This window comes from Sellimonas caecigallum, from assembly GCF_019754295.1.
Classification (GTDB): domain Bacteria; phylum Bacillota; class Clostridia; order Lachnospirales; family Lachnospiraceae; genus Sellimonas; species Sellimonas caecigallum.
Genome location: NZ_VIRV01000010.1, coordinates 1 through 55,883 on the forward strand (window position 1 = coordinate 1; position 55,883 = coordinate 55,883).

General features: G+C 45.5%; 65 protein-coding genes and 1 riboswitch (1 of these 66 running past the window's edge). Of the genes, 56 read left to right on the top strand and 9 right to left on the bottom strand.

Annotation, left to right across the window (positions count from 1 at the left end; genetic code table 11):
- The coding region (locus FLB61_RS07845) for an S-ribosylhomocysteine lyase (protein WP_087202444.1) at positions 1-478 on the bottom strand (478 nt) is incomplete at its 3' end.
- A 168-nt stretch (positions 479-646) separates the two neighbouring features.
- On the opposite strand from FLB61_RS07845, the gene FLB61_RS07850 reads away from it, so the two are divergent.
- Entirely contained in the window at positions 647-1,279 is a 633-nt protein-coding gene (locus tag FLB61_RS07850) for a histidine phosphatase family protein (RefSeq protein ID WP_087212306.1), read from the top strand.
- A 68-nt stretch (positions 1,280-1,347) separates the two neighbouring features.
- Here FLB61_RS07850 and FLB61_RS07855 read toward each other — a convergent pair whose 3' ends face one another.
- Positions 1,348-2,988 carry an ABC-F family ATP-binding cassette domain-containing protein gene (locus tag FLB61_RS07855; RefSeq protein ID WP_087202440.1) on the bottom strand — a complete coding sequence of 547 codons (1,641 nt, stop codon included), beginning with the start codon at positions 2,986-2,988 and terminating at the stop codon, positions 1,348-1,350.
- A gap of 268 nt (positions 2,989-3,256) precedes the next feature.
- Between FLB61_RS07855 and FLB61_RS07860 the strand changes: the two genes are divergently transcribed.
- Positions 3,257-4,147, top strand: coding sequence for a patatin-like phospholipase family protein (locus FLB61_RS07860; protein WP_330625533.1), 891 nt, complete (start codon positions 3,257-3,259; stop codon positions 4,145-4,147).
- Positions 4,148-4,234: 87 nt separating this feature from the next.
- Here FLB61_RS07860 and truA read toward each other — a convergent pair whose 3' ends face one another.
- The gene (gene truA, locus FLB61_RS07865; RefSeq protein ID WP_221919824.1) at positions 4,235-4,978 is read right to left on the bottom strand and encodes a tRNA pseudouridine(38-40) synthase TruA; all 744 of its coding nucleotides are present in this window, start codon (positions 4,976-4,978) and stop codon (positions 4,235-4,237) included.
- A 100-nt stretch (positions 4,979-5,078) separates the two neighbouring features.
- On the opposite strand from truA, the gene FLB61_RS07870 reads away from it, so the two are divergent.
- Positions 5,079-5,561, top strand: coding sequence for an acyl-CoA thioesterase (locus FLB61_RS07870; RefSeq protein ID WP_087212337.1), 483 nt, complete (start codon positions 5,079-5,081; stop codon positions 5,559-5,561).
- A gap of 6 nt (positions 5,562-5,567) precedes the next feature.
- On the opposite strand, the gene FLB61_RS07875 is transcribed toward FLB61_RS07870, so the two are convergent.
- Both FLB61_RS07875 and FLB61_RS07880 read right to left on the bottom strand, forming a co-directional pair.
- On the bottom strand, positions 5,568-5,786 hold the full coding sequence (locus tag FLB61_RS07875; protein ID WP_318255679.1) for a hypothetical protein: 219 nt from the start codon (positions 5,784-5,786) through the stop codon (positions 5,568-5,570).
- Positions 5,776-6,306 carry a hypothetical protein gene (locus FLB61_RS07880; protein WP_087212316.1) on the bottom strand — a complete coding sequence of 177 codons (531 nt, stop codon included), beginning with the start codon at positions 6,304-6,306 and terminating at the stop codon, positions 5,776-5,778. Before FLB61_RS07880 ends, FLB61_RS07875 begins: the two co-directional genes overlap by 11 nt.
- A gap of 137 nt (positions 6,307-6,443) precedes the next feature.
- Here FLB61_RS07880 and FLB61_RS07885 point away from each other — a divergent pair, with 137 nt between their 5' ends.
- From FLB61_RS07885 to FLB61_RS07895, 3 genes are all read left to right on the top strand, one after another.
- The gene (locus tag FLB61_RS07885) at positions 6,444-6,608 is read left to right on the top strand and encodes a hypothetical protein (protein WP_158095415.1); all 165 of its coding nucleotides are present in this window, start codon (positions 6,444-6,446) and stop codon (positions 6,606-6,608) included.
- Positions 6,609-6,763: 155 nt separating this feature from the next.
- Entirely contained in the window at positions 6,764-7,816 is a 1,053-nt protein-coding gene (locus FLB61_RS07890; RefSeq protein WP_221919825.1) for a CobW family GTP-binding protein, read from the top strand.
- A 14-nt stretch (positions 7,817-7,830) separates the two neighbouring features.
- The gene (locus tag FLB61_RS07895; RefSeq protein WP_221919826.1) at positions 7,831-8,772 is read left to right on the top strand and encodes a TIGR03943 family putative permease subunit; all 942 of its coding nucleotides are present in this window, start codon (positions 7,831-7,833) and stop codon (positions 8,770-8,772) included.
- Between the two features lie 120 nt (positions 8,773-8,892).
- On the opposite strand, the gene FLB61_RS07900 is transcribed toward FLB61_RS07895, so the two are convergent.
- Entirely contained in the window at positions 8,893-9,132 is a 240-nt protein-coding gene (locus FLB61_RS07900) for a chorion class high-cysteine HCB protein 13 (RefSeq protein ID WP_087202429.1), read from the bottom strand.
- A gap of 70 nt (positions 9,133-9,202) precedes the next feature.
- Positions 9,203-10,585, bottom strand: a complete 1,383-nt coding sequence (locus tag FLB61_RS07905; protein WP_221919827.1) for a sodium-dependent transporter — start codon at positions 10,583-10,585, stop codon at positions 9,203-9,205.
- A gap of 172 nt (positions 10,586-10,757) precedes the next feature.
- On the opposite strand from FLB61_RS07905, the gene FLB61_RS07910 reads away from it, so the two are divergent.
- The 15 genes from FLB61_RS07910 (at position 10,758) to FLB61_RS07980 (ending at position 20,920) form a co-directional block, all read left to right on the top strand.
- Entirely contained in the window at positions 10,758-11,672 is a 915-nt protein-coding gene (locus FLB61_RS07910; RefSeq protein ID WP_087202426.1) for a S8 family peptidase, read from the top strand.
- A gap of 76 nt (positions 11,673-11,748) precedes the next feature.
- Positions 11,749-12,093, top strand: a complete 345-nt coding sequence (gene ylxM / locus FLB61_RS07915) for a YlxM family DNA-binding protein (protein ID WP_087202578.1) — start codon at positions 11,749-11,751, stop codon at positions 12,091-12,093.
- A gap of 1 nt (position 12,094) precedes the next feature.
- On the top strand, positions 12,095-13,462 hold the full coding sequence (gene ffh / locus FLB61_RS07920) for a signal recognition particle protein (protein WP_087202580.1): 1,368 nt from the start codon (positions 12,095-12,097) through the stop codon (positions 13,460-13,462).
- Positions 13,463-13,500: 38 nt separating this feature from the next.
- Positions 13,501-13,746 carry a 30S ribosomal protein S16 gene (rpsP, locus tag FLB61_RS07925; protein WP_087202582.1) on the top strand — a complete coding sequence of 82 codons (246 nt, stop codon included), beginning with the start codon at positions 13,501-13,503 and terminating at the stop codon, positions 13,744-13,746.
- 23 nt (positions 13,747-13,769) lie between these two features.
- Positions 13,770-14,000, top strand: coding sequence for a KH domain-containing protein (locus FLB61_RS07930; protein WP_087202585.1), 231 nt, complete (start codon positions 13,770-13,772; stop codon positions 13,998-14,000).
- 87 nt (positions 14,001-14,087) lie between these two features.
- Positions 14,088-14,594 carry a ribosome maturation factor RimM gene (gene rimM, locus FLB61_RS07935; RefSeq protein ID WP_087202587.1) on the top strand — a complete coding sequence of 169 codons (507 nt, stop codon included), beginning with the start codon at positions 14,088-14,090 and terminating at the stop codon, positions 14,592-14,594.
- Positions 14,595-14,614: 20 nt separating this feature from the next.
- Positions 14,615-15,382, top strand: coding sequence for a tRNA (guanosine(37)-N1)-methyltransferase TrmD (gene trmD, locus FLB61_RS07940; RefSeq protein ID WP_087202589.1), 768 nt, complete (start codon positions 14,615-14,617; stop codon positions 15,380-15,382).
- A gap of 102 nt (positions 15,383-15,484) precedes the next feature.
- Positions 15,485-15,832 carry a 50S ribosomal protein L19 gene (rplS, locus tag FLB61_RS07945; RefSeq protein ID WP_087202591.1) on the top strand — a complete coding sequence of 116 codons (348 nt, stop codon included), beginning with the start codon at positions 15,485-15,487 and terminating at the stop codon, positions 15,830-15,832.
- Positions 15,833-15,942: 110 nt separating this feature from the next.
- Positions 15,943-16,512 carry a signal peptidase I gene (gene lepB / locus FLB61_RS07950; protein ID WP_087202682.1) on the top strand — a complete coding sequence of 190 codons (570 nt, stop codon included), beginning with the start codon at positions 15,943-15,945 and terminating at the stop codon, positions 16,510-16,512.
- A gap of 14 nt (positions 16,513-16,526) precedes the next feature.
- Positions 16,527-17,378 carry a ribosome biogenesis GTPase YlqF gene (gene ylqF / locus FLB61_RS07955; RefSeq protein WP_087202593.1) on the top strand — a complete coding sequence of 284 codons (852 nt, stop codon included), beginning with the start codon at positions 16,527-16,529 and terminating at the stop codon, positions 17,376-17,378.
- Between the two features lie 15 nt (positions 17,379-17,393).
- The gene (gene lepB, locus FLB61_RS07960; RefSeq protein WP_087202595.1) at positions 17,394-17,954 is read left to right on the top strand and encodes a signal peptidase I; all 561 of its coding nucleotides are present in this window, start codon (positions 17,394-17,396) and stop codon (positions 17,952-17,954) included.
- Entirely contained in the window at positions 17,947-18,708 is a 762-nt protein-coding gene (locus tag FLB61_RS07965; protein WP_221919828.1) for a ribonuclease HII, read from the top strand. Before lepB (FLB61_RS07960) ends, FLB61_RS07965 begins: the two co-directional genes overlap by 8 nt.
- A gap of 15 nt (positions 18,709-18,723) precedes the next feature.
- The gene (locus FLB61_RS07970) at positions 18,724-19,077 is read left to right on the top strand and encodes a YraN family protein (protein ID WP_221919829.1); all 354 of its coding nucleotides are present in this window, start codon (positions 18,724-18,726) and stop codon (positions 19,075-19,077) included.
- Between the two features lie 41 nt (positions 19,078-19,118).
- On the top strand, positions 19,119-19,994 hold the full coding sequence (gene pgeF / locus FLB61_RS07975; protein ID WP_221919830.1) for a peptidoglycan editing factor PgeF: 876 nt from the start codon (positions 19,119-19,121) through the stop codon (positions 19,992-19,994).
- 11 nt (positions 19,995-20,005) lie between these two features.
- Positions 20,006-20,920, top strand: coding sequence for a mechanosensitive ion channel family protein (locus FLB61_RS07980; protein ID WP_087202603.1), 915 nt, complete (start codon positions 20,006-20,008; stop codon positions 20,918-20,920).
- 74 nt (positions 20,921-20,994) lie between these two features.
- Here the strand turns inward: FLB61_RS07980 and yfcE are convergent, their stop codons facing one another.
- Complete coding sequence (yfcE, locus tag FLB61_RS07985; RefSeq protein WP_087202605.1) at positions 20,995-21,537, bottom strand: phosphodiesterase; 543 nt, start codon at positions 21,535-21,537, stop codon at positions 20,995-20,997.
- 154 nt (positions 21,538-21,691) lie between these two features.
- On the opposite strand from yfcE, the gene rsmD reads away from it, so the two are divergent.
- Together rsmD and FLB61_RS07995 are read left to right on the top strand one after the other, a co-directional pair.
- Positions 21,692-22,243, top strand: a complete 552-nt coding sequence (gene rsmD, locus FLB61_RS07990) for a 16S rRNA (guanine(966)-N(2))-methyltransferase RsmD (protein ID WP_087202607.1) — start codon at positions 21,692-21,694, stop codon at positions 22,241-22,243.
- Positions 22,244-22,315: 72 nt separating this feature from the next.
- Positions 22,316-22,900, top strand: coding sequence for an ATPase (locus FLB61_RS07995; protein WP_087202609.1), 585 nt, complete (start codon positions 22,316-22,318; stop codon positions 22,898-22,900).
- 2 nt (positions 22,901-22,902) lie between these two features.
- Here FLB61_RS07995 and FLB61_RS08000 read toward each other — a convergent pair whose 3' ends face one another.
- Positions 22,903-23,841, bottom strand: coding sequence for a nucleoside recognition domain-containing protein (locus FLB61_RS08000; protein WP_246599167.1), 939 nt, complete (start codon positions 23,839-23,841; stop codon positions 22,903-22,905).
- Positions 23,842-23,963: 122 nt separating this feature from the next.
- On the opposite strand from FLB61_RS08000, the gene FLB61_RS08005 reads away from it, so the two are divergent.
- The 33 genes from FLB61_RS08005 to cbiB all read left to right on the top strand — a co-directional run.
- Positions 23,964-25,403, top strand: coding sequence for an aminoacyl-histidine dipeptidase (locus FLB61_RS08005; protein ID WP_221919831.1), 1,440 nt, complete (start codon positions 23,964-23,966; stop codon positions 25,401-25,403).
- Between the two features lie 96 nt (positions 25,404-25,499).
- Positions 25,500-26,366, top strand: a complete 867-nt coding sequence (locus tag FLB61_RS08010) for a M23 family metallopeptidase (protein ID WP_246599168.1) — start codon at positions 25,500-25,502, stop codon at positions 26,364-26,366.
- Between the two features lie 51 nt (positions 26,367-26,417).
- Positions 26,418-27,815 (top strand): RsmF rRNA methyltransferase first C-terminal domain-containing protein, encoded by a 1,398-nt coding sequence (locus FLB61_RS08015; RefSeq protein WP_087202613.1) that lies wholly within the window; start codon positions 26,418-26,420, stop codon positions 27,813-27,815.
- On the top strand, positions 27,815-28,564 hold the full coding sequence (locus tag FLB61_RS08020; RefSeq protein WP_246599169.1) for a pseudouridine synthase: 750 nt from the start codon (positions 27,815-27,817) through the stop codon (positions 28,562-28,564). The genes FLB61_RS08015 and FLB61_RS08020 overlap by 1 nt, the downstream gene beginning before the upstream one ends.
- Positions 28,557-29,234, top strand: coding sequence for an HAD family hydrolase (locus tag FLB61_RS08025; RefSeq protein ID WP_221919868.1), 678 nt, complete (start codon positions 28,557-28,559; stop codon positions 29,232-29,234). Before FLB61_RS08020 ends, FLB61_RS08025 begins: the two co-directional genes overlap by 8 nt.
- Positions 29,224-31,137 (top strand): YgiQ family radical SAM protein, encoded by a 1,914-nt coding sequence (locus tag FLB61_RS08030; protein WP_087202615.1) that lies wholly within the window; start codon positions 29,224-29,226, stop codon positions 31,135-31,137. Before FLB61_RS08025 ends, FLB61_RS08030 begins: the two co-directional genes overlap by 11 nt.
- Positions 31,138-31,151: 14 nt before the next feature.
- Positions 31,152-31,931, top strand: coding sequence for an SDR family NAD(P)-dependent oxidoreductase (locus FLB61_RS08035; protein ID WP_221919833.1), 780 nt, complete (start codon positions 31,152-31,154; stop codon positions 31,929-31,931).
- A 17-nt stretch (positions 31,932-31,948) separates the two neighbouring features.
- Positions 31,949-32,524, top strand: a complete 576-nt coding sequence (locus FLB61_RS08040; protein ID WP_087202619.1) for a hypothetical protein — start codon at positions 31,949-31,951, stop codon at positions 32,522-32,524.
- Between the two features lie 9 nt (positions 32,525-32,533).
- Positions 32,534-33,517 carry an RluA family pseudouridine synthase gene (locus FLB61_RS08045; protein ID WP_221919834.1) on the top strand — a complete coding sequence of 328 codons (984 nt, stop codon included), beginning with the start codon at positions 32,534-32,536 and terminating at the stop codon, positions 33,515-33,517.
- A gap of 13 nt (positions 33,518-33,530) precedes the next feature.
- Complete coding sequence (locus tag FLB61_RS08050) at positions 33,531-34,064, top strand: Holliday junction resolvase RecU (RefSeq protein WP_221919835.1); 534 nt, start codon at positions 33,531-33,533, stop codon at positions 34,062-34,064.
- Between the two features lie 87 nt (positions 34,065-34,151).
- Positions 34,152-35,426, top strand: a complete 1,275-nt coding sequence (gene hisZ, locus FLB61_RS08055; RefSeq protein WP_087210749.1) for an ATP phosphoribosyltransferase regulatory subunit — start codon at positions 34,152-34,154, stop codon at positions 35,424-35,426.
- Positions 35,423-36,058, top strand: coding sequence for an ATP phosphoribosyltransferase (hisG, locus tag FLB61_RS08060; RefSeq protein WP_087202627.1), 636 nt, complete (start codon positions 35,423-35,425; stop codon positions 36,056-36,058). Before hisZ ends, hisG begins: the two co-directional genes overlap by 4 nt.
- Positions 36,059-36,088: 30 nt before the next feature.
- Complete coding sequence (gene hisD / locus FLB61_RS08065) at positions 36,089-37,387, top strand: histidinol dehydrogenase (RefSeq protein WP_087202629.1); 1,299 nt, start codon at positions 36,089-36,091, stop codon at positions 37,385-37,387.
- Positions 37,388-37,401: 14 nt separating this feature from the next.
- Entirely contained in the window at positions 37,402-37,992 is a 591-nt protein-coding gene (hisB, locus tag FLB61_RS08070) for an imidazoleglycerol-phosphate dehydratase HisB (protein WP_330620590.1), read from the top strand.
- Between the two features lie 21 nt (positions 37,993-38,013).
- Positions 38,014-39,300, top strand: coding sequence for a bifunctional phosphoribosyl-AMP cyclohydrolase/phosphoribosyl-ATP diphosphatase HisIE (gene hisIE, locus FLB61_RS08075; RefSeq protein WP_221919836.1), 1,287 nt, complete (start codon positions 38,014-38,016; stop codon positions 39,298-39,300).
- A gap of 71 nt (positions 39,301-39,371) precedes the next feature.
- Positions 39,372-39,719, top strand: a complete 348-nt coding sequence (locus FLB61_RS08080) for a hypothetical protein (protein WP_087202633.1) — start codon at positions 39,372-39,374, stop codon at positions 39,717-39,719.
- Between the two features lie 41 nt (positions 39,720-39,760).
- Complete coding sequence (gene coaD / locus FLB61_RS08085; protein ID WP_087202635.1) at positions 39,761-40,279, top strand: pantetheine-phosphate adenylyltransferase; 519 nt, start codon at positions 39,761-39,763, stop codon at positions 40,277-40,279.
- Between the two features lie 5 nt (positions 40,280-40,284).
- Positions 40,285-41,154 (top strand): dTDP-4-dehydrorhamnose reductase, encoded by an 870-nt coding sequence (rfbD, locus tag FLB61_RS08090; RefSeq protein ID WP_221919837.1) that lies wholly within the window; start codon positions 40,285-40,287, stop codon positions 41,152-41,154.
- A 35-nt stretch (positions 41,155-41,189) separates the two neighbouring features.
- Positions 41,190-42,488 (top strand): putative ABC transporter permease, encoded by a 1,299-nt coding sequence (locus tag FLB61_RS08095; RefSeq protein ID WP_221919838.1) that lies wholly within the window; start codon positions 41,190-41,192, stop codon positions 42,486-42,488.
- 92 nt (positions 42,489-42,580) lie between these two features.
- Positions 42,581-43,654 carry a M24 family metallopeptidase gene (locus FLB61_RS08100; protein WP_087202641.1) on the top strand — a complete coding sequence of 358 codons (1,074 nt, stop codon included), beginning with the start codon at positions 42,581-42,583 and terminating at the stop codon, positions 43,652-43,654.
- Positions 43,655-43,789: 135 nt separating this feature from the next.
- Positions 43,790-44,275, top strand: coding sequence for a hypothetical protein (locus FLB61_RS08105; RefSeq protein ID WP_221919839.1), 486 nt, complete (start codon positions 43,790-43,792; stop codon positions 44,273-44,275).
- 41 nt (positions 44,276-44,316) lie between these two features.
- A riboswitch (cobalamin riboswitch) is annotated at positions 44,317-44,512 on the top strand.
- Between the two features lie 193 nt (positions 44,513-44,705).
- Positions 44,706-45,899: a sirohydrochlorin cobaltochelatase gene (locus FLB61_RS08110; protein ID WP_221919840.1), complete on the top strand. Its 1,194-nt coding sequence runs from the start codon at positions 44,706-44,708 to the stop codon at positions 45,897-45,899.
- Positions 45,900-45,914: 15 nt separating this feature from the next.
- Positions 45,915-46,775: a hypothetical protein gene (locus FLB61_RS08115; RefSeq protein ID WP_221919841.1), complete on the top strand. Its 861-nt coding sequence runs from the start codon at positions 45,915-45,917 to the stop codon at positions 46,773-46,775.
- A 48-nt stretch (positions 46,776-46,823) separates the two neighbouring features.
- Positions 46,824-47,978, top strand: a complete 1,155-nt coding sequence (locus FLB61_RS08120) for an ABC transporter substrate-binding protein (protein ID WP_221919842.1) — start codon at positions 46,824-46,826, stop codon at positions 47,976-47,978.
- The gene (locus FLB61_RS08125; RefSeq protein WP_221919843.1) at positions 47,941-48,984 is read left to right on the top strand and encodes a FecCD family ABC transporter permease; all 1,044 of its coding nucleotides are present in this window, start codon (positions 47,941-47,943) and stop codon (positions 48,982-48,984) included. Before FLB61_RS08120 ends, FLB61_RS08125 begins: the two co-directional genes overlap by 38 nt.
- Before the next feature lies 1 nt (position 48,985).
- Positions 48,986-50,104 (top strand): ABC transporter ATP-binding protein, encoded by a 1,119-nt coding sequence (locus tag FLB61_RS08130; protein WP_221919844.1) that lies wholly within the window; start codon positions 48,986-48,988, stop codon positions 50,102-50,104.
- Positions 50,092-51,558: a cobyric acid synthase gene (locus FLB61_RS08135; RefSeq protein ID WP_221919845.1), complete on the top strand. Its 1,467-nt coding sequence runs from the start codon at positions 50,092-50,094 to the stop codon at positions 51,556-51,558. Before FLB61_RS08130 ends, FLB61_RS08135 begins: the two co-directional genes overlap by 13 nt.
- Positions 51,559-51,572: 14 nt before the next feature.
- The gene (gene cobT / locus FLB61_RS08140; RefSeq protein WP_221919846.1) at positions 51,573-52,673 is read left to right on the top strand and encodes a nicotinate-nucleotide--dimethylbenzimidazole phosphoribosyltransferase; all 1,101 of its coding nucleotides are present in this window, start codon (positions 51,573-51,575) and stop codon (positions 52,671-52,673) included.
- Positions 52,667-53,221, top strand: a complete 555-nt coding sequence (locus tag FLB61_RS08145) for a bifunctional adenosylcobinamide kinase/adenosylcobinamide-phosphate guanylyltransferase (protein WP_087202658.1) — start codon at positions 52,667-52,669, stop codon at positions 53,219-53,221. Before cobT ends, FLB61_RS08145 begins: the two co-directional genes overlap by 7 nt.
- Positions 53,218-53,982, top strand: coding sequence for an adenosylcobinamide-GDP ribazoletransferase (gene cobS, locus FLB61_RS08150; RefSeq protein ID WP_221919847.1), 765 nt, complete (start codon positions 53,218-53,220; stop codon positions 53,980-53,982). The genes FLB61_RS08145 and cobS overlap by 4 nt, the downstream gene beginning before the upstream one ends.
- A 17-nt stretch (positions 53,983-53,999) precedes the next feature.
- Positions 54,000-54,386 (top strand): bifunctional adenosylcobinamide kinase/adenosylcobinamide-phosphate guanylyltransferase, encoded by a 387-nt coding sequence (locus FLB61_RS08155; protein WP_221919848.1) that lies wholly within the window; start codon positions 54,000-54,002, stop codon positions 54,384-54,386.
- A complete protein-coding gene (locus FLB61_RS08160) occupies positions 54,359-54,979 on the top strand; it encodes a histidine phosphatase family protein (protein WP_087202662.1) in 621 nt (206 codons plus the stop codon). Before FLB61_RS08155 ends, FLB61_RS08160 begins: the two co-directional genes overlap by 28 nt.
- Positions 54,976-55,883: the 5' portion of an adenosylcobinamide-phosphate synthase CbiB gene (cbiB, locus tag FLB61_RS08165; protein WP_087202701.1), read on the top strand. 52 nt of this gene lie beyond the right edge of the window; the window shows 908 of its 960 coding nt (coding positions 1-908); the start codon lies at positions 54,976-54,978; its stop codon lies beyond the right edge, outside the window. Before FLB61_RS08160 ends, cbiB begins: the two co-directional genes overlap by 4 nt.

Here is a 55,883-nt window from a genome sequence, read left to right on the forward strand (position 1 = left end):
ATTCCGGGTATACGAGACGTTCTTCGGAGATCACATTTAAAACTTGATCCAAATATTTGGATGCAAGATATTTAGCCATCGGAAGATTGATATCCAGATAATTTCCGCAGTCTCTTGCAGTAGCACCCGGAACATCCCCCTCATATCCGGCAATAAACTCATACATTTCTTTTACGAGCGGTATGATATCAGCGGATTCAAAATCTCCAGCCAGAACCAAGTAGAAACCGGTTCTGCATCCCATTGGCCCAAAATAGATGGTCCGTGTTCCATAATCCTCATGGTTGCGGAGAAAAGTGGCGCCGAGGTGCTCGATGGCATGTATTTCCGCTGTGTTCATGACAGGTTCGTAATTTGGACGTGTCATGCGCAGATCGAAAGTCGTGATGACAGTTCCGTTCACATGGTCTTTTCTTGAGACATACACTCCTGGTAGCAATTTCAAGTGGTTTATCGTAAAACTAGCGATCTTTTCCATTTTTAACCTCCTGTGTTCTTTGTAGACATATCCGAAGGACAGAGCGCAAATTCTCCGGCTGCGGACACTAACCAAAGTATACATGGATTTCCCGAAAAGAGCAAGGTTATACTGAAATCTGCATAAAGATATGATATACTGGTACACAGCGAAAAGGAGGAAGAGACCATGAAAATATATTTTATCCGTCACGGAGAGACAGACTGGAATAAAGTGCGAAAACTGCAGGGGAAATCTGACATTCCTCTGAATGCCTTCGGGATACATCTTGCAGAGGAGACAGGGAAAGGGCTCAAGGGAATCCAATTTGATGCAGCATACACAAGTCCGCTAACTCGGGCAAAAGAGACGGCACGCCTCGTTTTGGGGGACCGGAAAGTTACGCTTATTGAAGATGAGAGACTGGAAGAGATGGGATTTGGAATCTATGAGGGACTATGCTGTAAAGAAGATCATTTGGAAATTCCGGATCCGGAGTTTTTGAATTTCTTTCACGCACCGGAAAAATACCATGCGCCAGAAGGAGGGGAAACTTTTGCAGAACTGCTACGACGAACCGGCGATTTCCTGGAGAGTTTGAAAAAAGAAGAGTTTGAGGCCAAACAGACAATTCTTGTGTCCACACACGGAGCAGCACTCTGCGCTATCCTTTCCCATATCAAAGGACATACGCTCTCTCAGTTCTGGGGAAACGGTGTTCAGAAAAATTGTGCTGTCACAATCGCAGTTTTGGAAAATGGGGAATACAGAATTGAAGAAGAGGGAATTACATATTATCAAGATGAAGTAAAACCATGGTAACAAAAACAGGCGCTGCACGAAAAACACGTGCGACGCCTGTTTTGATCAAGAATATTTCAAATGAAAAATTAATCGTCTGCCTCTTCTTCAGCTGTTGTAGCGTATGTCTGGCGCTTCCTTGCCATCTCATCGCTCTCCAGGTATTCATCGTAAGTTGTGATCTTATCGATCATCTGTCCGTTCGGCATAATTTCCATGATGCGGTTTGCGGTCGTCTGAACGATCTGATGGTCTCTGGATGAGAAGAGGATTACACCTGGGAATTTGATCATTCCGTTATTCAGTGCTGTGATGGATTCCATGTCCAGGTGGTTGGTCGGTTCATCAAAAAGAAGGACGTTTGCGCCGGAGATCATCATCTTGGAAAGAAGACATCTTACTTTTTCTCCTCCTGAGAGTACATTGACTCTTTTGACGCCGTCTTCGCCGCCAAATAACATACGGCCAAGGAAACCGCGCACATATGTCACATCTTTTTCTTCAGAATACTGAGTGAGCCATTCTGTGATCGTGTAGTCACTGTCAAACTCTTTTCCACTGTCTTTCGGGAAATATGCCTGACTTGTGGTAATTCCCCATTTGTATGTCCCTTCATCCGGTTCCATTTCTCCTGCAAGGATCTGGAAGAGGGTCGTCTTTGCAAGCTCGTTGCTTCCAACGAAAGCGACTTTGTCATCGTGATTGATGGTAAAGCTCAGGTTGTCCAGAACCTTTACTCCATCTATCGTCTTGGAGAGCCCTTCCACAGTCAGCACTTCGTTTCCGATCTCGCGGTTTGGACGGAAATCAATGTATGGATATTTTCGGCTTGACGGGCGGATCTCATCCAACTGGATTTTCTCCAGCGCCTTTTTTCGGGATGTCGCCTGTTTGGATTTGGAAGCATTTGCGCTGAAACGGGAGATAAACTCCTTCAATTCTTTGATCTTTTCTTCTTTTTTCTTGTTTGCCTCTTTCATCTGACGGATCAGAAGCTGACTGGATTCATACCAGAAATCATAATTTCCGGCATAAAGCTGGATTTTACCGTAATCGATGTCTGCGATCTGTGTGCAGACTTTGTTCAGGAAATAACGGTCGTGGGATACTACAATGACTGTGTTGTTAAAATTGATCAGGAATTCTTCCAGCCACGCGATAGCATCCAGGTCCAGGTGGTTGGTCGGCTCATCCAGCAACAGGATATCTGGATTACCAAAAAGAGCCTGAGCGAGAAGTACCTTGACTTTCTCGGCACCTGTGAGATTTTTCATGTACTGGTAATGAAGGTCTGTCTCTATTCCAAGGCCGTTCAGAAGGTTGGCCGCATCGGATTCTGCCTCCCAGCCGTTCATAGTGGCAAATTCCCCTTCGAGCTCGCTTGCCTTCATACCATCTTCATCGGTAAAGTCTTCCTTGGCATAAAGCGCTTCCTTTTCTTTCATGATTTCATAAAGGCGCGCATTTCCCATGATGACAGTGTCAAGCACCATGTATTCGTCATATTTAAAATGATCCTGCTGAAGGAAAGACAACCGTTCCCCCGGTGTGATGATGACTTCTCCGTTAGTCGGTTCAAGCTGCCCGGACAAAATCTTCAGGAAGGTGGATTTTCCGGCACCGTTTGCACCGATCAGGCCATAGCAATTGCCTTCCGTAAATTTGATCGTCACATCTTCGAAAAGAGCCTTCTTCCCAACGCGGAGGGTAACATTGTTTGTACTGATCATGTCATTTCATCTCCTTTACTTTATTATTCCCGCAGACAAGAAGCGATGCAGAGATTCTGTTCGTCTGATACTGCGGGCAATGGAATTCATATTTTCTAATAAAGGGCAGATGCCCAACGCTTATCTTACCATGGAGATGCGGACGGTGCAAGGAGTTTTGGGAAGAATTTGGGGAAACTAAGTCTTCTTGCATGGAAAAACAGAAAATCCTGGTTGCCTTCCGAGAAGAGGAGGGTATAATATAGTGTAAAGGAGGGATGTGTGTATTATGGAACAAAACGACAAAACAAAACGACAACTGGTCCCTGCTGTACTTGTATTGGAAGGCGGCGCAACAAGGGGCGTCTTTTCATCTGGTGCACTGGATTTTCTGATGGAAAAAAATCTGTATGTGACAGATGTGATCGGAGTGTCAGCCGGTGCCTGCAATGCCGTCGATTATGTGTCGGAGCAGATTGGGCGTACAAGGGACTGCATGATTCACAAAGAAAAAGAACTGGATTATTATTTGGGAATCCGGAAAATGTTTAAAGAAAAAAGCATGCTGGATATGGACTTGATCTTTGACAAATATCCAAATGAATTGATTCCTTTTGATTACGATACGTATTTTGATTCGGATATCAACTGTGAGATTGTCACGACGAATTGCGAAACGGGAAAAGCAGAGTACATGACCGAAAGGAAAGACAGAGATCGTCTCATGAAAATCGGACGGGCATCCAGCAGTATGCCGTTGGCAGCCCCTATCGTGAGGATAGACGGGGTTCCATATCTGGACGGTGGTTTGGCCGATTCTGTTCCGATACAGCGGGCAATGAAAAAAGGACGCGAGAAGATCATCATCATCCTTACACGGAACGAAGGATACAGAAAGAAACAGCCTTCCATAGGGGAGGCAAAGATTTACCGTTCCGCTTATAAAAAGTACCCAAATCTTGTCAGGACTATTCTGAGAAGGCCGTATACGTACAACAGACAGATGGAGCAAATCGAAAAACTGGAAGAGGAAGGAAAAATCTTTGTCCTTCGGCCGAAGATCAAAGCAATATCCAGGCTGGAGAAAAATTACGACAGGCTGACATCTTTCTATGAACATGGATATGTCCGGATGAAGGATCAGTATAAGAAGCTGATGGATTATCTGGAAATGGAATAAGATGAGACGGGCAGATTCTTTTTCATCTACAGCAGGACATTTGGGGATGTCTCTGATGAAAAAGAGCCTGCCCGTCTTGCAGATCTTTTACAGTGTTTTGTAAGTAATCTCCTGAAGAAACAGCCCCTTTGGATCTGCCGGATCTGAGGCCTTTTTTGTTCCAGAAAAAATAGCATCTATATCGCTTACCGGGCGAAGTGAAAGACCGATATCCAGAAGAGTCGAGACAATGATCCTTGCCATATTGTGAAGAAAATCGCTGGCACAGATCGAAATTTGAAGCTCTGATGCATCTTCATAAATGTCGATATCAAACACTTCTTTCGGTGCGGCCTTTTTCTTCTTGGAGGAAGAAAATGCCTGGAAATTGTGCTTCCCTTTTAAAAGAGCGGCGGCTTCCCTCATACGATCTGTATCAGGGCGCTTAAAAGAGTGGTAAACATACTTTCGTTCAAATACATTTGGAACATCAGCTACGGAAATACGGTAAACATAAGTCCTGGATGCGGCGGTCATGGAAGAGTGAAAGCGCTCTGGCATGTCTTCCGCTTCAGTGACAGCGATATCTGTCGGAAGATAGTGGTTCAGATAGTTTTTTATTTCACGGAGTGAGAGTGATGCAGATGTGTGAAAGTTTACAGTCTGTGCGTAGGCATGAACCCCGCTTTCTGTTCTGGATCCACAGATCAGCTCCGGTTTTTCTCCAGTCATCTTGCAGATCACGTCGGAAAGTCTGCCGGAAATTGTGTTTGAGGAATCTTCATCCCCAAGGCGCTGCCATCCTTGATAACGGCTTCCATCGTATTCCAGGATGAGTTTTATATTTCTCATAATGAATATCTCCTTTTTCTTTTTTCTGCTGTGGCAGTGTGTCATGTATCATGATATAATAAATTGGCAGAAAAAGAAAGCAAAATATGGGGATGATAAGATGTCAGAAGAAAAAATGAAGAAAACCGTGGAAGATTCTCTCGTCGAGACAGTCCATATCGTACGTCCGACACACCTGAATTCGGCAGGGCGTCTTTTCGGGGGCGTGCTCATTCAGTGGATAGATGAGGTGGCGGGGATAGTAGCAAAGCGGCACAGTATGTCCAACGTTACAACAGCATCCATAGATAATCTGAAATTTATTCGCGGAGCTTATCAGGATGATATGGTAGTCATTCGAGGGAAACTTACCTACACTGGACGAACGTCCATGGAAATCCGTGTGGATACGTATATTGAAGATTTAAAAGGAATTCGCAAGCCGATTAACCGTGCATACTTTACGATGGTTGCTCTGGATGAAAACGATCGTCCAAAGCAGGTGCCAGAGCTGATCGTCCGGACAGAAGCGGAAAGAGCAGAGTGGGCCGGAGCCGAAAAAAGAAGAGAAAACCGGCTGATGCGAAAAGAGGAAGGATTTTAAGAGGAGCTAATTGCTCCTCTTTTTCCATGCCGCATTCACAAAAGCGACCATCTGATCAATCTGCGCTTTTTCCTCGCTGCTTTTCCCTTCTTTGAGCATCTGCAGAAGCAGCTCGATTTCTTCCTGAGAAAAACGGATTCCCTTTTTGTTCGCGCCGGTTATGATGGACATCATGATCGGTGCAAGAGATTTGCCGCTTTTCCCGCGGGTACGCTCAAATGCCATCCGGATCAGCTCCTGTTTGAGAGGATCCAGGTGCTTCATCTGGGGATGTTCCATCCACTTCATCCATTGCTCGTCTGTCTGGCTCATGCATTTCATCTCCTTCCGAAACCATTTCTTTATATATATCGAACATTTCCTGTTTATCAGGTGGCATCACGGACTTTAAAATTTCCGCTGGATCGCTGTTTTCCGACATGGACTGAAACATTTCCATCATACTCATGGCGGAAAAGACCATATCCAGATTCTCTGCCTCTTCTTCTTTCATGTACGGACGGATTTCCTGAAGCACATCTGTCGGAGAGATTTTTCCTGAGCAGGGGATAGACTGGCTGGAAACTTTCGCACATTTTCCAAAGTAGTCCCATGTATTCCGAAGTTCAGTGAATTTGATAAACACCGCAAAAGTGCGCTGCTGCCCGGCTGGAAGATAAGGGAGGATCAGCTTCATCATCTGAAGCTCCTCTGTTGTGACAAGCATATCAAAAGGTGTCATAGGAAACGGTTTTTTCTGATCCATCTTTCCCCTCCCCTCTGTCTGGTGTAGTGGCTCCCTTCTGAATATATATGTGTATAAAACCTAATTTATTCGCAAATCATATACTGATACTAGGGGAAAGAAAATCTGCGTATATTTAGAGAGAGGAGGCAGGCCAGATGGCGAGAAGACTGATTATAGATGGCAATGCGGTCTATGAACTGGACGAAGAGTGTATGTTGAAAAAAAGGGAAAGCGACATAAAAAGCCAGAAAAATGCAGGGCTATCCGCTTACGTAAACGAACAAGACGAACAAAAGGCCAGAAATCGTCAAGCGAAATAAAGTAGAGTGAATGGATCTGTTTCGATCAGACAGACAAATGAAATGTCCACAGTTCTGATCTGGAGCAGATCCATACATTTTTAAAAATGCAGTTTTCAAGATTAAAAAAAACTGTTATGATAAAATACAGCGAAGAAATAGAAAGAAGGATTATTATGACAAAAGTAGATATCGTATCCGGTTTTCTTGGAGCCGGAAAGACAACCTTTATCAAACAACTCTTGTCCGATGTATATCAGGGAGAAAAGATCGTTCTGATCGAAAACGAGTTCGGGGAGATTGGAATCGATAGAGGATTTCTGAAAGATGCAGGAGTGGAGATTACAGAAATGAATTCCGGCTGTATCTGCTGTACTCTCGTAGGAGATTTCAGCACCGCACTGAGAAAAGTCGTAGACGAGTACCATCCGGACCGTATCCTGATCGAACCATCCGGAGTTGGAAAGCTTTCGGATGTGGCAAAAGCCGTACGTGATGTAGAAAAGCATTGCGGCGTCTGCCTGAACGGACAGATTACGGTGGCAGACGGGAAAAAAGTAAAGATCTATATGAAGAATTTCGGAGAATTCTACAATAATCAGATCGAGCACGCATCCGTCATCGTTCTGAGCCGTACGCAGTCCATGACAGAAGAAAAACTGAAAGAAGCGGTCGCGATGATCCGTGAGAAGAATCCGGATGCATCCGTCATTACCACACCGTGGGACAAGCTTGATGGCGAAGTGATCAGGAAAGCTTTAGAACACCGTTCTGTCGCAGACCAGCTTTTGGAGGAAGAAGAACATCATTGCTGCCATCATCATGAAGAAGGCCATGATCATGGACACCATCATGACGAACACTGCAGCTGCGGACACCACCATGAGGAGCATCATCATCACGGGGAAGAGTGCGGCTGCGGGCACCATCATCACGAAGGCCACCACCATGCGGATGAAGTATTTACAAGTTGGGGAACCGAGACTGTGGAAAAATATGAAAAAGCAGAGCTTGAAAACTGGCTGGAAGAGATGGCAGATGAAAATAAATATGGCACAGTGCTGCGGGCAAAAGGAATCGTGGAAGGTACGGACGGACAGTGGCTGGAGTTCGACCTTGTACCAGGAGAATATGAGATTCGAAACGCGCGCCCTGATTACACGGGCAAAGTCTGTGTCATCGGTACGGATCTGAAGACAGATGAAATCAAAGGATTTTTGAGAGTATAGCAGGAGAACGCAGAATGGATACAGTAGTAGAACTTTTTACAGGTTTTCTTGACAGCGGAAAGACGACGCTGATCAAGGCAGCTCTAAACAGCCCGGATTTCCTGGACTATGAGACAACGCTTCTCCTTGTATGCGAAGAAGGGGAAGAGGAGTATGACGAGGATTATCTCTCAGACAACCATATCATTAAGATGGTTATCGATGAAGAAGAAAAACTGAATCCTTTTTTTCTGGAAGGCCTGGAACTGAATTATCGTCCCGATCATGTTATGATCGAGTTTAACGGGACATGGGATCTGAACAGAGTCCTGGAGATGCAGCTTCCGCCGGGATGGGAAATCGCATCGATACTGTCTACTGTCGACGCGGGGACCGCACAGATGTATCTGACCAATATGAGAAATCTGTTTCTCGCGCCCCTTCTGTCATCCGATCTTGTTATTGTGAACCGGACGGAAGATAATACAGATCGCGCCAAAATACGGAGGAGTATCAAAGTTATGAATCCTGGAGCCCAGATCGTATTTGAGCGGGAAGACGGAGAACCGGTAGAAAATACCGAAGAAGAACTGCCGTTTGACTTCCATGCGCCGGTCATTGAGGTGGATGAGATCGATTATGGAATCTGGTATTTGGATGCGATGGAACATCCGGAACACTACAAAAACAAAAAAATCAGATTTCTTGCACAGGTATACAAAAACCGCAGGTTGGGAGAACATACTTTTGTGCCGGGGCGGTTTGTGATGACGTGCTGCGCGGAGGATATTACCTTTCTTGGGTTCATTTGCAGAACAAGGGAAGATATTCCATATAAGAACAGGGATTGGATATATGTTACCGTAACGTTCCGATATGAATATGTGAAACAGTATAAAGATAAAGGACCGGTTCTTTATCTGGATGAGATGATACCGGCTAAAAAGCCGCAGAATGATGTGGTCACATTTGACTAAATTTACCGATGAAAAAGCCAGGGCGGGATGTTTTACCCCACCCTGGCTCTTTTTGTGCGGCCGGAAAGTTCTGTGAACTTCATGGCCGCATAAGAGAATTACGAAAAATGATGTGTCTGATTAGCAGCACATGTTGTCATTGCATCCGCATCCGTTGCCAAAACCGCCGCAGCAGCAAAGCAGAAGGATGATCCACAGACAGCTGTCATTGCATCCGCCAAAACCGCCGCTTCGTCCGTTGCCACCGCATCCGCCGCAGCAGCAGAGGAGAAGGATAATCCACAGACAGGAATTTCCTCCGAATCCGTTTGCAGAAGATTCACATCCGCATCCACAGTTTGTTGCACTTAAGTCACTCATGTTGTTGCCTCCATTGATTGTTATTTACAATGTTATACTATGTAGGAGGGCTTGGAAGTGTTTCCAGTTCCTAGAAAATTTTGAACCAGTGAAATTTATCGTTTAATCCCAACAGGAAAAGTGCAAGGATGATGACAGGAAGAATCCATGTGAAATACGGTTTCATCCATCTTTTGATTTTGAGACCTTTTCCGGTATTTGCTTCTTCCATGAAACGGTCAAATCCCCAGCCGTACCGTGTCACGCAGAAAAGAAGGTAGACGAGAGATCCAAGCGGCAGCAGGATATTGCTCACGATAAAATCTTCCAGATCCATGATCGTACTGCCTTTTCCAAACGGGGCAAAGGAGGACAAGACATTATAGCCAAGTACGCATGGAACCGATGCGGCCAGCAGAATAAAGAAATTGATGATGCTGGACTTCTTTCTGCTGCACCCGGTCATATCCATACCACAAGAAATGATATTCTCAAACACAGCCAAAACTGTGGAGAATGCCGCAAAGGACATAAAAATGAAGAACAGGCTTCCCCAAAGCCGACCAAGTGGCATGTGGTTGAAAATGTTCGGAAGCGTCAGGAAAATCAGGCTTGGACCGCTTCCAGCATCCACGCCGAAGGAAAAGCACGCAGGAAAAATAATGAGCCCGGATACGATGGCGACGAAAGTATCCAGAACTGCCACATTGACAGCTTCGCCAAAAAGTGCGCGTTCTTTCCCGATATAGCTTCCAAAGATGGCCATAGCACCAATACCAAGGCTCAGTGTAAAGAAGGACTGATTCATTGCAGCGACGATCGTCGTGCCGATGCCAATCTCCTTCATTCTGTCCAAATCCGGTTTCAGATAGAAAGAAAGGCCTTCTGCTCCGCCTTTTAAAAGCAGACTGTTGATTGCAAGGACAACCATGATAAGCAGAAGAAGGATCATCATCCCTTTTGTGACACGCTCAAGCCCTTTCTGAAGCCCAACTGAGCAGATCAAGATTCCGGCAGCCACTACGATAACCATCCAAAAGAGCATGACACTAGGTCTGGCAAGCATTTCATTGAAGAGGGATTCTACCTTCTCAGTGGATGCATTCTCGAATTTCCCAGTGGCGGTCATGTAAAAATAGTGCAGCATCCATCCGGCGACAGTCGTGTAGAACATCATAAGAAAATAGTTCCCGATCAAGGCTACATAGCCGTGCAGATGCCATTTACTTCCTTTTTTCTCCAGTACATAATATGCCCGGACTGGGCTTTTCTGGCTGGCTCTCCCCACAGAAAATTCCATCGTCATAACCGGAAGCCCCAGGATAACGAGGAAGAAGATGTAAAAGACGACGAATGCTCCTCCTCCATACTGTCCCGTTATGTAAGGAAATTTCCAGACATTTCCGATCCCAATTGCACATCCGGCAGACAGTAAGATAAACCCAAGCCTGGATCCAAGTTTTTCTCTTTCCATAATTGATTTCCTATCCCTTTCATTTGTTTTGTTGATTTCAACTTTTTTTAGTATAAAGAGACATTCGTTGTAAGTCAATTCAAAGTTGGTTGATGGCCAAGACCTTGACCTGGTGTAACCAGTAACGGAAGGTATTTTTATGAATAAGCTGTTTAAAAAGGGGATTTTGATTATGAAGCATGTCAGGGAAGCCATCCAGTACGACTGCGACGATACCCTTCATGGAGGAATCGACGGCAAAGGCGTGACGGTTGCAGTTCTTGATACCGGGATCACGAATCATCCGGATCTTGATGGAAGGATCGCTGCTTTTGGGGATATGGTTTCCGGTAAAAAAATAATGTATGATGACAATTCCCACGGGACTCATGTGGCAGGTATCATTGCAGGAAGCGGGAAAATGTCATCCGGATTTTATAGAGGAATCGCACCTGGGTGCCGCATCGTAGCCATAAAGGTGCTGGACAAAAGAGGAGAGGGGAAAATCAGGGATCTTATAGACGGAATTCGGGCTGTTCTCAATTATCAAGAGCGTTGGGGAATCCGAATTGTGAATATCTCTATCGGTACACTTCCCCACGAAGGAGACACAGAGGAAGCGGAGCTTCTCAGATGGGTGGAGCGTATGTGGGATGCGGGGCTTGTCGTCATAACAGCTGCGGGAAATTATGGGCCCGGCAGAGGGACTGTCACTATCCCCGGCATCAGTCCCAAAGTTATCACAGTGGGAGCCTCAGACGATGGAGAATTACGGGACAGAAACGGGAAGATTGGAAAAAATTATTCTGGAAGAGGTCCAACAAAAGATTGCGTCTGCAAGCCGGATATTGTGGCTCCCGGGTCATACGTTACCTCATGCAATGGCTGGTGTGGGCTGAAAAATCACAAGATGTACAGTGTGAAAAGCGGAACATCCATGGCAGCACCCATCGTATCCGGCGCTGCGGCGCTTCTGTTGTGCAAATATCCGGATATGAGCAATGTGGAAGTCAAGATACGAATGATGGAACGTGCCGATGATACAGGGAAAAGTCGCCATGTCCAAGGAAGAGGTATACTAAATATAAAGAAACTGCTGGACAGGTAGTAAAAAAAATAAAGGTGTCAAGAAAAAACACTTGACACCTGTTTGCTTTTATAGTATGATGGCTCAGGTGAGAAAAATGGACGAATTGATCAAGCAAACTCTTTTGTATGATTTTTACGGAGAGCTTTTGACAAAACATCAGAAAGAGATATACGAGCAGTTCATACTGGAAGATCTGTCACTTGGGGAGATCGCGCAGGATCGCGGGATCAGCCGCCAGGGTGTGCATGATACGATTAGAAGGTGCGAGAAGACACTGGAAGGGTATGAGAACAAACTGCATCTGATACGCAAGTTTCTCACGATCAAGGAAAAGGTACATCAGATCGACAGCCTGCTGGACACATATCAGGAGAAAGAAAAAGAGATCCTGATCCAGGAGATCCGGCAGATTTCTGATGAGATTATAGAGGAGTTATAAAATGGCATTTGACAGTTTAACAGAAAAACTTCAAAATGTGTTCCGCAGCCTGAGAAGCAAAGGGCGGCTTACGGAAGACGACGTAAAGACTGCACTCAGAGAAGTAAAGATGGCTCTTCTGGAAGCCGATGTCAATTTCAAAGTTGTGAAAAACTTTATAAAGAGCGTACAGGAACGCGCCGTAGGACAGGATGTCATGAATGGACTCAATCCGGGCCAGATGGTTATCAAGATTGTCAATGAGGAGCTCGTATCATTGATGGGATCTGAGACAACAGAGATCCGTCTCCAGCCGGGGAAAGAGACGACGGTCATTATGATGGCAGGTCTGCAGGGTGCCGGTAAAACGACAACGACTGCAAAGCTTGCCGGAAAGTTTAAGCTCAAAGGCAAAAAACCGCTCCTTGTTGCATGTGACGTTTACCGTCCGGCTGCCATCAAGCAGCTCCAGATCAACGGAGAAAAGCAAGGTGTGGAAGTATTCTCCATGGGCGAGAATCATAAGCCGTCCAATATCGCCAAAGCTGCCATGGAACATGCGGCAAAAAACGGCAATAACCTGGTCATCCTTGATACAGCGGGACGTCTTCACATAGATGAGGACATGATGGCGGAACTTCAGGAAATCAAAGAGACTGTGACTGTTCATCAGACAATCCTCGTGGTAGACGCCATGACAGGACAGGATGCAGTCAATGTGGCAAGCGAGTTCAACGAAAAGATTGGTATAGATGGTGTCATCGTCACGAAATTGGACGGAGACACAAGGGGCGGAGCGGCATTGTCCATCAAGGCCGTGACCGGATGCCCGATTCTTTATGTCGGAATGGGGGAAAAGCTTTCAGATTTGGAGCAGTTTTATCCGGATCGAATGGCATCCCGTATTCTTGGTATGGGAGATATCCTTACGCTGATTGAGAAGGCAGAAGCCGATATCGATGAAGAAAAGGCGAAAGAGATGTCGCAGAAGCTGAAAAAAGCCCAGTTCGATTTCGAAGATTATCTGGAATCTATGAAACAGATGAGAAAGATGGGAGGACTTGGCAATATCCTTGGGATGCTGCCGGGGCTTGGCGGCGGAATGCTTGGAAAGGCAGGAAAGACGCCGGAGATCGATTCCGATGAAGCACAGAAAAAGATGGAACGTATGGAGGCGATCATCTACTCCATGACAGTGAAGGAACGGAGAAATCCGGATATCCTGAATCCATCCAGAAAGCATCGCATTGCAAAAGGTGCGGGTGTTGATATCTCGGAAGTAAATAAGCTGTGCAAACAGTATGAACAGATGAAAAAGATGATGAAGCAGATGCCTGGAATGATGGGCGGCAGAGGTGGTAAAAAGGGAAAATTCAAATTACCTTTTTAGCATAAACAAATATTCATAAATATGCGGAGGTGAAACAAATGGCAGTAAAAATCAGATTAAGAAGAATGGGACAGAAAAAGGCTCCTTTCTATAGAATCATCGTAGCTGATTCCCGTTCTCCAAGAGACGGTAAATTCATCGAAGAAATCGGAACATATGATCCGACACGCGATCCGAGCGAATTCAAAGTAGATGAAGAAGCAGCAAAGAAATGGTTAAACAATGGAGCACAGCCGACAGAGGTTGTAAGCAAGATTTTTAAAGCAGCAGGAATTGAAAAATAGTCAAGGCCTCGGAGGTGCTCGAAATGAAAGAGTTAGTCGAAGTAATTACAAAGGCTCTCGTTGATGAGCCAGAAAATGTTGTGGTTACAGAAAGAGCAGAAGGCAGGACAACCGTCATCGAAGTCCATGTATCCGACAGTGATATGGGAAAGGTGATCGGAAAGCAGGGACGTATTGCGAAAGCAATCCGTTCCGTTGTGAAAGCAGCCGCTGCAAAAGAAGATAAAAAAGTGGTTGTGGACATTACACAGTAAAGTGTCTGCATAAAAGATAAATTTAAGAACAGGCTGTCATGGATCCATGCACAGAGCTGTTCTTAATTTTGTCTGGGAAGGAGAAAAATGGAACAGTTTCTCAGAGTAGGCGTGATCTCATCGACACACGGAGTTCGCGGGGAGGTAAAAGTATTCCCTACGACCGACGATGCCCGCCGTTTTGAAGAACTCGAAGAAGTCATACTGGATACAGGAAAAGAACAGATTCCGCTCAGGATCGAACATGTGAAATATTTCAAACAGTTTGCAATCCTCAAGTTCGACGGGATCGATAATATAAACGATATAGAGAAATATAAGGGGCAGCCGCTCTTTGTCAAAAGAGAACACGCGGCCAAACTGCAGGAAGACGAGTACTATATTGCCGATATGATAGGTATGGACGTAGTTACAGAGGACGGAACATACTTCGGGCAGCTGAAAGATGTGATGGAGACAGGTGCCAATGACGTCTACATCGTAGACAGCGAAAAGCATGGAGAGGTTCTGATCCCGGCTATCAAAGAGTGCATCCTTGATGTAGACGTAGCAGAAAACAGGATTAAGATCCATCTGATGAATGGGCTTGTATAAGAAGAGACAGGAGAGAAAAGATGAATTTTCACATTTTAACTCTGTTTCCGGACATGGTGGAACAGGGACTGAACACAAGCATCATCGGGAGAGCAAAAGACCGTGGGTTGCTTTCTATCGAGGCGGTAAACATCCGAGATTATGCGTTCAACAAGCATCAAAGCGTGGACGATTATCCGTACGGGGGCGGAGCAGGGATGTTGATGCAGGCGGAGCCTATTTATCAATGTTACAAGGCTGTCTGTGAAAAGGCGGGAATTTCACTGGATGACCCGCAGGCAAAGCGGCCCAGAGTTGTGTACCTTTCCCCGCAGGGAGAGACATTTTCCCAGAAGATGGCGGAAGAGCTTGCAGGCGAAGAAGAACTGGTTCTGCTCTGCGGTCACTATGAAGGCGTGGACGAGAGGGTGCTTGAAGAGATTGTGACAGACTATGTCTCCATCGGAGATTACGTCCTCACGGGAGGAGAACTTCCGGCCATGGTCATGGTGGATGCGATCTCACGCCTCGTCCCAGGTGTGCTGCACAATGATGTGTCTGCTGAATTTGAAAGTTTTCAGGATAATCTGCTGGAGTATCCGCAGTATTCCAGACCTGAGACATGGCACGGAAAACAGGTGCCGCCGATCCTTCTTTCCGGCCATCACGCAAACATTGAAAAGTGGCGGAGAGAGCAGTCTATCATCCGCACTGCGCAGAAGAGGCCGGATCTTCTGAAAGAGGCGGTCCTTACAGAAAAAGAGCGGAAATTTCTGGACGAATATATTAAAAACAACTTGCAATCTTAAATAGAGTATGATACACTTGGTACTGTTGTGGGAAGAAACGAGATGGTCCTCTGATACAGTATGAGTATTAAGAACGTCAAATAAATCTAAGGAGGTCACACAATGAACGAAATTATCAGAAAGATTGAAGCTGAACAGCTCAAAGAAAACGCACCGGTATTTAACGTAGGAGATACGGTAAAAGTTTACGGAAAAATTAAAGAAGGAAACCGTGAAAGAATTCAGGTGTTTGAAGGAACTGTATTAAAGAAACAGGGCGGAAGCACAAGAGAAACTTTCACAGTAAGAAAGTTTTCTAACGGCGTTGGCGTAGAAAAAACATGGCCGCTGCATTCTCCAAACGTGGAAAAGGTAGAAGTAGTAAGAAGAGGTAAAGCAAGAAGAGCAAAACTCAACTACTTAAGAAGCCGCGTTGGTAAGAAGGCAAAAGTAAAAGAATTAGTTAAATAGGACATGGGAAGGGGCAAAATACTGAATATAGTATATTGCCCTTTTTGTTTCTTTTGCAGGTATGTGGATGCGTGCAAAGGATTTTTGGCACATGGAAGGTATTGCAGATGATGAAGAGATTACAGTTTGGAAAAGAAAAAAAGCATATTAATTACGATTTGATCAAGGCAACAGCGTACTGGGGATTTCGGATCATTCTTGTATGCCTGCTGGCGCTGGTTTTCGTTGTCTATTTCGGACAGCAGGTCAATAATATCGGCGATTCTATGCGTCCGGTTATCAAAAATGGGGATATTGTCCTGGTAAACCGGATGATCTACGATGCAAGTAAACCGAAACGCGGCGATATCATCGTGTTCAAGCCAAACGGGAATGAGAATTCTCATTCATATATCAAACGGATCATCGGGCTTCCTGGAGAGACCGTTCAGATCCGGGATGGAGAAATTTACATAGACGGCGAAAAGCTGGAGGAAGAATATAAGACATCAGAGATTAAAGATGCCGGTACCGCAAAGGAAGAGATGACGCTGGACGGAGATGAATATTTCGTCCTGGGTGATAATCGTCTGAACAGTGAAGACAGCCGGGTAGCGGATATCGGCAATGTCAAGCGAGAGGATATTCTTGGGGAAGCATGGTTCATCCTTTCGCCTGGAGACAATTTTGGGTTTATTTAATGGAGGAGAAGTCTATGCATTTTCAATGGTACCCTGGTCACATGACCAAAGCAAAACGAATGATGCAGGAAAATATAAAGCTCATTGACCTTATCATTGAGCTTGTGGATGCGCGGGTCCCGGTAAGCAGCCGGAATCCGGATATAGATGAGCTTGGAAAAGGAAAGGCGCGCCTGATTCTTCTGAACAAATCGGATCTGGCCGTGGAAGCGTGCAACGATGCGTGGGAAGCGTACTTTCGACAGAAAGGATTTTCTGTCTTAAAGGTCAATTCCAGGCAGGGAGGCGGTATCAAGTCGATTCAGGGCGTGATCCGGGAAGCTTGTAAAGAGAAAATCGAGAGAGACAGAAAAAGAGGAATACTGAACCGACCGGTAAGAGCCATGGTGGTTGGGATCCCTAATGTAGGGAAATCTACCTTTATCAATGCGCTTGCTGGGAAAGCCTGCGCAAAAACAGGGAATAAGCCTGGCGTGACAAAAGGAAAACAATGGATCCGTCTCAATAAAAACGTAGAACTTTTGGACACTCCGGGAATTCTCTGGCCAAAGTTTGAGGATCAAACAGTGGGGAAAAAGCTTGCATTCATCGGATCTATTAAAGATGAAATCCTCAATATGGAAGAACTTGCTGCAGAGATGATCGCATTTATGGAAAAGCATTATCCAGGTACGATCTTTGAAAAGTACAAAGCTGAGGAGATGGAAGATCCGTACAAGACGCTGGCCAATATTGCACAGATGCGCCATGCTGTCACAAAAGGGGGAGAACTGGATTATGAAAAGGCAGCGGCGTTGTTTATCGACGATTTCCGAAACGGAAAACTCGGACGACTGACGCTGGAGTTTCCGGAAGAAATGAAATAAGGGGAGAGATGCAAGATGAAGAAAGAAGAGAAGGAGCGAAAGAAGAGTATCGGCAGGGAAATTCTTGACTGGATTGTGTTTATTGCAGTGGTCCTGATTCTTTCCTGGTTTGTCGTCACATTTGTGGGTGTGCGCACGGTAGTGGAAGGACAGTCTATGGAGCCCACGCTTCAGGACGGAAACAACCTTATTGTGGACAAGTTATCCTACCGCTTCCGCGACCCAAAGCGGTTTGAGATCATCGTTTTTCCATATCAGTATGAAGAAAACACTTACTATATCAAACGGATCATTGGACTTCCCGGAGAGATGGTCCAGGTTAAGGACGGGGCTGTATATATTGATGGGAAGAAACTGGATGAACGTTACGGCGCGGAGCCCATGGAGAGCGCCGGTATTGCGGAAGAACCTATCAAGCTAGGCGACGACGAATATTTTGTCCTTGGCGATAACCGGAACCACAGCTCTGACAGCCGAGATCCGAGTGTAGGGATACTGAAGAGGGAAGATCTGCTTGGCAGAGCATGGGTCCGGATTTATCCTTTTGATGAAATGGGGTTTGTAGTACATGAGTAAAAGCATAAAAGAGATCAAAGAGGAATTTGAACAGACACCTTGGGATAAATGGCATATACTCTTCGGACAATATGAAAATGACGAACGCGCCGGTGTCAAAAAGGTTCTGGAAACATATCGGAGAAAAGAAGAAAAAGAAGAAAGAGAGCGATCCCGGGTGGAAAAGATGTGTGTTTATGAAAAGAAACACCAGTCTTTTACTCATATTTGCGGCATCGATGAAGTAGGAAGAGGACCGCTTGCGGGGCCGGTGGTGGCAGCGGCAGTAATTTTGCCGAAAGATGCCAGGATTCTCTATATCAATGACTCCAAGAAGCTTTCTGAAAAGAAGAGGGATGAATTGTATGATATCATTATGGATACGGCTACAGCAGTTGGAATTGGTATGAGAAGTCCTCAGCGCATCGATGAGATCAATATTCTCAATGCCACTTACGAAGCGATGCAGGATGCGGTGGCAAATCTCAAAGTACATCCGGATCTTTTGCTCAATGATGCCGTGACGATCCCCGAGATAGACATTCCTCAGGTCCCTATTATAAAAGGAGATGAAAAAAGTATTTCCATCGCAGCGGCCAGTATCATCGCAAAAGTCACACGTGACAGGCTTATGAAAGAATATGACTCGTTGCTCCCGCAATATGGATTTGCCTCTAATAAAGGGTACGGTTCACGGGAGCATATTGAAGCGTTGAAGCAATACGGGCCGACTCCTATCCATCGCCGTAGTTTTATCGGACATTTTATCCGGTAGGAAGGAAACAAAATCATGGAAAGCAGAAGGAGAACCGGCGCCAGATATGAGGAGTTGGCAGCCGAATATCTGGAAGAAAAAGGTTACGTGATCCTGGAACGAAATTTCCGCTGCAGGAGCGGGGAGATTGATCTGATCGCAAGGATACAGGACCAAATCGTGTTTGTGGAAGTGAAATACCGCTCCGGGAATGGAAAGGGAAGTCCGGAGGAGGCGGTAGACCGAAGAAAACAGCGGACTATTTCCCGCTGCGCGCTGTTTTATCTGACACGGCATCCGGATGTGGAACAGCAGGTCCGGTTTGATGTGATCGCCATCTCGGATATGGAGATCCGACACTATGAGCATGCTTTTGAATACATAGATTAAGGGACACAATATGCATTGTGATACGGGAAGAGGAGGCGTGTATGACAGATACGTGGAACTATAAAGATGAAAGCAAAGTCTGGGAACTTCATATTGGTAAAAATGGGGTTCCGTATCTTTCAAACTCGATGTTGGAAGAGACTGGTATCGTCCGCCATGGATTTTCCACACGATTAGGTGGAGTAAGCGAAGGGATTTTCAGTACGATGAATCTGAGCTTTTCGAGAGGAGACGATAAAAATGCTGTCATGGAAAATTTCCGGAGAATTGGAGAAGCGATCGATGTCTGTCCGGAGGATATGGTTTTCTCCAGGCAGACACATACGGTCAATATCCGAGAGATAACGGAAGCAGATCGCGGGAAAGGGATCATGTGCCCTGTGGACTACGATGATGTGGATGGATTGATCACGAATGTCCCGGGGATCTGTCTCGTTACTTTTTATGCGGACTGTGTTCCACTCTTTTTTGTGGATCCAGTAAACAGAGCCATCGGCCTTACCCACTCCGGATGGAGAGGAACGGTAGGGAAGATCGGAAAACGTACTGTGGAAAGAATGACAGAAGCTTACCAAAGCAGACCAGAAGATGTACTGGCCTGCATCGGCCCATCTATCTGTCAGGACTGCTATGAAGTGAGCAAAGATGTCATCGAGGAATTCCAGAAGCAATTCGACCACTCCCTTTGGGAACAACTCTTTTATGAAAAACCAAACGGGAAATATCAGCTTGACCTCTGGAAAGCAAACGAGGAAGTTTTTTTGGAGGTGGGAATTTTGCCGGAACATATAAAAGTGACAAATCTCTGTACAAACTGCAATCCGGATATGCTCTTTTCACACAGAGCTTCACACGGGAAGAGAGGAAATCTGGCAGCTTTCCTGGAGCTGAAAAAGTCATCTTCAGAGAAAAAGTAAGGAGGAATAGTATGTATACATTGCTGACAGAAACTATGGCGGAAGATATTCAAAAAGAAGTTACCGAGCAGACTGGCATGGCAGTGCAATTTCTGGATGAAAACCTTCCGAAGATGGTCGACTTTGCTTTTCAGGTTGTTCTTGCCCTTGTTGTCTTTTTTGTCGGACGGGTTGTCATCAACTGGGTAAGGAAGCTTGTGCGTGCTTCCATCGAGCGTTCGAATGCAGACAAAGGAGTGGAACAGTTTGTAGATTCCTGTTTAAAGGCAGGACTTTACGTGCTTCTTATCTTGTCCATCATTGCGAAGTTTGGAGTGGATACATCATCCATCGCAGCTCTTCTTGCTTCCGGAGGTGTTGCCATCGGCTTGGCTTTGCAGGGAGCGCTTTCCAATTTTGCAGGGGGCGTGCTAATTCTTTTGCTCCGGCCATTCGTTGTAGGGGATTACATCATCGAGCATTCCAACAATCAGGAAGGGACGGTAAAAGAAATTCAAATTTTCTATACGAAACTTTCCACAGTGGACAATAAAACGATCGTGATTCCAAATGGTACTCTTGCCAATAACAGTATGACCAATGTTACAGAGAAGGATCTGAGGCGTCTGGATTTTTATGTGAGGATTGGATATGAGGCGGATCTGAAAAAGACGGAACAAATTGTCCGGGAGGTGCTTCGCAATGATCCGGGCGTCGTAAAAGATATGGAACTTGATGTCTTTGTAGATGATCTGGCTGAAAGTTACGTGAGGCTCTGTGCCCGTGCGTGGACAAAATCAGATGAGTACTGGCCGGCGCGTGCGCGGATTCTGGAAAATGCCAAGCTTTCTATGGATGAGGCAGGAATTGCGTTTGCAGGGCAGAAAATGCAGATTGTCTATACGCAGGACAATGTTTGTCCGGATATACAAAAAAGAGAAGGTTAATAAAACCGGCAAGCTGTTCCGTATTGGAGGAGCTTGCCGGTCTTGTGCAAAATAGCAACAGCAGTATTTGTCTGTTAAAGAGAAAAGGTCTGGTATGAACCCCCATTCAGATCTTTCCATGTAAAGACACCGTCTTCCAGCGTCATATAACTATGACAGCTTCCTTCTTTTGGGATGGAAACAGATCCTGGATTCAGATAAGTGAATGTTTCGGTCTGTGTGCATGCTGGAATATGTGTGTGTCCGTGAAGGAGAACACTTCCTTTTGTCAGTTTTGGGCGTTCATCCAGATTAAAATGATGACCGTGTGTGGCAAAGATCAGATGCCCCTTCTCGCAGAGAAGGCAGTATTCAGAAAGAACTGGAAATTCCAATACCATCTGATCCACTTCTGTGTCACAATTGCCGCGTACACAGAATATCCGGTCAGCGTACGGGTTGAGCATAGCTATGACTTCTTTCGGGGCATAGTCCTTCGGGAGATCGTTTCTCGGCCCGTGATATAAAATATCTCCGAGAAGAAGCAGTCTGTCGGCTTTTTCCCTTTCAAATGCCTCCAACATTTGTCTGCAGTAATATGCGGATCCGTGTATGTCTGATGCGATAAAATATTTCATGATCTATCAACTCCTTTTCCAGACAAGTTTACCATATGAAAGGGACATTCTCAAGAAAGAAAATCAAAAGAGGAAGAAGAGGGCAGTTTGACAAAAAAAGAGGAAGAACGGTATAATAAAAAAGAACCGATATCAGAAAGGAAAGGGAAAAAACATGCGTGTAATAGCAGGGAGTGCAAGAAGAATTCAGTTGAAGACGATAGACGGGATGGATACAAGACCGACGACGGACCGGATCAAAGAGACGCTGTTCAATATGATCACGCCCTATCTTCTGGACTGCCGTTTCCTGGATTTTTTCAGCGGAAGTGGGGCAATTGGTATCGAGGCTTTAAGCCGAGGTGCAAAGAAAGCATACTTTGTGGAACAAAATCCAAGGGCAGCAGCGTGTATTCGGGAAAATTTAAAAAAAACGAAGCTGGAAGACGGAGCGGTCGTTATGCAGACAGACGTCTTAAGCGCCATAGCAAGACTGGACGGGGAAGAGCCGTTTGATTATATCTTCATGGATCCGCCTTATCGCACCGGCGCAGAATTTGACGCGCTGGAAGCATTGAAAGGAACATCTCTCTTAAATGAAGAGACCGTCATCATTATAGAAGCGGCACTTGAGACAGAGTTTGCAGATGCAGAGAAAATGGGATACCGTGTTATCAAAGAGAAAAAATATAAGACAAATAAGCATATTTTTCTCGAAAGACATTGAGTTCTTTGGTGGAACGTGATAAAATAACAGAGAAATTGACAGAACTTGTCGAAGCAAAAGGAGAGTGTAGTTATGAGCAGCCGTATTGAGCAGATTATTGATGAGATTGAGGAATATATAGACAATTGTAAGTTTCAACCATTATCTACCACAAAGATTATTGTAAACAAAGATCAGATCGATGAACTCCTGAGGGAACTCCGCATGAAGACTCCGGATGAAATCAAGCGGTATCAGAAGATCATTGAAAATAAAGATGCGATTATTGCAGACGCTCAGGCAAAAGCGGACAACTTGATCAAAGAAGCGCAGGCACACACAAACGAGATGGTAAGTGAGCATGAGATCATGCAGCAGGCTTATTCTCAGGCAAATGAAATTGTGATGGCTGCCACAGAGCAGGCGCAGCAGATTATGGACAACGCAGCAAGCGACGCCAACGATATCCGTATCGGCGCTCTTCAGTATGCAGATGATCTGATGGCGAAGGCAGAAAATATCATCGGACGCACACTTGAAGATTACACAACAAAATACGACAGCCTGGTCAATACACTTCAGGAAGCTTATGACGTGGTAAGAAACGACCGCTCAGAGCTTGAAATTCCGGGGAAATCCGAACAGGGACTTGAAGCAGAGTTCGGATCTGTTCAGTAAAATTACATACAAAAAATTGTAAAATAGCAATATGCAGCAAGACTGGCAGCCAAAGCGGCGGCCAGTTTTTCTATTATGTATGGAAAGAGTGGAAGACCGCTTTTTGCGATCATGCAGTTTGTCTGTGCAGCTGCACAGAATCCTCCAAATGCACATAGCCCCATGAGAAAAGCATAACGGCACGCAAATGGCAGAGAGCTGTCCGCTGCCATAACTACTCCGTTTGTGATCTCCAGAAGAGGGAGAAATCCATTTTTCCAAAGTGGATGCCGGATCGGAAGAAGGAAAGCAAGGGAAAGAAATACGGAAAATAAAATAATATAGCCTCCGATCTTTGTGATCGTCTCAAATCCATCCATAATGGCTTCGTCTATAATCTCAAGCCTGAAAGTTGCGTATGAGGATTCAGACTTGGAAGTTACTTCCCTTGCCTTCCACGGCTGATAGAAGAGGCGGAAAAACATACTTAAAAAAAGCGGCACCAAAAACAGGATGCAAAGGGACGGGAGAACAAGGTCTGGCCTTCCAAGCGCCTGACAGACAACAAAACCTGCTACGAACCCTGGGCTTGTATTGTTGCAGAATGATAGAAGATATGCGCCCTCGCGTTTGGTAATCTTGCCAAGTTCCACAAGATCTGCCGTCACTTTCGCGCCCATCGGATATCCGCAGAGAAATCCGGCCAGAACAGCAAAACACCCATTTCTTCCGATTCCGAGAGCAGGACCAAATATCGGATAAAGAAAACGTGAAATGTGGCGGATGACATTGGTTTGCAAAAGCAGGTTTACAATGATGAGAAACGGAAGAAGAGAAGGAAGGACAGTCTGAAACCAAAGCAGCAGTCCTTTTTTTGCACCATTGAACACAGGCTGTGGAAAAAGCAGCATAAAAATAAAAAGAAAAATAGTAATAATGACAAAAAAATAACGTTTCAGCATACGCACCATTAGTAAAAATATTCAATAAATATTATGGAACTGCTGGCAGTTTTAGAAGTGCTGTGATATAATATCTCCAGAGGTTTTAAGAACCATTTTTTAGGAAAAGGAGACAGAAACAAATGGCAGTATTGGATCATTTAGAACCAAAAAAAGTATTTCAGTATTTCGAAGAATTATCTTCTGTTCCGAGAGGAACCTTCTACAACGAAAAGATCAGCAATTGGTGTGTAGAATTCGCGCAGGCGAGAAATCTGGAATGTATTCAGGACGGAATGGGAAATATCATCATCAAAAAACCTGGTACTCCGGGATATGAGAATTCTGATCCAGTCATTATCCAGGGACATATGGATATGGTATGCGAAAAGACAGAGGATTCAGATCACGATTTTGAGAATGATCCCCTGGAGCTTTACATAGAAGATGGATTTATTAAAGCAAAGAACACGACACTGGGCGGAGACGACGGTATCGCCATGGCATACGCGCTGGCTCTTCTGGACAGCGATGATATTCCGCATCCGCCGCTGGAAGCCATCTTTACTGTGGATGAGGAAGTCGGTATGGGCGGAGCCAATTACATCGACATGTCCTGCATCAAGGGAAATATCCTCTTTAACATTGATTCCGATGTAGAGGGAACAATTCTCGCAGGCTGTGCAGGTGGTATCCTTGAGACGCTCGATATGCCAGTAGAGAGGGAAATCAAAAGCGGATATCTTGTAGATATCAAAGTGCGTGGACTGAGAGGCGGACACTCTGGCTCACAGATCCACGAACAGAGAGGAAATGCAAATAAGCTCATTGCACGTATTTTAAACAGTCTGAATCAGGATTCTGAGATTTATCTCGTGACAGCAGAAGGCGGATCCAAAGACAATGTCATCGCTTCCTCAGCACAGGCGCAGATCATTACTCCTGACGGAGAAAAAGCGGCTGCTCTTGTAAAAGAGATGGAGGCAATTTTCCGCTCCGAATTTTCTTCAGACGAACCGGATCTGGAAGTGACTTGCACAGTAAAAGAAGGATTTGCCGCAGTATGTACAAAAGAATCCACAGACAGGATCATATTCGGACTCTTCTGCTCGCCATATGGAGTGCAGGGACTGAGCAGAGATCTTCCTGGTCTTGTAGAGACTTCTCTCAATCTTGGAATTGTGCGCACAAGCGCTGAAAAAGTATCCATGGTATTCTATGTAAGAAGCAGTTCCAATTCAAAAATGACAGAGATGAAATATATTTTCCGTGCGTGGGCGAAAGCGCTGCATGCGGAACAGTCTGAAGATGGAGAATATCCGGCATGGATGTATCAGAAAGACTCCAAGATCCGTCCTCTTATGGTTGAGACATATAAAGAGTTGACTGGCGAAGATCCGATCGTCACGACAGTACACGCAGGTTTGGAATGTGGTCTTCTCTCCGGAAAGAAACCAACACTGGACTGCGTTTCCTTTGGACCATTCAACTATGATATCCATTCTGTAAACGAACGTCTGGATATCGCATCTACCCAGCGGACATGGGAATTGTTAAAAGCTGTGCTGGCAAAATTGAAATAATACAGATACATATCAAAAGGGAACTTCCAGATGAGGAGTTCCCTTTTTCCATGTACAGTATTTGGCTGCCGGTTCTACAAAAATGAGTTCACGTATATGAATATAGGGAAAAGAAGGAAGGGAAGATTTCCTATCAGAAAAGAGAAAAGAATCATTCTGTTTGTCCTCCTCCTTATTTTGGATGCGGCTGCAATACCAAAGCTAAAAAGTGATGCAGCCTACTTTTCCATGGGCAAACATACGATGGAAAGGAAAGAATTTCGTGCTCATGAGCTGACAGACGACTTTGTCCGCTATCTGAGGCGATCAGAGGAGCCTGGAAGAGATGTCGGGATATTTCTTGCGGAGGATCTTCTCCAAGGCAGACAGATGCGGCCGCCTTTTAAGGCAAAAGACTTTCAGAAGGCGGAAAGAGAATGGAAGAAAAATCCGTGCTACTCAGATTATAAAGCTGCCTGTGAAAGTATCTGGAATGATGTAAAATATTTTCCTGTCATGATTTCTGAAAATGATCCGGATCTTGCGGTAAATTATGGGGATTCTTGGATGAGCGAACGGACTTACGGCGGAACGAGGGGGCATGAAGGGACTGATCTCATGGCTTCAAAAAACGAAAGAGGGCTTTATCCCATCGTAAGCATGACAGATGGTGTCGTCACGAGTCGCGGGTGGCTGCCGAAAGGAGGCTGGCGGATAGGCATTACATCTCCACATGGGGGATATTTTTACTATGCACATCTGGATTCGTATGCTGACGCCAGGGAAGGGGATACCGTGAAGGCCGGGGATATCATCGGATACATGGGAGACAGCGGATATGGGGAAGAAGGGACAACAGGAAAGTTTCCGGTTCATCTTCATCTTGGGATTTATCTTTTGGAAGGGAACAGAGAGATTAGTATCAATCCATACTGGATTCTGAGATACATAGAAAATTCGAAATTAAAATGTGTCTATTCCTAGAGAAATCAGCGAAGATATGATATACTGATTCTGTATGCGAAAGGAGAAGTTATGAATTTACCAAAAGCATTTGAAGAGAAGATGCGGGCTCTTTTGGGCGAGGAATTCGACGCATATGCAGCCTGCTATGATGAACCAAGATATTATGGACTCCGCGTTAACACATCTAAGATCAGCGTGGAGGAATTTCAGAAAATTTGTCCGTTTTCCATTACCCCGATCCCGTGGATCAAGAATGGATTTTACTATGATGGGGAAAAAGAATCCCCGGCAAAGCATCCGTATTATTTTGCGGGGCTATATTATCTGCAGGAACCAAGCGCCATGACGCCTGCCGACCGGCTTCCGGTGGAACCGGGGGACAGAGTTCTTGATGTATGTGCAGCCCCTGGAGGGAAGGCGACAGAACTGGGTGCGAAACTGCAGGGAAGCGGGGTTTTGGTGGCAAATGACATCAGCAATTCCAGGGCAAAAGGCCTTCTGAAGAATCTGGAACTTTTCGGTATCGGAAATATGCTTGTACTGAGTGAGGAACCGGGAAAACTGACCGGGTATTTTCGGGAATATTTTGATAAGATCCTTATTGATGCTCCGTGTTCCGGAGAAGGGATGTTCCGAAAGGATCCAAAGATGATGAAAGCATGGGAGGAGCACGGACCGGAATTTTTTTCCAGACTTCAGAGAAGTATCGTGACCCAGGCAGCGGAGATGCTTCGACCTGGAGGGATGCTCCTTTATTCTACCTGTACTTTCGATGCACTGGAAAACGAAGGGACGATCGCGTATCTCATGGAAAAATATCCGGAGTTTGAAATCTGTGAGATCCGGCCATATGAGGGATTCACACACGGGCGTCCGGACTGTGCCCCAGGAGGACAGGCAGATTTTCGGAAAACGGTTCGGATCTTTCCGCACCATATGAAGGGCGAAGGCCATTATCTGGCGCTTTTAAAAAAAGGGGAAGCCAAAGAAACGGAAGGTGCCGATAATGGGCTCCATTCCGAACCAAGCAAGGCTAAAAAGCCTCTCCCGGATGATCTGGAGATGTTTCTGAAAGGAATCAAAAGAACGTTTGATCCTGGAAGATTTGATATCCGCGGGGAGAGAGTGTATTATATGCCGCAAGATTTGCCTGCACTTTCAAAAGTTCGCTTCCTTCGGAGCGGACTTCTGCTAGGCGAGCTTAAAAAAGGAAGATTTGAACCAAGCCAGGCTCTTGCAATGAATCTGAAAAAAGAAGAGTACTCCCAGACGATCGATCTACCTCTCTCAGATGACCGGGTCATCAAATATCTGAAAGGAGAGACGCTTCTCGTGGATGATCTTGTTGGGTCAAAAGAAAAAGGATGGTATCTTGTCTGTGTCGACGGCTATCCTCTGGGATTTGGAAAACTTGCGGGAGGAACGATGAAAAATAAATATCTTCCAGGATGGAGATGGCAGTCATAATGATGCGATTAGATAAATTTCTTGTGGAAATGGGAGCAGGGAGCCGTTCCGAAGTAAAAAAGCAGATCAGTAAAGGATTGGTTTTGGTCAATGGCATTGTTGTCCGTAAACCTGAGATGAAGATCCAGGAACAGGAGGATGTGGTTATGTTCTCGGGGAAAGAATACCGATACGAAGCATTCGTCTACTATATGCTGCACAAACCGGCAGGAGTCATTTCTGCCACGGAAGACCGGAAAGATAAAACGGTTCTGGATCTGATTCCGGACAAAAAAAGACCGGATATTTTTCCAGTCGGAAGACTCGATAAGGATACGGAAGGACTTTTGCTCCTGACAAACGATGGGCAGCTTGCCCACCGGCTGCTTTCCCCAAAAAAGCATGTGGACAAGACCTATGAAGCCCGGATTTCAGGGATCGTCACAGAGGAGGACATCAGAGAGTTTCGGACCGGACTTGATATTGGAGATGAGAAACCGACGCTGCCAGCCAATCTGGAAATCCTGTATACTGATCCGACAAAAACAGAATCGTATGTCTCCATAGTAATTCGAGAGGGAAGATTTCACCAGATCAAGCGAATGTTTGAGGCGGTTGGGAAAGAGGTTCTGTACTTAAAGCGTATACGAATGGGAAGTCTTGTCCTGGATACCAAACTTTTAAAGGGAGAAAGCCGTGAGCTTACACCAGAAGAAGTGAAGATGCTGATAAACGAAACAGGAGGAGAACATGCCAAAGAAAATGCTTGACAATGTGAAAGCCATGATCTTCGACATGGATGGGACATTGATGGATTCCATGTGGATCTGGCCTGATATCGATGATTACTATGTAAAGAAATATGATCTTGTTCTGCCGGATGATTTTCACACAGCTATAGAAGGCAAGGCATACAGGGAGACAGCACAGTATTTTATAGATGTGCTCCACATGTCCATGGACGAGGAAGCTATCATGAAAGAATGGACACAGCTTGCATATGAAAGGTATAAAAACGATGTATTTTTAAAACCAGGGGCTGAGGAATTGCTGAAGTATGGAAAAGAAAAAGGAATCGTCTTTGGCATCGCCACAAGCAACGGGAGAAGTCTCGTGGATATGGTTCTGAAGGAGCGCAATATTCAGCAGTATTTCCAGTCTGTAAGGACTTCCTGTGAAGTCGGGAAAGGGAAACCGAGCCCGGATGTTTACCTGAAAGTATCGGAGGACATTGGAGTTTCTCCGGAAAATTGTCTTGTTTTTGAGGATGTCCCTATGGGAATCCTGGCCGGTAAGCGGGCGGGAATGCGAGTCTGTGCCATATATGATAAGTTTTCTGAAAAACAGGATCAGCAAAAGAAAGAACTTGCCGACTATTACATCCGGGATTTTCGGGATGTCATGGCAGGAATAGATGGAGAGCAAAAGAATGGAGAATAGATTTTTACCTGTCAGCAGAGAAGAAATGAGACAGAGAGGATGGGATCAGGTGGATTTTGTCTATGTGAGCGGAGATGCTTATGTGGATCATCCCTCTTTTGGACATGCGATCATCACAAGGGTTCTGGAATCAAGAGGATTTCGCGTAGGGATCATCCCTCAGCCGGACTGGAAAGACAAGGACAGCATTGCAGTGTTCGGAGAACCGCGGCTGGGATTTCTTGTCTCCGCGGGCAATATGGATTCCATGGTAAACCATTACAGTGTGTCGAAAAAGAGGCGGAAGACGGATGCATACACGCCTGGAGGCATCATGGGCAAACGTCCGGATTACGCCTGCATTGTCTATGGAAATCTGATCCGCCAGACATACAAAAATACACCGATCATTTTGGGAGGCATTGAGGCAAGTCTTAGGAGACTTGCTCATTACGACTATTGGTCAGACAAACTGAAGCGATCCATCCTACTTGACTCAGGGGCGGATTTGATCTCCTATGGGATGGGAGAACGGTCCATCGTGGAGATAGCGGAGGCCCTGGATGCCGGACTTGATGTGGCGGACATTACTTATATCGATGGAACGGTATGTAAAATCCGGGATAAAAATATCGCCTACGACGCGTTGGAATTGCCGTCCTTTGAAGAAATGAAGCGGGAAAAGCGCAAATATGCAGAAAGCTTTTACACGCAGTACTGTAACACAGATCCGTTTTCAGGACAGAGACTCCTTGAGCCGTATGAAAACGGAATCTATATTCTTCAAAATCCTGCTGCAAAGCCGCTTACCACACAGGAGATGGATGACGTCTACGCGCTTCCTTATATGCGTACTTACCATCCGATGTACGAGAAAGACGGAGGGATTCCGGCTATCTCAGAAGTAAAATTCAGCCTTATCAGCAACCGGGGATGTTTTGGTGGGTGCAGCTTCTGCGCACTTACTTTCCACCAGGGACGGATCATTCAGGTGCGAAGCCATGAATCTTTGCTGGAGGAGGCAAAAGCTTTGACCGAAGAGCCGGATTTCAAGGGTTATATCCACGACGTGGGGGGACCGACAGCCAACTTCCGTTTCCCAGCCTGTGAAAAACAGCTGACTTATGGAGCATGTAGGGAAAAGCAGTGCCTGTTCCCAAAACCTTGCAGGAATCTGAGGGCAGACCATAAAGATTACCTGAAACTTCTTCGGAAACTCAGAGAACTTCCAAAAGTAAAAAAAGTATTTATCCGATCCGGTATCCGATTCGATTATGTGATGGCGGACAAGGATGATACATTTATTCGGGAACTCTGCAAATACCATGTGAGCGGCCAGCTAAAAGTTGCCCCGGAGCATATCGCTGATCCGGTCCTTCAGATGATGGGCAAACCAGAAAACGCGGTCTATCGGGAATTTGCAGCCAAATATAAAAAGATCAACGAGCAGTTGGGCATGAAACAGTACCTTGTCCCGTATTTGATGTCCTCCCACCCTGGTTCTACCATGAAGGAGGCTATTGCGCTGGCGGAATATTTGAGAGATCTTGGCTATATGCCGGAGCAGGTTCAGGATTTTTATCCGACGCCGTCCACAATATCCACTTGCATGTATTATACGGGGGTGGATCCACGGACGATGAAGCCGGTTTATGTGCCGAAGTCTCCGCATGAAAAGGCGATGCAGCGCGCACTCATCCAGTATCGAAATCCAAAGAATTATGAACTTGTCATGGAAGCTCTGAAAAAAGAAGGGCGTGAAGATCTGATCGGATTTGGCAAACATTGTCTCATCCGGCCAAGACAGACAGGGGAAGACCGTTACTATGCGGAAAAGAGAAGGAAAGCCCAGGAAGAGAAAAACCGAAAACCGAGAAAGAAAAAGACCATTCGAAATACGCATAAAGCCAAAAAGAGACACTAAAGGGGGGAGCAGGCATGAAGATTGCAGTGATAACAGGAGCCTCTTCCGGGATCGGAAGAGAATTTGTAAATCAGTTGCCGTCGTTTTACAAAGCGCTGGACGAGCTTTGGATCATCGCCAGGCGCGAAAAAAGGCTGGAAGAAATCCGGGAAGAATGCATGGAAAAATCAGGAGTTTACGTCCGGATTTTCGCGGGGGATCTTGAAAAAGATCTTGTCTATAAGCAGGTCAAGAACAGACTGGAAAATCAGAATCCGGACGTACGTATGCTCGTCAACGCCGCCGGATTTGGAAAGATCGGGGAAGCCGAAGAGATTGCGCGGAAAGATACGGCCTTGCAGCTTCGAATGATCGACGTCAACTGCAGAGCTCTGACAAAGATGACGTTTACAATACTTCCCTATATGGGAAAAGGAGGCAGGATCATCAACATTTCCAGTGGAGCCTCCTTCTGTCCTCAGCCTGGATTTTGCGTATATGCAGCCACAAAATCCTATGTGACAAGCTTTTCAAGAGGACTGAATGAAGAGTTAAAAAAGAAAGGAATTTCGGTAACCGCTGTGTGCCCGGGGCCTGTGGATACAGAATTTTTTGAGGTATCCGGCACAAACAACAGCAAGGCAAAACAGGCAGCCATGGCTGCAGTCTCTCCTGTCGTAAAACAGGCGCTTCTGGATGCACGTGCCAAAAAACCGGTGTCAGTATACGGAAATCTCATGCAGGGGGCCAGGATTGCAGGAAAACTGCTTCCAAGCGACATGATTTTTTATGCAATGGAAAAATGGATGAAGTAATAAGGGGATAACAGTATATGAAAGCGAAAAAAGGAGACGCCGGGTATATCCGTACCCAAAAGAGGAGGAGGACATTCTACACGACCTTTCTGTTTGCAGTAAGTATCGCCGTCTTTCTGACCGGATATTTTACGACACACACAAGGAATAATGTACTGACGATCGTGGCGGTGCTGGGCTGTCTGCCGGCTGCAAAGGCAGCGGTAGGGTTGATTATTTTGCTTCCATACCACACAATAGACGAAAAAAAGCAGATTCTTCTCCGTGAGAAAGCGCCGCTTATCACGGTGGCGTATGATCTCGTCATCACAAGCAGAGAAAAGATCATGCCCATCGATGTCATTGCCATCTCCGGACATCTTGTGTGCGGATATGTGAGCAGAACAAAGGTTGATCTTGCCTACACAGAAAAATATATCAAAACAACATTGAAAGAAAATCATTACGACAAAATGACGGTCAAGCTGTTTACCGATTACAATGCATTCCTCGGGAGAGCGGAAGGGATGAACAATATCGAGGCAGTGGAAAAGCCGGAGAATCACCGAATAGAAGAGAGTATCAAAGACATTTTACTGAACATAGCGATATAGGGAGGCGGTATGCAGAAAATCACGATTTCAAAAAACGAGGCCGGACAGAGGGCAGATAAGTTTCTTTCCAAATATTTTTCCGAAGCGCCGAAAAGTTTTCTCTATAAGATGATGCGCAAGAAAAATATTACCCGAAACAAGAAAAAAATGACTGGGCAAGAAAAACTTTCTGAGGGGGACGAGATCTTTCTCTTTTTGTCCGATGAGACGATTGAAAAGTTCCGAGGCAGAAAAGAGGCCGAACGCATCGCAAAAGAGACGGGAAATATTTCCGGTAAGCTTGATATTCTCTATGAAGACGAAGATGTTGTCTTTGTAAACAAGCCATGCGGAATGCTGTCACAAAAGGCACATCCTTCGGATGTATCTCTTGTGGAACATCTGATCCGGTATCTCATGGACAAAAAAGTTGTAACAGAAGAGTCTCTCCTAAGTTTTCGCCCTTCGGTCTGCAATCGGCTGGACCGCAACACGAGCGGCATCGTGCTTGCCGGGAAGAGTCTGCAGGGTCTTCAGGAACTGAGCCGTCTTCTGAAAGAGCGGACAATGAAAAAATATTACCGGACTATCGTTGTCGGAAAGATCAGCCAACCTAAGTACTTAAAAGGTTTTTTAAAAAAGGATGAAAAAACAAATCTTGTCACTGTCACATCCATGCAGACAGAAGGAAGCGTTCCTATCGAGACAGAATATGTTCCGGTTCAGATTTCAGAGTCGTATACTCTTTTGGAAGTCCATCTGATTACCGGTAGGACACACCAGATCCGGGCACATCTTGCATCTGTCGGACATCCCATCGTCGGAGACACAAAATACGGGGACAGAAAGATAAATTCTCAATTCCGGAAAGACTTCGGACTTTCCGGGCAGCTGCTTCATGCATACCGGGTGGAATTCTCAAATGAGGGCATCCGGCTTTCCAACTTGTCTGGAAAGACAGTGAAGGCAAAACCGCCGCGCCTGTTTGAGCAGATTGAAAAAGCACTGTTTTAAGGAGGCAGCTAAGATGGCAACATGGAATTCGCGGGGGCTTCGAGGCTCTGCGCTGGAAGACTATATCAATCATACGAACGAGCAGTACCTTCACAAAGGGCTAGCACTGATACAGAAGATTCCGACTCCGATCACACCGGTCCGTATCGACAAAGAGCACAGACATATCACACTTGCATACTTTGATCAGCGAAGTACGGTAGACTATATCGGTGTTGTCCAAGGAATCCCTGTCTGTTTTGATGCGAAAGAGTGCAGGGCAGCAACCTTCCCGCTCCAGAATGTGCATTCCCACCAGATTGAATTTATGAAACAATTTGAAAGGCAAGGTGGGATTGCATTCCTTTTAATCTACTATACCGAACGGAATATTCTTTACTACATGCGCTACGAAGAAATACAGAATTTCTGGGACCGAATGCAGCACGGCGGAAGAAAAAGCATCCGTTTTGAAGAATTATCTCCGGAATTTTTCCTGGAGCTGAAATGCGGCTGTATCGTCCCGTATCTGGATACGATCCAGAAAGACCTTGACAAAAGGCCATAATCTTTTTATAATTGTCGTTAGACTTTGATTTAATATGCTAGCACGCTAAAGTGCTGAAAATCAAATAGCAGAAAGAGTGAGGCACAGATGAAACAGAAAATATTACATACACCGGAAGGTGTTCGAGATATTTACAGAACGGAATGCCGAAAAAAATTGGCGCTGCAGGACAAACTACATCAGGTCCTGCATCTGTATGGATATCAGGACATCCAGACACCGACATTTGAATTTTTCGATGTATTCAGAAAAGAAATCGGCACGATTCCGGTAAAAGAATTATACAAATTTTTTGATCGGGAGGGAAATATCCTGGCTCTGAGACCAGATATCACACCTTCTGTGGCGCGGGCAGCCGCGACACTGTTTGAGATTGAAGAAATGCCGCTTCGGCTTTGCTATATAGGGAACACGTTTATCAATCACTCCAGTTATCAGGGACGACTTCGGGAGAACACACAGCTGGGAGCTGAGTTTATCGGGCTGGATTCCGAAGACGTAGATGCGGAAATGCTCGCGATGGTCGTAGATTGTCTGCGTCAGTCTGGACTTGAGAATTTTCAGATCAGTGTAGGGAACGTCGCGTTTCTCCACAGCTTGTTCCGGGAGGCATCTCTTTCCCAAGAATGCGAGGAGAGATTGCGGGAGCTGATCCAGAACCGAAACTATTACGCCGCTTCCGAACTTCTGGATGAGGCAGGGGTAAAGGAGGAGACAAAGGAGCTTTTTCGAGTACTTCCGGAACTTGTCGGCGGGGTCGATATTTTAAACAAGGCGGATGAAATCGCTCCGAATGAGATGGCAAAAAGAGCGGTTAAACGGTTGAAAAAGACGTTCGAGATATTGAAAGCTTACACCGTGCAGAAATATATTACCTTTGATTTCAGTATGTGCGGAGCGTACGGTTACTATACCGGTGTGATTTTCCGGGCGTATACGTTTGGAACAGGGGACGCTATTGTAAAAGGAGGAAGGTACAACCACCTTTTAGAAAAGTTTGGAAAGAAATCTCCGTCCATTGGGTTTGCCGTCATTATTGATGAGCTGATGAATGCATTGGCAAGACAGCATGTGGAAATTTCTTGCGGGGAGGATACGACTGTCATCGTGTATGACGATGCAATGCGTCGAAAGGCCATCAGCCTTGCAAAAGAATGCCGGTCAAAGAAAAACAACACGGAACTTTTGCGGAAGCGTCCGAAAGATTCTCTGGATGTCTATATCCAGTATGGAAAGAAAAACGGCGCTTCCAGCCTTCTCTATCTGCAGGAATCAGAGCCCATCGAAATGATCAATCTGCGGACAGGGGAAACGAAGAGATTCGGAGAAAGTGAAAAGGCAGAAAAGGAGAAGGCACAATGAGGTATTTGACGTTTGCCCTATGCAAAGGGCGGCTAGCTATGAAGACACTGGCATTGCTTGAACAGCTCGGTATTACCTGCGAAGAAATGTATGACAAGGATTCCAGAAAACTGATTTTTGTCAATGAAGAACTCAAACTACGATTCTTTCTCGCCAAAGGGCCGGATGTCCCGACGTACGTAGAATATGGAGCTGCTGATATCGGGGTGGCCGGAAAAGATATTATTTTGGAGGAAGACAGGAAAGTCCACGAAGTGCTTGATCTGAAATTTGGCCAGTGCAGAATGTGTGTATGCGGACCTAAGAGCGCACAGGAGCTTCTGAAGCACCACGAAGTGATACGTGTGGCAACGAAATATCCGCATATTGCAAAGGATTTCTTTTACAACCACAGACATCAGACGGTGGAGATCATCAAGCTGAACGGCTCTATCGAACTTGCACCGATTGTTGGCCTGGCTGAAGTGATTGTGGATATCGTGGAGACGGGGACAACGCTTCGGGAAAATGGACTGGATGTACTGGAAGAAGTATGTCCCCTTTCGGCAAGGATGATCGTCAATCCGGTAAGTATGCGGATGGAAAATGAAAGAATACGTAAGCTGATCACGGAGCTGAAAAAACTTGTATAAAGATTTATGCTGGAAAGGCAGGGAAAACCAATGAGAATTCAGAAACTGAACGATGTATCCAGAAGAAATCTTCTGGAAGATCTCTTAAAGAGAAGCCCAAATCAATATCGGGAATATGAGGGCAAGGTAGAAGAGATCCTTGAACGGGTAAGAATAGAAAAAGATAAAGCTCTTTTTGCATATACAGAGCAGTTTGATCACGCGCATCTGACTGCAAAAACTGTAAAAGTGACAGACGAAGAGATCGAGGAAGCGTATGAAAAGGTAGACCCAAATCTTGTTGATGTCATCCGGAAAGCCATTGCAAACATTCGGAGTTACCATGAAAAGCAAAAGAGAAACAGCTGGTTTGATAGTAATCCGGACGGAACGATCCTTGGGCAGAAGATTACCCCGCTTCATCGGGTCGGTGTCTATGTACCAGGAGGAAAGGCGGTCTATCCTTCCTCTGTTCTAATGAACGTAATTCCAGCCAGCATCGCCGGAGTGGATGAAATCGTGATGGTCACTCCCCCGGACAGAGAAGGAAAAGTAAATCCCAACACACTTGTGGCAGCCAGGGAAGCCGGTGTGGACGTCATTTACAAAGTGGGCGGAGCACAGGCTATTGCAGCGCTGGCTTACGGAACCGAGAGTATCCCAAAGACAGATAAGATTGTAGGGCCTGGCAATATCTATGTTGCTCTGGCAAAAAAGGCTGTCTATGGACATGTCAGCATCGATTCCGTTGCAGGTCCTTCCGAAATCCTTGTGATCGCTGACGAGTCAGCCAATCCAAGGTATGTGGCGGCGGATCTTCTGTCTCAGGCTGAACACGACGAGCTGGCTTCCGCTATCCTCGTTACAACGAGCATGGAGCTTGCCGAAAAGGTATCCGTGGAAATAGAGCAATTTTTGAAGACGCTTTCCAGAGCAGATATCATCCGCAAATCACTGGATCAATACGGATATATTCTAGTCTCCGATACAATGGATGAAGCTGTAGACACGGCCAATGAGATCGCCTCAGAACATCTGGAAATCCTTACAAAAAACCCGTTTGATATCATGACAAAAATCCGCAATGCCGGAGCTATCTTTCTTGGAGAATATGCAAGCGAGCCCCTCGGAGATTACTTTGCCGGCCCCAACCACATTCTTCCGACGAATGGGACGGCGAAATTTTTCTCTCCGCTTTCCGTAGATGATTTCATCAAGAAATCCAGCATTATTTCTTATTCGCGGGAGGCACTTGAGAAAGTCCACAAAGACATCGAGTATTTTGCCGAGGCGGAACAGCTTACCGCCCATGCAAATTCTATCAGAGTGCGTTTTGAGGAGAAGCGGTAGAGGAGGGAATGCCAATGAAGGAAAGAACAGCTGAAAAAAGGCGTAAGACCAAAGAAACAGAGATTTATGTGAAGATCGATCTCGATGGGACGGGTGTATCCGATATTTCTACCGGAATTGGTTTTTTCGACCATATGCTGGAGGGATTTGCAAAACATGGGCTGTTTGATCTGACAGTCCGAGTAAACGGAGATCTCTATGTGGACAGTCACCACACGATTGAAGATACTGGTATTGTGCTTGGACAGGCGTTTCTAGAAGCTCTCGGCGAAAAGAAAGGTATCCGGAGGTTCGGATATTTTCTTCTTCCGATGGACGAGACCCTGGCCATGTGCGCGGCTGACCTTTCTGGACGGCCATTTTTGAAATATCAGGCCTGCTTTACGGTGGACAAGATCGGAGACATGGATACAGAGATGATCCGGGAATTTTTCTACGCATTTTCCTACAGCGCCATGATGAACCTGCATCTGAAAATTGTGGATGAAGGAAACAACCATCATATGGCAGAAGCACTGTTCAAAAGTTTTGGAAAGACTCTTATGATGGCTGTCTCTTCAGAACCTCGGATGACGGACGTCTGGTCAACAAAAGGCAGTTTATAGATGAAAGGATTTGTGAAACACATGAGTTATAAAAGATTGATTCCCTGCATTTTTATCAAGCAGGGGAAGGCAGTGGCATGGTTTGATGATCCTACCGTGATCTCAGACAATGTGATTACCCTTGCCAAACAGTACAAAGATAAGGGAGCAGATGAACTCCTGATCTTTGACCTGTCGGACTCAGATGAAGAACACGATGAGTCTATTGATATTATGAAGAAGATTAACCGTTTGATCGGTATCCCGGTCGTGGCTGGAGGAAATGTGAAACGACAGGAGGATATTAAGAAAATTCTCTATACCGGGGCGAAACGGGTTATCCTCAATTTCTCGAAACCGTATTCAGCAAAGCTCATCGAAGAGGCCGCTCTGCGTTTCGGACAGGAAAAGATTGCAGTATCTTTGAATGACTTTGATACACTTTTTAAACAGCAGAATCTGATTGAAAAATACAGCAGTGAGATCGTATTTATGCATAGACTGGATCTTGCCTCTGTGACGACGCTTACTGAAATTCCGTATGTTATCGTGACGGACACTATGGAAGAATCTGAGATATTCCGTATTTTGGAAAGTCCGGGGGCAAGAGGAATCTCCGGGAAATTTGTGAGCAGGACGGACCTTGACCTACATGTTTTTAAAGAAGAATGCACTAAACGGGAGATCCAGATGACCAGTTTCGAGAATACGATGGATTTCTCGGAATTCAAGCTGAATTCTGACGGTCTTCTTCCGGTTATTGTACAGAACTTTAAGACGTCCGAAGTGCTGATGATGGCTTACATGAATGAACAAGCCTTCCAGCAGACGATCAAAACAGGACGGATGACTTATTTCAGCAGAAGCAGGCAGTGCCTTTGGGTAAAAGGAGAAACTTCGGGACATTATCAGTATGTGAAGTCCTTAACCATCGACTGTGACAAAGATACGCTCCTTGCCAAGGTTGAACAGATTGGGGCTGCATGCCATACAGGAAATCCTACCTGTTTCTTTCAGACTGTGGCAGGATCTAATTACAACCGGGCAAATCCGCTCCAGATTTTTGAGTCTGTGTACGACACGATCGCGGACCGAAAAGTAAATCCGAAAGAAGGATCTTACACAAACTATCTTTTCGACAAAGGGCTGGACAAGATTCTCAAAAAAGTGGGGGAGGAAGCGACTGAAATTATCATCGCAGCTAAAAATCCGAATCCGGAAGAACTGAAATATGAGATATCGGACTTTCTTTACCATGCTATGGTATTGATGGTTGAGCGTGGCCTTACATGGGAAGATATCATGGAAGAGATGGCAGACAGACATTAAATAAACGGAATAGAATCCAGTGACAAGGTATATAGTATGATATACCTTGTCATTTTTTTGGAGGTTTCGTGGTGGAACTTGAAAGAGCAAAAAAGAAAAGACAGGCACTGGATGCCATGAAATTGCGGGAGAACAGAACACAGCTGGATTCTTGGAGGACGCCGGCCGTCCATCCTAGATACCGGGCTTCTTACTCTTCCATTTATCCAAATGAGGAAGAGGAGACAACCGGCACATTCGGTGTTCGTGTGTTTGTTTGCATTGCTCTTTTCGCATGTTTTGTGGCTGCCGATCAAAAGAGTATCGATATACCTGGGTACAGCACAAAAGGGCTTCTGAATGCGATTGAAAGAAAAATGGATGTAAATGGACTCCCAAGCTCTTTCTTGAAAGAATTTGACCTGTCATCTATTTTGTAGTATAGTTATGGAAGTGAAATTTAGAAAATGAGGAAATGCACATGATAAAAGCAGTATATCCGGGAAGTTTTGACCCGGTCACATTCGGGCATCTGGACATCATCAAACGTGCTGCAAAAGTAGTAGATGAACTGATCATAGGGGTGCTTGTCAATAAAAATAAAACTCCGCTCTTCAGTATGGAAGAGCGGCTTTCACTTCTTAAAGAAGTAACAAAAGAATTCCAAAATGTAAAAGTAATGGCCTTTGAAGGGCTGACCGTGGAATTTGCCAGACAAAACGGAGCAAAGCTCATCATCAGAGGACTCCGGGCAGTTACAGACTTTGAGTATGAGATGCAGCTTGCGCAGATCAATCACAGCGTGGAAGACGAAATAGACACCATGTTTTTTACCACAAGTCTGGAATACGCATTTTTAAGTTCTACGCTCGTAAAAGAAGTTGCTTATTATGGATCCGACACAAAAAAATACGTGCCGGAAGCAGTAGCTGAGGCATTGCGCCGGAAATTTCCCGTAAAAAAGGAATGTTCATATATAGAGGAAAAAGAGGAGGCGTAGCAGAAATGAGAATGAAAATATGGATCGCAGGGGCAAAAGGGCAGCTTGGATGCGCTTTGAATGATATGGCTGAAAAGAGCGGACTGGATGCAGAAATTCTCAATACGGACCGGGAAGAAGTGGACGTGACGGATATTGCCGCGGTGCTCGCTTTTGCAAGAGAGGAAAAACCGGATGTAATCTTCGATTGTGCGGCAGTCACAGACGTAGGTGTATGCGAAGCGCAGGCGGAACTTGCTTACAAAGTCAATGCTGTCGGTGCGCGGAATCTTGCAATCGCGGCTCATGAGACAAACGCCAAAATCGTACTCCTCTCGACAGACGACGTATTCAATGGGATTCGCCAGGTGCCGTACCACGAATTCGATGAAACAGACCCCATGACCATCTATGGACGCAGCAAACTTGCGGGGGAAAATTATGTAAAAGAATTTGCCTACCGGCATTTTATCATACGGAGCAACTGGGTATTCGGAAGAGGAAGCGATAGGAATTTTGTCAATCAGATTTTGAAGGCGATCGAGACAAAAAAAGAGCTGTATATTGCAGTAGACCAGTATGGGTCTCCTACAAGTGCCAATGCTCTTGCATCTTTTATGCTTCGAATGATCCAGACAGAAGGATACGGAACTTACCATGTAACCTGTGACGGCGTCTGCAACCGTTGTGAATTCGCGAAAGAAATTGTGGAGCTGGCCGGCAAAGACGTGAAGATCATTCCGGTTCCTACGATGAAGGCAGAGTTTTCTTCGGCAAGGCCAACTTACACTGTATTGGACAACTTTTTGACACGCGCCCTTGGACAGGATGATATGCCTACATGGATCGATGCTCTGGAGGAATATATCGAAGAAATTAGGCCGATTTTTTCCTAAACTGTCCAATCTGAATCTACACACAGGATAAATATATGCAATTTACATTGACAGAATGTGTCTGGCTCATCATTGTTTATTCCTTTTTTGGATGGACGATCGAGACAGTGACAGGCACCATAAAAAAGAAGACATTTGTAAACCGGGGATTTTCTACAGGCCCTTTCTGCCTTGTCTATGGAATCGGCGCCCTTGTCATGGTTATTGCTTTCCAGGAACTGAAAAGCAATCTGTTCTTTCTTTTCCTCGGATGCGCGGTTCTCGGCACAATGCTGGAATGGATGACAGGAAAACTTCTTGAACGTATGAATCAGCATAAATGGTGGGACTACTCCGACAAGCGCTGGAATTTTGATGGCTATATCTGTCTGCAGTACACAGTACTGTGGGGAATTCTTGGCATGCTGACCGTTCGGTACGGCGATGAGAATATAGTCCGGCTTTTGCACGTCATCCCGGATCTTTTCGGCACGATTGTCGTATGGACATTGGCAGCTGTTTGTGCACTGGACATGGCGGCTTCTTATACAGCAATCATCCATATTAGAAGACCGGTTCCGAAAGTGGTTCGTATACACCGGAAAGCAGCTGTCGTCCTTCACACTGCGATTCACAGGATCATCGGGCGAGTAGAACGAAGGATCGTAAACGTGTATCCTGTAGAGAAGAGGGTTGCTTCATCTACGCCAAAGACAGGAAAATTTGCTGAAGGATGCGGATTTTATAAACTGTTTTGGCTGTTTCTCATCGGAGCCGTTCTTGGGGATTTCACAGAGACAATTTTTTGTCGATTGACCGCCGGCATATGGATGAGCCGCAGCAGTCTTGTGTGGGGACCATTCAGCATCGTTTGGGGATTAGCTATCGCTGCTGCAACTGCCTTGCTTTATAAAGACCGGGATAAACCGGATCGGTATCTTTTTTTTGTCGGGACATTTCTGGGCGGAGGATACGAATATCTTTGCAGCGTATTCACGGAGATTGTTTTTGGGAAAATCTTCTGGGACTACAGTGAGATTCCTTTTAATCTCGGTGGACGAATCAACTTACTTTACTGCTTTTTCTGGGGATTTGCGGCGGTAATCTGGATTAAAATCCTTTATCCTCGCTTTTCCGCATGGATTGAAAAACTTCCGGCTAAAGCAGGCTGCATTTTCACATGGGTGTTAGTCATCTTTATGATTGCCAATATTACCGTGTCTATGTTGGCGTTGATTCGGTATGATATGCGGGTAAAAGAAATACCGCCGTCCAATGCACTGGAACGGCTCATAGATGAACGATTTGACGATCAGCGAATGGAGCAGATTTACCCGAACGCGAAAGAAAAATAGTGAAAATGCACGAAATTTGCACTTGGATACATTGTTTGATTGTGCTATAATACTTCTGTATTACAGTGTCATCGAGAAAGGAGCATTTTAAAATGAATGACAGAATTGCACGAGTATTAGAAAAAATGGAGGAAAAAGGACTTACGCAGCTGATCGTTTCTGATCCTTTGAGTATCCGCTTCCTGACAGGGATCATGGTAAACCCGGGCGAAAGGTTATACGCATTGATCCTCAGAACAAACGGAAAGCACACGATGCTTCTCAACTACTTATATTTTGTAAAGGATACGGGATTTGAAGAAGTATGGTTCTCTGATATGGAAGACCAGATTTCTATCATCGCAGATCAGATCGATCCATCTCAGACACTTGGTATCGATAAGACATGGCCGGCACGTTTCCTTATCCCGTTGCAGGAAAAACTTCCGCAGCTTAAGACTGTATGGGGTTCAGACTGTGTAGATGGTGTCCGCGCAGTGAAAAATGAAGAAGAGATCGCGATCATGAAGAAAGCCTCTGAAATCAACGATGCGGTTATGGAAAAAGTTGCTGATTACATAAAAGAAGGAATGACAGAAAAGCAGATCGCAGATTTTATTGAAGCTGAATATATGGCAGCCGGAGCAACTGGATTAAGCTTCGACACGATCGTATGTTTCGGGCCGAATGCAGCCGATCAGCATCATATGCCAAGCGATACAAGAACATTGAAAGCTGGCGAATGTGTGCTGATTGATATGGGATGTGTTTGGAATGGTTACTGTTCTGATATGACAAGAACATTCTACTGCAAATCTGCAGACCCGGAACAGACAGAGATTCACGACATTGTTCGCGAAGCTGTTCTGAGAGCAGAATCCGTAATCAAACCAGGCGTACGTTTCTGCGATATTGACGCACAGGCAAGAGATTATATCGATGAAAAAGGATACAGCGAATACTGGAAAATCCGTCTTGGTCACTTCATCGGACAGGAAGACCACGAATATGGTGATGTCAGCCCGATCAACACAAATGTTGCAGAACCGGGCATGATCTTCTCCATCGAACCGGGTATCTACCTGGAAGGAAAATATGGAGTACGAATCGAAGATCTCGTACTGGTAACAGAAGATGGACATGAACTTCTGAATGCTGTCGACAAAAAATGGCGTATTGTCGGCTAACGACAGGGGAAAATTGGAACTCTTTTCCTGATTAAAATCGATATATTTACAAAAACTTAAGAATACCCCTTTTTGAATTCTAAGATTTATCGGATACAATATCCATAGACTACAAATTCAGAAAGGGGTATTTTGATGTATAAAAAGAGATGGGTATTAGGCCTGCTGATTTTAGTGATGCTTGGTATACTTATTATTTATGCTGAAAAAATATCTGTGCTTGAAGAAGACCCGCAGATTGCAGAAAATATTGTCGGAGAACTGAAGGCCGGGAATAAAATTGATTTCCAGAAGATCATCGATGGCGAATGGGACAGCATGGTAATAGTTGGTCCATATACGCCAAGAAAAAAAGCAGAAAAATTCTGTAATGTCAAGCTCGATAAAATCAAACATTATCGAATGGATTACAGCGACAGCGAAACGCTTCTTGTATTCTGCAAAGGCAGACAGGTGTTGAAATATGCGTATTTAAAGAATCAAACTGCATCCATAGACTGGAGTCAGAGCAGGGGAGAATTTCATCTTATGGCATTCCCAAAAACTGCTTCCACATTTCGAGTCGTTGAGCAGCGAAAAGGAAAAGAGTCAAAGAGACTGATCTTATTGAAGGAAAATTAGATATTGATTTTTGCACACCATTGTGTGATAATAAAAATCAATTGAATAAGAAAACGACAGGTGTCAGATAAGAAACCGAAGTTTCTTGATCTGGTGAAAAGGGAAACAGGTGCGAATCCTGTACGAACTCGTCACTGTATTTAGGGAGCGCAGGCCATTGTGTCACTGAGAAATCGGGAAGACGGCCGGGCGCGATGAACTGTAAGTCAGGAGACCTGCCTGCCGTTGTACGGGATGTAATTCCAGACCACGAGTAATTGGTTGTACATAGAAAGCGAAACGAACAAAAAGATGTTGTCTTTTATTTGGTTTGGCTTTTATTTTGCAGTCCGTTTACATTTTGTAAATGGACTGTTTTGTTGTGGCACTCTTTTTTATGGGATGATATCCGGTATTTTATTCATATCATAAAAGAATGGAGGAAAACAGCATGAAAAAACAAATCGCTGCTTTGCTTACAGCAGCGCTCCTTGGACTGCCTATCCTTTCCGGATGTGCAGGAACAGATACAGCAAAAGAAGCGGAGCAGAAATCTGAGGAGAAAAAAAGCGCTGATCAGAAAGCAGCAGATGCAGTGGCAGAACTGATCGACATGATCTATGTGCAAAAGAGAACAGACAAGACCGATGCACAATGTATTGAGGCAAAGGAAGCATGGGATGCACTGACAAACACACAAAAGAAACTTGTGGAAGGAGAAAACGCAGATCCGGATTATTTTGGCAGAGATACCGGAGACGCATCCAAAGACGATCCACGAAATCAGGACAGAATAGGGGAGAAGGAACTTCTTGTCGTCAGCTTTGGAACTTCTTTTAACGACAGCCGGACGGAGGACATCAAAGGAATTGAAGATGCCCTGCAGGCAGCGTACACGGATTGGTCTGTGAGAAGAGCTTTTACCTCCCAAATTATCATCAATCATATCCAGTCAAGAGATGACGAGAAGATCGACAATATGCAGCAGGCATTGGATCGCGCTGTGGCAAACAAAGTAAAGCACCTTGTGATTCAGCCGACACATCTCATGCATGGAGCAGAGTACGATGAATTGGTAAAGGCAGTGGAGGGGTACCAGGATCAGTTTGCAACTGTCAAAATTGCAGAGCCGCTCTTAGGGGAAGTGGGATCCGACGCGACAGTCATCAACGAGTCCAAAGAAGCGGTGGCAAAAGCAGTGACTGCGGCCGCAGTAAAAGATGCCGGATACACAGACTTAAATGCGGCAAAGAAAGATGGAACTGCATTTGTACTTTTAGGACACGGCACTTCACATACAGCAAAAGTGTCTTACAGTCAGATGCAGACGCAGATGGATGTTCTGGGATACGACAACGTCTATATCGGTACAGTGGAAGGAGCCCCGGAAGAAACCGCATGTGAAGCAGTGATGGATGCGGTCGCAGGAGCTGGATATCAAAAAGTGGTTCTACGTCCTCTGATGGTGGTGGCTGGAGATCATGCCAGCAACGATATGGCAGGAGATGAGGAAGACTCTTGGAAAAGTATATTCGAGGCATCAGGAAAATTTGATTCCATAGATGTACAGATTTCCGGACTTGGATCCATTTCAGAAATACAGAAACTTTATGTTTCACATACAAAAGCAGTAATGAATGAATAAGAGGGTTAGACAGTTATGAAGAAAAAAATAATTACATTAATATGCATTTCTCTTTTGTCCAGTGCACTGATCAGTGGCTGCAGCGGACAAGACACGGAAAAGACGGCGGATAAAAAGGAAGCTGTCACTTCCCAGCAGAGCAAAAAAGCGGCGTTGGAAGACGGGGTATATTCTGCAGAATTTCACACTGACAGCGGAATGTTTCATGTAAATGAGGCCCATGACGGAAAAGGAACATTGACCGTAAAAGATGGGGAGATGACAATCCACATTTCCCTTGTTTCCAAAAATATTTTGAATTTATTTCCTGGCCTTGCAGAAGATGCAAAAAAGGAGGGAGCTAAAGTTCTGGAACCTACCACAGATACGGTAACCTACAGTGACGGTTACACAGAAGAAGTGTACGGTTTTGATGTTCCTGTTCCAGAACTGGAAAAGGAATTCGATCTTGCCCTGATCGGAAAAAAGGGAAAATGGTATGACCATAAAGTAAGTGTCTCCAACCCGGTCAAGGTGGAGGAAGAAAACGAAAACGGAACCTCTTCCAACAGTGAACCGGTCTCCGTGGATATGGAGGACGGGGAGTATGAGGTTGAGGTTACGTTGGAAGGAGGAAGCGGCAGAGCAAGCGTATCCTCCCCGGCAGTCCTGCTTGTAAAAAACAGAAAGGCATATGCTCGAATCGAGTGGAGCAGCCCAAATTACGATTATATGAAAATCGGGACAGAGATTTATTATCCAGTCAACACGGAGGGAAACTCCACTTTCGAGATCCCAGTAAGTGTGTTTGATAAGAAAATGACGGTTATCGCAGACACGACTGCCATGGGCACACCTCATGAGATCGAGTACACACTGACCTTTCATCTGGAATAACAGGATTGGTCTTTGATGTCTCCTTATTTTCAGGAAGGAACAGATGGAATGACAAAGAAATCAGGATTTTTTCTCCTCATTTGTATGATAAGTACCCTTATATTGGTATCTTGCGGAAAGGCAAAGGATGCCAACGGCCAGCCAGATGACGTACAGATCAGTACGTCTCTGACATATGATCACAGTATGGAACTCGACTATGCAAAGGAATTTTCAGTGGATTACTATGACGGAGGCTATGCACTGATTACGATATCCGATGAAAGCCGTTTTTTGGTTGTTCCGAAAAAGCGACCGATTCCAAAAGACCTTTCAGAAGACATCGTGATACTAAAACAGCCAATCGACCATATTTACCTCGTGGCATCCGCTGTCATGGATATGTTCTGCTCGCTGGATGGGCTGGATTCCATCCGGCTGTCCGGCACAAAAGAAGAGGGATGGTATATCGAAGAGGCAAAAAAGGCGATGGCTTCCGGGGCTATAGAATATGCCGGAAAATACAATATGCCGGATTACGAAAAAATTGTAGATGTGGGATGTGATCTTGCGGTAGAATCCACCATGATCCTTCACTCCCCGGATGTAAAAGAGAAACTCGAAAAAATAGGGATTCCAGTTCTGGTGGACCGCTCCAGCTACGAAGAGCATCCGCTTGGAAGGACTGAATGGGTCAAGCTTTACGGGGTGCTTTTAGGGAAAGAAGAGAGAGCTTTGCAGGCATTTGCAGAACAAAAAGCAGCTTTGGAATCGGTAACAAAAGCTGAGAGAACCGACAAGACGGTGGCATTTTTCTATATTACATCCAACGAAACGGCAAGCGTCCGCAAATCCGGAGATTATGTGGCAAAGATGATCGATCTTGCAGGAGGAAAGTATATTTTTTCCAATCTTGAGGATGACAGCGCTTCCTCTTCGGTAAACATGCAGCTGGAAGAGTTTTACGTAAGGGCAAAAGATGCCGATTATCTGATCTATAACAGTACTATCGACGGCGGTGTACGATCTATGAAAGAATTTTTAAAGAAAAGCCCGTTATTAAAAGAATTTAAGGCGGTACAGGATGGAAACGTTTATTGCACAACACAGAATTTATATCAGGATTCCATGAAACTCGGAACAGTAATCTTGGATTTTCACAATATGCTTACAGCGGAGGAGCAAAATGAAGCTACATTTACCTACTTGTTCAGGTTGGAATAAAAAAATAAAATATACGGTCTTGTTTGGAATCTTATTTCTGATTGTGATCTTTTTTCTGTTTCTAAACATCAGCATCGGCAGCGTCTCTGTCCCGTTTTCAGAAATCGTGGAAACCCTGGCGGGAAATGGAGAAGATATGTTCCGCAACATCATTATTGAAATCCGTTTTCCACGTAGCGTGGCAGCGATCATCCTGGGCGGTGCACTGGGACTTTCCGGTTTTTTACTCCAGACTTTTTTTCATAATCCCATCGCAGGGCCGTATGTGCTTGGCATCTCCTCGGGATCGAAACTTGCAGTTGCCATTGTCATGGTAGTCTTTCTCCGATTTGGCATCCGTATCAGTTCGGTTCTCATGATCCTGGCCGCTTTTGCAGGCGCAATGCTTTCTATGGGATTTGTCCTTCTGATTTCCAGATGGCTCCCTCAGACTGCGATGCTCGTTGTAAGCGGTATTATGATCGGATATATCTGCTCAGCAGTCACAGACTTGATCGTGACATTTGCGGAGGATTCGGATATCGTGAATCTTCACAACTGGTCCATGGGGAGTTTTTCCGGGATTTCATGGAGCAACGTGGCAGTCATGATCATTGTTGTGGCAGCGGCAGGCGGATTGACCTTTCTGATGTCCAAGCCTATCTCGGCTTATCAGATGGGAGAGTCTTACGCAGAAAGCATGGGGGTAAATATCCGGTCTTTTCGGATTGCGCTTGTGCTTTTGTCCAGCATGCTTTCGGCCTGTGTGACAGCCTTTGCAGGTCCTGTTTCCTTTGTTGGCATTGCGGTTCCACAGATCATGAAGAGGATGTTTCACACGGCAAAACCTCTTTTCATGATACCGGCTTGTTTTTTGGGCGGTGCTGTGTGGTGCCTGTTCTGTGATCTTATTGCGCGCACACTATTTGCACCTACCGAGCTTTCCATCAGCACGGTCACAGCAATCTTCGGTGTGCCGGTGGTCATTTATGTGATGATATGCAGAAAAAAGGAGCGTCCGGATTGATATGCAAAATTATTTCTTTTATACTAAAAACATGACCGTGGGCTATGACGGTGTCCCGCTGATCCGGGATATCCAGATTGAAATCAAAAGAGGAGAGATCCTGACTTTGATCGGGCCAAACGGCGCTGGAAAATCTACCATCTTAAAAAGTATCATCGGACAGCTTTCGCTTCTTAACGGGAAAGTGCAGCTGGAAGAAGTATGCATCAATAGACTGTCGGAGAAAGAGCGTGCCAAAAGGCTGTCTGTCGTGCTGACAGAGCGGATCCACCCGGAAATGATGACTTGCGAAGAGGTGGTGGCGATGGGAAGATATCCCTATACGGGGCGTCTTGGAATTCTGTCTGAGACGGACAAAAAAGCAGTCCAGAGGGCAATGGAAACAGTCCGTACGGAGGAACTGGCTGAAAAAGAATTCTTAACGCTGAGCGACGGCCAGAAGCAGCGTATTCTTCTGGCGAAAGCCATTGCGCAGGATCCGGATGTACTCGTGCTTGATGAACCGACCTCTTTTTTGGATGTGCGGTATAAGCTGGAGTTTTTGTCCGTTCTCCAGGAAATGACAAAAAAGAAGAACCTTACGGTCATTATGTCTTTGCATGAGTTGGATCTGGCAGAGAGGATCTCAGATAAGATCCTTTGTGTGAAAGGAGAATATGTAGATCGTTTCGGTCCTCCGGAGAACGTTTTTCTCCCGGGATATATCAAAGAATTGTATGGGATTACAACAGGAACTTTCGATGAGTGTTCCGGAAGAGTGGAGCTGCCTGCCGTACATGGAATCCCTCGCGTGTTTGTGATTGGAGGAAATGGAAGCGGAATTCCGATTTACCGCAGACTGCAAAGAGAGGGGATCCCTTTTTCAGCAGGTATTTTGTGGGAAAATGACAAAGATACACCTGTAGCGGAAGCTCTCTCTGAACGAGTGATAAAAGAACAGGCATACTGTCCCATCAGACAAGATACAGTAGTGTGTGCCAAGGAAGAGATTGACCGCTGCCGACATGTCATCTGCACACTTACTGACTTTGGTGAATGGAATAAAGAAAATAAAAAGCTGCTCCTGTATGCGAAAGACAGGGGAAAACTATTGGAAGGAGAGAGGATATGGCAAAAGTGATCATGGTACAAGGAACGATGTCAAATGCAGGAAAAAGTTTGATCTGTGCCGGACTTTGCCGCATTTTTGTGCAGGATGGGTATAGGGCGGCGCCTTTCAAATCCCAGAATATGGCTCTCAATTCCTATATCACAGAAGAAGGGCTGGAGATGGGGAGAGCCCAGGTCATGCAGGCGGAAGCGGCAAAAATAGCTCCGCTTGTCTGTATGAATCCAATCCTTTTAAAGCCGACGACGGATATGGGTTCCCAGGTCATTGTAAATGGAGAAGTGCTTGGAAATATGCCGGCAAAAGAATATTTTTCGTACAAGAAAAGGCTGATCCCGGAAATCAAGAAAGCTTTCCGGAAACTTTCGTCCATGTCAGATATTATCGTCATCGAAGGAGCCGGAAGTCCGGCAGAGATCAATTTAAAAGAAAATGACATTGTAAATATGGGGATGGCCAAACTTGCAGATGCTCCGGTGCTTCTTGTGGGAGATATCGACAGAGGCGGTGTGTTTGCACAGCTGATCGGGACACTCTCGCTCCTTCCGGATGAAGAACGATCCCGTGTCAAAGGGCTGATCATCAATAAGTTCCGCGGCGACAAGACGATTCTTGATCCTGGGATTCAAATGCTGGAACAGCGAGGAAACGTCCCGGTGGTAGGAGTCGTACCTTATACACCGCTTTCCCTCGAAGATGAGGACAGTCTGACAATCCGATTTGACCGCAAAAAAAGGGGAATGATCGATCTGGCAGTTATACGCTGCCCGAGAATTTCCAATTTTACAGACTTTAATGTGTTTGAGCAGAATGAATCCGTGACGGTACGGTATGTGACTTCCGTATCTGAGCTGGGAGATCCGGACATGATTTTCCTGCCTGGCAGCAAAAATACAATGGGGGATCTGCGTTGGATGCGGGAAAACGGATTGGAAGCAGCTGTCAAGAAAAAATCCCAGGATACGATCATCTTTGGAATCTGCGGAGGCTATCAGATGCTTGGAAAGCAGATCTGTGACCCATATCACGTAGAAGAAGGCGGCCAGATGAGAGGAATGGAACTCCTCCCTGTGGAGACGACCTTGCATCAGGAAAAAACAAGGACCCAAAAGAAGTCATCCCTTCATCAAATCCGTGGAAGGCTTTCCTGTCTGAGCGGCATGGAAGTTTCCGGATATGAAATCCACATGGGAAATACAAGCACAGAAAAAAGCGGGGCGGAACACCTCGTCCTTTCCAATGGAAATGTGTATGGAACATACCTGCACGGAATTTTTGATGCGGAAGGAATCGCAGCAGCCATCCTTTCGGCGCTGGCAAAAGAGAAAGGTATTCATTGCGACACAGACGGGATGTACTCGTACAGACAGTTGAAAGAAATACAGTACGATAAGTTGGCGGACACACTGCGCAAGTATCTGGATATGGACGCAATCTACGGGATGCTCAGGGAATCCAGGTTGTAGAAGGGAAGGCAGAAATGACGAGTGAGGAATTAAATCAAATAAAAATCCAGGAACCGTCGAAAGAAATTTACAGACGGATCCGATCGGAATGGGATCATATGGCCAAACCTTTGGACGGAATGGGGCGATTTGAAGAATTGACCGCACAGATCGGAGCGATTCTTGAAAACGTTTATCCAGATATTTCCAGGAAGGCTGTTATCGTGATGTGCGCGGACAATGGGATTGTGGAAGAAGGGGTCAGTCAGTCCGGTCAGGAAGTGACTTTGGCGGTATCTTCTTTTATGGGGAAGAATCAGACCTCTGTCGGAAAGATGGCCACTCGTATCGGTGCCGATGTGATCCCGGTGGATATCGGTATCAATCACGGAGCTCAAATTGAAGGGGTAATCGACAGAAAAATCGCACATGGAACAAAAAACTTTCGAAAAGAACCAGCCATGACAGAGAGCGAAACCCTGGCAGCGATCCAAACCGGAATCGAGATGGCAGCATACTGCAAAAGAGAAGGGTACCAGCTGCTTGCCACCGGCGAGATGGGAATCGGAAATACAACGACGAGCAGTGCGGTCGCAGCGGCCTTGACCGGATTGCCCGTGGAAGAAATTACCGGACGGGGAGCAGGGCTCAGCGATGAGGGTCTAAGAAGAAAACGAAACGTGATCATAGAAGCTCTGAAAAAATACGATTTAAGAAAAGAAGAGACGCTTCGTATCCTGATGTCTGTGGGAGGATTGGATATTGCAGGATTAACCGGTGTTTTTATCGGTGGGGCGATGTATCATCTTCCGGTTGTTCTCGATGGCGTTATCAGCGCAGTGGCAGCCCTGGCTGCGGAGCGGCTGAAACCTGGGACACGGGCATATATGATCCCTTCCCACAAAAGTAAGGAACCTGCGGCAAAACAGATACTGGACGAACTTTGTCTTTCGCCGGTCATCGACGCGTCATTGGCGCTTGGAGAAGGAACCGGGGCGGTTATGATGTTTGCTCTGCTTGACATGGCATTGTCCCTTTATCAGAGACAGACAACGTTTTCGGATATTCATGTAGAGCAGTACAGGCGGTATACAAAGACACAGGAAACGAAAGAAACAGGAGAAAAGTCATGGTAACTTTGGTGTTGGGAGGAAGCGGAAGCGGGAAATCTGCCATTGCGGAGAGCATGCTGGAAGAGATAAAAGACGTGGAGGTCAAATATTATCTTGCCACAATGCAAGTGTATGACGAAGACGCACAAAGAAAAGTCAACCGCCACAGAGAGCTCCGCCGAGGGAAAGGATTCCGCACAATCGAGCAGCCAAGAGATATCCTCCAGGCTCTGGACCAGATGGATCCCTCTCGTCTCGGAGAAAGCGCGGTATTGCTGGAATGTATGTCAAATCTGGCGGCAAATGAGATGTTCGGCAAAGACGTACGCCCGGCGGACGAGGTTGTCCGGAATATCGTGCAGGGGATCCGTATTTTGCGAAATCGTGTCCGGCATCTTATCATTGTATCGAACAATGTATTTGAAGACGGAGTGAGGTATGATCCAGCTACAACAGCATATATGGATGCACTTGGAAAGATTAACTGTGTCCTTGCATCCGAGTCGGACGAAGTCACAGAAGTAGTGGCAGGTATTCCTGTGATACTGAAAAAGGAAAGGGGAAAAAAATGAAAATCTTAAGATCTTGTGTGATCGCTTTTTCCATGTATTCCAAAATCCCAGTCCCACAATTCGACTGGAAGGAAGAAGATATGAAATACGTATTTTGTTTTTTCCCTTGTATCGGAGCAGTCATCGGTCTGTTTATAAGTGGGTGGGGATGGATTTGCCGGAATTTTCATATAGGCAGTCTGGCTTACGTACTGATGGGAACGGCAATACCGATTCTTGTCACAGGCGGATTTCATGTAGACGGATACATGGATACGATGGATGCCCTCCACTCCTATCAGGACAGAGAACGAAAACTTGAGATACTGAAGGACTCTCATATCGGAGCTTTTTCTGCGATCATGCTGCTTTTGTATTACCTCATATATCTGGCCGCATTTTCAGAAGTCATGGATGGGAAAGATCTGGCAGTCGTAAGCCTGGGATTTGTGCTGTCCCGGATAATGAGCGGACTTGGCGCGATCTGCCTGCGTCCTGCAAAAAAGGACGGGTTACTGCGTGCCTTCTCCAAGCGCGCAGCCCAAAAGAACGTTGTATTCGTTCTTTTTTTGGAGATGCTGGTCTGCGCGGCTGCAATGCTCCTTTTGTCTCCCGCAGCTGGAGCAGCTGCACTTATCGGGTCGGGAGGAACATTTCTGTTTTACCGTATCCGAAGCTACCATGAATTTGGAGGAGTTACAGGAGATACAGCAGGATATTTTCTGCTGCTCTGTGAGGCAGCTATTGTGATAGGAGCGGCGATTGGCAGTCATCTTTTTTAGATTGAAGGAGAGGAAAAATGGAATTATTTATTGGTGGACATGCACAGGGGAAACTTGCTTATGTGATGCAGACACATAAAGAAGAAGCCCTGGATGTCATAGAGGGGGACAAGGAGGATCTGCGGAAAGGACACGACGGAAAAAGACCGGTTCTAAGCCATTTCCACTTGTGGTTCCGAAAATGTCTGGAAGAAGGATCAGACCCGGAGACAAAGATACAAAACTGGATACAGGAAAATCCAGACAGTATCATTATCAGCGATGAAATCGGAAACGGCATTGTGCCGACAGAGCAAAAAGAGCGGGACTACCGGGAACGTCTCGGACGAATCCAGATTGAATTGGCAAAAAGGGCGGAAAGGGTGGAACGTGTCATATGTGGAATCGGGCAGAGACTGAAATAAACATGACGTTGATCCGACATGGTGCGACAAAAGCAAATCTGGAACATCGCTATCTGGGGAAAACGGAGGAAGCTCTTTCGGAGGAAGGAAAAGAGGAACTGCAAATGCGTAAGGACAACGGGATGTACGCGACGCCAAACCACTTGTTCGTAAGCCCTATGCTCCGCTGTCGTGAGACAGCAACGATCCTTTTTCCTAATCTTCCTTTTCAGTGTATTCCCGAATGGACAGAAATGGATTTTGGACTGTTTGAGGGGAAAAATTATAAAGATCTAAATGGAAATCCGGAATATCAGGCCTGGATCGACAGCGGAGGGATGCTGCCATTTCCGAAAGGAGAGAGCAGAGAGGCATTTCAAAAGCGTGTGGTCTTCGGTTTTTTCCGGATGCTCTCCTGCCTGGAAAAGGAAAAAGCGTCTGAAAAGGATAAAATCACAGCTGTCGTACACGGCGGCACGATCATGGCGCTGCTCTCTGCTCTGTCTGGCGGGGAATATTTTGACTATCAGGTAAAATGCTCGGACGGATATCGCTGTCGACTGCGCTGTTCGGACAAAATCATATCAATACTGGAGTTGGAAAAACTATGCTGAACTATCACATTACCTCTTTTTTAATCGGATTTGTTCTGGATCTTTTGTTTGGGGATCCGCACTGGATGCCGCACCCGGTCTGTCTGATCGGAAAACTGATCGGAAAGCTAGAGACATATCTCTATGGAAAAAGACATCCTGTCATGAGAGGCGGTATACTTGTCTTTTTTGTTCTGCTCCTTACCGGCACAGTGTCCGGAGGCATACTGTGGGGTGCTTATCTGCTTTCCCCGGCACTTGGGGTAACAATCGAAAGCTTTATGACTTATCAGATTCTTGCAATCAAATGCCTGAAGACCGAGAGCATGAAAGTCTATGATAAACTGCAGAAAGGAACACTTGAGGAGGCGCAGACAGCGGTGTCCATGATTGTCGGAAGAGACACTTCGGTTCTGGACAAGCGGGGAGTCATCAAGGCGGCGGTAGAAACAGTGGCGGAAAATACATCTGATGGCGTCGTGGCACCTATGCTTTATCTGGCAATCGGAGGTCCTTTTCTCGGTTTTCTGTACAAAGCGGTCAACACGATGGACTCTATGATCGGGTATAAAAACGACCGTTATCTGTATTTTGGAAGGCCAGCGGCAAAGCTGGATGATGTGGCCAACTATATTCCGGCCAGAGTCAGCGCATGGCTGATGATCGTTTCGTCATTTCTGCTGGGAAAAGAGTTTGACGGCACGCGTGCCTGCCGCATTTATCTCAGAGACAAAAAGAAGCATTCCAGTCCAAATGCTGCGCAGACGGAAGCGGTCTGTGCAGGAGCACTTGGGGTACAGCTTGCCGGGGATGCCAGCTACTTCGGAAAGATTGTAAAAAAACCATTCATCGGAGATGCGATCCGAACGGTAGAAGTATCTGACATTCGGCGTGCCAATCAGCTTCTTTACAGCACCGCGGGATT

Coding starts and splice junctions, on each gene's coding strand:
- trmD (WP_087202589.1), top strand. CDS start 14,615: ATGAATTTTCACATTTTAACTCTGTTTCCGGACATGGTGGAACAGGGA.
- FLB61_RS08015 (WP_087202613.1), top strand. CDS start 26,418: ATGAATTTACCAAAAGCATTTGAAGAGAAGATGCGGGCTCTTTTGGGC.
- FLB61_RS07980 (WP_087202603.1), top strand. CDS start 20,006: ATGTATACATTGCTGACAGAAACTATGGCGGAAGATATTCAAAAAGAA.
- FLB61_RS08110 (WP_221919840.1), top strand. CDS start 44,706: ATGAAAAAACAAATCGCTGCTTTGCTTACAGCAGCGCTCCTTGGACTG.
- FLB61_RS07850 (WP_087212306.1), top strand. CDS start 647: ATGAAAATATATTTTATCCGTCACGGAGAGACAGACTGGAATAAAGTG.
- FLB61_RS07900 (WP_087202429.1), bottom strand. CDS start 9,132: ATGAGTGACTTAAGTGCAACAAACTGTGGATGCGGATGTGAATCTTCT.
- coaD (WP_087202635.1), top strand. CDS start 39,761: ATGATAAAAGCAGTATATCCGGGAAGTTTTGACCCGGTCACATTCGGG.
- rfbD (WP_221919837.1), top strand. CDS start 40,285: ATGAGAATGAAAATATGGATCGCAGGGGCAAAAGGGCAGCTTGGATGC.
- hisB (WP_330620590.1), top strand. CDS start 37,402: ATGAAGGAAAGAACAGCTGAAAAAAGGCGTAAGACCAAAGAAACAGAG.
- FLB61_RS07890 (WP_221919825.1), top strand. CDS start 6,764: ATGACAAAAGTAGATATCGTATCCGGTTTTCTTGGAGCCGGAAAGACA.
- FLB61_RS07965 (WP_221919828.1), top strand. CDS start 17,947: ATGAGTAAAAGCATAAAAGAGATCAAAGAGGAATTTGAACAGACACCT.
- FLB61_RS07870 (WP_087212337.1), top strand. CDS start 5,079: ATGTCAGAAGAAAAAATGAAGAAAACCGTGGAAGATTCTCTCGTCGAG.
- hisG (WP_087202627.1), top strand. CDS start 35,423: ATGAGGTATTTGACGTTTGCCCTATGCAAAGGGCGGCTAGCTATGAAG.
- rpsP (WP_087202582.1), top strand. CDS start 13,501: ATGGCAGTAAAAATCAGATTAAGAAGAATGGGACAGAAAAAGGCTCCT.
- FLB61_RS07860 (WP_330625533.1), top strand. CDS start 3,257: ATGGAACAAAACGACAAAACAAAACGACAACTGGTCCCTGCTGTACTT.
- FLB61_RS08160 (WP_087202662.1), top strand. CDS start 54,359: ATGTGGAATCGGGCAGAGACTGAAATAAACATGACGTTGATCCGACAT.
- hisD (WP_087202629.1), top strand. CDS start 36,089: ATGAGAATTCAGAAACTGAACGATGTATCCAGAAGAAATCTTCTGGAA.
- FLB61_RS07875 (WP_318255679.1), bottom strand. CDS start 5,786: ATGGCATTTGAGCGTACCCGCGGGAAAAGCGGCAAATCTCTTGCACCG.
- FLB61_RS08005 (WP_221919831.1), top strand. CDS start 23,964: ATGGCAGTATTGGATCATTTAGAACCAAAAAAAGTATTTCAGTATTTC.
- FLB61_RS08030 (WP_087202615.1), top strand. CDS start 29,224: ATGGAGAATAGATTTTTACCTGTCAGCAGAGAAGAAATGAGACAGAGA.
- rsmD (WP_087202607.1), top strand. CDS start 21,692: ATGCGTGTAATAGCAGGGAGTGCAAGAAGAATTCAGTTGAAGACGATA.
- FLB61_RS08130 (WP_221919844.1), top strand. CDS start 48,986: ATGCAAAATTATTTCTTTTATACTAAAAACATGACCGTGGGCTATGAC.
- FLB61_RS08095 (WP_221919838.1), top strand. CDS start 41,190: ATGCAATTTACATTGACAGAATGTGTCTGGCTCATCATTGTTTATTCC.
- ylxM (WP_087202578.1), top strand. CDS start 11,749: ATGGACGAATTGATCAAGCAAACTCTTTTGTATGATTTTTACGGAGAG.
- FLB61_RS08040 (WP_087202619.1), top strand. CDS start 31,949: ATGAAAGCGAAAAAAGGAGACGCCGGGTATATCCGTACCCAAAAGAGG.
- FLB61_RS08125 (WP_221919843.1), top strand. CDS start 47,941: ATGAAGCTACATTTACCTACTTGTTCAGGTTGGAATAAAAAAATAAAA.
- hisZ (WP_087210749.1), top strand. CDS start 34,152: ATGAAACAGAAAATATTACATACACCGGAAGGTGTTCGAGATATTTAC.
- FLB61_RS08115 (WP_221919841.1), top strand. CDS start 45,915: ATGAAGAAAAAAATAATTACATTAATATGCATTTCTCTTTTGTCCAGT.
- FLB61_RS07880 (WP_087212316.1), bottom strand. CDS start 6,306: ATGGATCAGAAAAAACCGTTTCCTATGACACCTTTTGATATGCTTGTC.
- FLB61_RS07855 (WP_087202440.1), bottom strand. CDS start 2,988: ATGATCAGTACAAACAATGTTACCCTCCGCGTTGGGAAGAAGGCTCTT.
- FLB61_RS08025 (WP_221919868.1), top strand. CDS start 28,557: ATGCTTGACAATGTGAAAGCCATGATCTTCGACATGGATGGGACATTG.
- FLB61_RS07895 (WP_221919826.1), top strand. CDS start 7,831: ATGGATACAGTAGTAGAACTTTTTACAGGTTTTCTTGACAGCGGAAAG.
- FLB61_RS07885 (WP_158095415.1), top strand. CDS start 6,444: ATGGCGAGAAGACTGATTATAGATGGCAATGCGGTCTATGAACTGGAC.
- FLB61_RS08155 (WP_221919848.1), top strand. CDS start 54,000: ATGGAATTATTTATTGGTGGACATGCACAGGGGAAACTTGCTTATGTG.
- pgeF (WP_221919830.1), top strand. CDS start 19,119: ATGACAGATACGTGGAACTATAAAGATGAAAGCAAAGTCTGGGAACTT.
- FLB61_RS08045 (WP_221919834.1), top strand. CDS start 32,534: ATGCAGAAAATCACGATTTCAAAAAACGAGGCCGGACAGAGGGCAGAT.
- FLB61_RS08120 (WP_221919842.1), top strand. CDS start 46,824: ATGACAAAGAAATCAGGATTTTTTCTCCTCATTTGTATGATAAGTACC.
- lepB (WP_087202595.1), top strand. CDS start 17,394: ATGAAGAAAGAAGAGAAGGAGCGAAAGAAGAGTATCGGCAGGGAAATT.
- cobT (WP_221919846.1), top strand. CDS start 51,573: ATGACGAGTGAGGAATTAAATCAAATAAAAATCCAGGAACCGTCGAAA.
- FLB61_RS07930 (WP_087202585.1), top strand. CDS start 13,770: ATGAAAGAGTTAGTCGAAGTAATTACAAAGGCTCTCGTTGATGAGCCA.
- hisIE (WP_221919836.1), top strand. CDS start 38,014: ATGAGTTATAAAAGATTGATTCCCTGCATTTTTATCAAGCAGGGGAAG.
- rimM (WP_087202587.1), top strand. CDS start 14,088: ATGGAACAGTTTCTCAGAGTAGGCGTGATCTCATCGACACACGGAGTT.
- ylqF (WP_087202593.1), top strand. CDS start 16,527: ATGCATTTTCAATGGTACCCTGGTCACATGACCAAAGCAAAACGAATG.
- truA (WP_221919824.1), bottom strand. CDS start 4,978: ATGAGAAATATAAAACTCATCCTGGAATACGATGGAAGCCGTTATCAA.
- FLB61_RS08145 (WP_087202658.1), top strand. CDS start 52,667: ATGGTAACTTTGGTGTTGGGAGGAAGCGGAAGCGGGAAATCTGCCATT.
- FLB61_RS07910 (WP_087202426.1), top strand. CDS start 10,758: ATGAAGCATGTCAGGGAAGCCATCCAGTACGACTGCGACGATACCCTT.
- yfcE (WP_087202605.1), bottom strand. CDS start 21,537: ATGAAATATTTTATCGCATCAGACATACACGGATCCGCATATTACTGC.
- FLB61_RS07970 (WP_221919829.1), top strand. CDS start 18,724: ATGGAAAGCAGAAGGAGAACCGGCGCCAGATATGAGGAGTTGGCAGCC.
- lepB (WP_087202682.1), top strand. CDS start 15,943: ATGAAGAGATTACAGTTTGGAAAAGAAAAAAAGCATATTAATTACGAT.
- FLB61_RS08135 (WP_221919845.1), top strand. CDS start 50,092: ATGGCAAAAGTGATCATGGTACAAGGAACGATGTCAAATGCAGGAAAA.
- FLB61_RS07905 (WP_221919827.1), bottom strand. CDS start 10,585: ATGGAAAGAGAAAAACTTGGATCCAGGCTTGGGTTTATCTTACTGTCT.
- FLB61_RS08050 (WP_221919835.1), top strand. CDS start 33,531: ATGGCAACATGGAATTCGCGGGGGCTTCGAGGCTCTGCGCTGGAAGAC.
- cobS (WP_221919847.1), top strand. CDS start 53,218: ATGAAAATCTTAAGATCTTGTGTGATCGCTTTTTCCATGTATTCCAAA.
- FLB61_RS07995 (WP_087202609.1), top strand. CDS start 22,316: ATGAGCAGCCGTATTGAGCAGATTATTGATGAGATTGAGGAATATATA.
- FLB61_RS08010 (WP_246599168.1), top strand. CDS start 25,500: ATGAATATAGGGAAAAGAAGGAAGGGAAGATTTCCTATCAGAAAAGAG.
- FLB61_RS08020 (WP_246599169.1), top strand. CDS start 27,815: ATGATGCGATTAGATAAATTTCTTGTGGAAATGGGAGCAGGGAGCCGT.
- FLB61_RS08000 (WP_246599167.1), bottom strand. CDS start 23,841: ATGCTGAAACGTTATTTTTTTGTCATTATTACTATTTTTCTTTTTATT.
- FLB61_RS08035 (WP_221919833.1), top strand. CDS start 31,152: ATGAAGATTGCAGTGATAACAGGAGCCTCTTCCGGGATCGGAAGAGAA.
- FLB61_RS08100 (WP_087202641.1), top strand. CDS start 42,581: ATGAATGACAGAATTGCACGAGTATTAGAAAAAATGGAGGAAAAAGGA.
- rplS (WP_087202591.1), top strand. CDS start 15,485: ATGAACGAAATTATCAGAAAGATTGAAGCTGAACAGCTCAAAGAAAAC.
- ffh (WP_087202580.1), top strand. CDS start 12,095: ATGGCATTTGACAGTTTAACAGAAAAACTTCAAAATGTGTTCCGCAGC.
- FLB61_RS08105 (WP_221919839.1), top strand. CDS start 43,790: ATGTATAAAAAGAGATGGGTATTAGGCCTGCTGATTTTAGTGATGCTT.